Raw genomic sequence first — 57,671 nt, 5'->3', positions numbered from 1 at the left:
CAGGCCAGAGGCAAGGTGAGGTGGCAGAAGGGCCGCGTTACCCTGCCATTTGGGAAGGCGGACGCCTGTTGGCGCAGCTAGTAAATAGCGGAGGGCGAGTTTTGACCTTTGCGCCCTCGCGGCAGGGAGTAGAAACTATTGCCCAGATCGCCCGGGATCAACTGAGTACCCGTAACCCGCATTTAATGTCGCGAGTGGCCGCCTATCGCGGGGGTTACCTGCCCGAAGAGCGCCGAAAGCTAGAAAAAGAATTACGTACCGGCACGCTACAAGGCTTGTCAGCAACCTCTGCTTTAGAACTGGGGATCGATATTTCCGGACTGGATGCCACCATCACCTGTTCTTGGCCGGGAACCCGCGCCAGTTTCTTTCAGCAACTTGGTCGCTCTGGTCGCTCCGGGCAAGAAGGCTTAGGTATCTTGGTGGTTTCCGATAATCCTTTAGATGATTTTCTAGCGCACCACCCGGAAGAGATTTTTCGCTCCGCCGAGCAAATAGTTTTCGACACTGAAAATCCGTTTGTGCTGGCGCCTCAACTACTTTGTGCCGCCGCAGAACTTCCTTTAACCAGTGAGGATACTGCTTTATTTGGGGAAGCTAGCACTGAAATCATGTCGCAGCTTCGCCAGCAAGGACTCCTGGTAGATCGGCCGGGGGGACTTTGTTTCGATATCACTAAACGATTTTCGCCCTGGCAGGCAGTAAAGCTTCGCGGAGATAGTGGCCAAGTACAAATCATCGAATCGGAAAGCGCCCAGGTAATAGGCACGGTTGATAGTGGTCGGGCGGACAGCGTGTTGCACCCGGATGCTATTTATGTACATCAAGGCCGTATCTGGCAGGTTTGTCGCCGAGAAGACGATATCGCGGAAGTGGTTCCCGGTCCGAAGAAGCTACGTACCCGCCCCAACACGGATACCAGCATTTCGATTTTGTCAGAAGAAGCTGCCCCGCTGACCCCTTCGCCGGCAGTTAGCTGGCATTACGGGCGGATCGAAGTGCAAACCACGGTTACTTCTTTTGACCTATTGCGCCTGCCGGGTCATGTTTATCAAGCTACTTTCCAATTGGATTGCCCCACCCGCACGCTGCAAACTACTGGCACCTGGTTCACGCTTACAGAGCAGGTAGTTAAACAGTTGCAGCTAAACGAAGAACAGCTATTAGGCGGGGGATTACACGCAGCCGAACACGCCCTGATTGGTTTGCTTCCCTTGGTGGCTACCTGTGACCGTTGGGATCTGGGGGGTTTATCTTTAACCCAGCATCCCCAAACCGGACTGCCAACGGTGTTTATTTACGATGGCACCCCCGGGGGTGCCGGTTTTTCCCGGCATGGTTTTAAGCAGCTAGAAACCTGGCTAGATTTAACCTATCGGCAAGTAAACGCTTGTCCCTGCAAGCAGGGGTGTCCGCGCTGTATCCACTCCCCCAAGTGCGGGAATGGAAACGAAATGCTGTCCAAATCTGCCGGACGGGATCTATTAGAGTTCTTACTTAGCAGCTTTGGTTCGGCCGGCACTGCCGCCTAAACCGGTGTTTTTAAGGGGGATTAATGGCGGGACCGGCTCGGGAATGAGCTTTAAGCTGCCAGTTGAAAACGGTTTTTATCCGCACCGAAACTTGTACGTCCCTAGCGGACAAAATACAAGAATCTAAGGACGCCGCATTTTCCTGGGCAACCTGAGTAGCCACGGCACAAGGAGCGTTCGCGGTGCCATAAAAGTGAGCCTGGGCGGCGGCTAGAGCCGCAAAGTCAGCCCCGGTTTGTGCCCGTGCCTTCGCGCTTAAAGCTCCCCCCAATAATCCAATCCCCACCGCCAACGCCGCTAATAAACAGATCAATCCCACCGCCCAAATAGTGGCCGACCCCGCCTCTGCCGCTGTGGGAGAAAGCTTGGTTCGACTCTTCCCGATTTTCATGGCTCTATTCCCATCGCCAACTCTGGTTCCTTTAGCGTGCTAGCTTTGCAAGTCACCGCGGGTAAAAGTTTTGCTTTCCCTACCAGGTTTTTACTGGCCGCGGCGCGCACCCACTGCCCACTACTGTCTACGCTGACCTTGATGGTGCCGCCACCTGACCACGATTTTCCGATGCTCACCGCGCGCGCTGCCGTGCGCGCTGCGTCACAGGTTTGCACCTTGGCGGCGCCAGCTGCCCCAGCACCTAAACTCATCACCGCTACCGCCACCAAGGCCGGAAGGGTCAAAGCAGTTTCGACAGTGGCGTAACCGCCCTGACTATCCCGACGCATTTGCCACAGTCGGCGCAGCCATCCTATAAACTGCGCCGACTGCGGATGTTTCCTAAATAATGTTCCCACTTTAAATTGAGAGTGCTTGTTTAATAATTGCAGTTAACGCGCTTTTTATCCCTCCTCCCTTAATGACTGCCATCAACAAACCAGCGAAGGCGGCTGCCGCTAAAGTTCCGATGGCGTATTCGGCGGTGGTCATCCCGTCCTCTTCGGTTCTTAGCCGCGCAATTGCCTGCCGGGTTTGCGCCCAAACCAAGGCGCGCAATGCGAAATCTTTCATCCCTTCCCCTTTCCTGTTCCCCCAGCCGGTGCGGCGGGAGGTGGTATCAGCTTCGTACAGGCAGAAAAAGATAGAAATCCCTAAATAATGTTCTGTGTAAAGGTCGCAATTATCGCCTCTTGGGGACTTGTGGGCGATAATAGGCGCATGAGTGAGCACAAACCCCGCACCGATAAAGAACTATTTGCCCAAGCCAGAAAAGCGATTCCCGGGGGAGTTAACTCTCCGGTTCGTGCCTACGGCTCCGTGGGCGGAACTCCGCATTTTATTAAAGAGGCGTTCGGAGCGTATGTACGTGACGAGGAAAACCGCACTTTCGTGGATTTGGTGGGATCTTGGGGGCCGGCGCTACTGGGACATTCTTGCCCCCCGGTCGTACGCGCAGTGCAAGAAACTGCCGCAAAAGGGCTTTCTTTTGGAGCGCCCACGGTAAACGAAACCAAGTTGGCGCAGGCGATTACCGCTCGGATGCCTGCGTGCGAACAGGTACGTATGGTTTCTACCGGTACCGAAGCCACGATGACCGCGATTCGTTTGGCACGCGGGGTAACCGGACGTGACCTCATCATTAAGTTTGCCGGTTGCTACCACGGTCACTCCGATGGGTTGCTGGCCGCTGCTGGTTCCGGAGTCGCCACCCAAGGACTCCCCGGCTCTGCCGGCGTCACTGCCGCAGTCGCTGCGGAAACTATCGTGCTTCCCTATAACGACTTTGAGGCTCTCACCGAAACCTTCGAGCGCAAAGGCGAACAGATCGCGGCAGTTATTTGTGAATCCTGCCCCGCCAATATGGGAGTCGTTCCCCCACTCCCCGGCTTTAACCAGCACATTCGCGCGCTAACCAGCAAGTATGGGGCGTTGATGATTACCGATGAGGTACTAACTGGTTTCCGGGTTGGTCCTTCCGGATACTGGGGGCTGCAAAATGATTATTGGGTCGATCTCCCCGCTATACTTCCCGCTTTCTCCGACGAGGACGAGCTAGCTAGCTGGAGGGCAAACGAGCTCGAAAAAGCCGAGTTCGTGCCGGATCTCTTTACTTTCGGCAAGGTTATCGGAGGAGGAATGCCGCTAGCGGCTCTAGGCGGCTCCCGCGAAATTATGGAGCAGCTTTCACCGCTCGGTCCGGTTTACCAGGCAGGTACTCTTTCGGGGAACCCTTTGGCTACTGCTGCCGGGCTAAAAACTTTAGAATTGGCAGATCACACGGTGTATGCCCGCACTACGGCAGTTGCCGATGCTCTCATCGGAGCAATTGAGCACGAGGCCGCACAAGCGGGGGTTGCCCTGAAAGTAAACCGGGCAGGTAGTTTGTTCTCCGTGTTCTTCGGGCAGGCGCCGGCAGAAAATGGGGTAACCAATTTTGAGGAGGCAAACGCGCAAGAAACTTTCCGTTACCGGGCTTTCTTCCATGCGATGGAAGAGGAAAACATTGCCCTGCCGCCTTCAGGTTATGAAGCTTGGTTCGTGTCTTCGGCTCACGATGATCGGGCAGTAGGACGGATTTTGGAGGCCTTGCCTTCCGCGATGCGAGCTGCGGCCGAAGCTGAAAGCAATGATAGTTAAGTTAAAACTGTTCACATTGTTGTTCTAATCGAAACCTCATCACCCCAGGACTTTAGTCGCTTTTGATTGAATTCGATTAAAAATCTATCGCTATGCTTTAATGTTGTGATACACTATTGAATATATTAATAGGTTGGGTAGGAAAGTTCCGATTACTATGAGCATTCTGCGCAAGATCAGCAGTTTTGCTGCCACTACCCTAGTGGCAGCGGCGCCGCTGTGCGTTGGTCTATGCTCTGCTCCTTTCGCGCTTGCCGCCCCTTCCGACACGCCGGCCACCAGCACTTCTTCTGCTACCCCAGCTAGCCAAACCCAGGATCTTACTAAGTGGGCAAAAGATAATTGTCCCGGTGGGGAGCAGTTTGTTAATGACGCTCAGAAAAACACCCCGATTTATTTAGGGTATGCGGACGGAAAAACCTACTTGGGGTACACCAATACCACCCATGCAAGTGGTGCTAACTCCAAAAATTTATTTAATGATACTCGCTCAGATGACAAGTTTAAAGAAAAGTTTGGGACTTGCGTGCGGGTAGCACCGAACAAAACTGAGCAGCCTACTGCTAAGGTTTTTTACGGAGCCCTATTTAAGGCAGACAAATCTGCCCTTGCCGCCTCCGGTTTTAGTGAAAAAACTCAGACCATTTTTCAGGTAACAAAAGTAAAACCATGGGATTTGGGGACAAAGGTAAAATCACGACCTGGCAAGTCTAGTGACAACTACCAAGAAATGCCCTACTCCGTTTCCACTGGGAAATCCGATAGCGGCTTTGTAAACACAACTGTGCGCACGGAAAACTCAATTGAACTGAGCTTTACTCAGTCCGGGTTTTACACTATCCATCTAAAAGCCATCACTACCGACCCGCAGAATCCCGATAAGTCTTACCAGGCCGAAATGGCCTACACTTTTATCGCCGGGAAGGAAGCCTCGGTTCCTAAAGATTTACAGGATATTGTTGATGGAAAGGACGAGGGAGGATCAGGTATTAATCCCTCCCCCGATCCGGGGGAAACCACCCCTGATACTCCCGATCCGGAGCCCGGTGATGAGGGTGGAGGCACCCATCCGGGAACCGATCCCACCCCTAACCCCGGAAAAACTACCCCTGGCACTTCCACACCCGGTCACGGGGATCAGGGTGGAACCTCAAATCCGGGAACTAGTCCCACCTCGAAACCTACAAACGGGCATAATGGTGCGGAGCGTAACCCCAACCTGTCTGCCTCTTCGCGACTACAAGCAAGTTCGCAGCTAGGAGGAACTAACTTGGCGCGTACTGGCGGCTCGCTAAGTCGCGCCCAGCTACCGCAACCTCCAGCAAACGCCTTCCCCACCCTGCCCGATCCGGCAACTAGCTCTGCAAAGACAGGAGACACCGCGGGAACTGCCTCGGACTCCGATACTAACCCCGGCTCTGCCGCTGATAGCGACTCCAATTCAGGCAGCCAAACTGGTAACGACAATCCCTTAAAGTTCCAGGCAGATAGTACTTCCACCGATCTGGTTACCAAGCAGTGGATTCGCTCTTCCTCTTTAGCCGTATTTGCCCTAGGTCTGGGAGCTGCCGGGCTAACCGGTATCGGATTACTCATTTTTTCCCGCCTACACCCCTAAATGAAAAAATCCTTCCGTAACCGGGTGCGCGATTACCGGTTAAAGAGAGAAAAAGATCAGCCGCTGGATCAAGCCATATATATGACGATAGCTACCGGCAGGTTGGAACCACTGCTTCGCGCCCTCGCGATCTACCCCGTATACAGCAGTGGCGAACTGCGCTGGCAGGGAAATTCCCAGTTTTTACTCGCCTACGCTACCCGCCTGCGCTCCCCTGCATCCGCTGAAGTTAACGCCGCCCTCTTAACTGAACATCTCGATGCGATCCGCGAGGACGCCGAAGACTCTCAGCCAATAGGTGCCCTCCTTAACCCGGGGGGACAATTTGAGATCACTTTAGAAGCCCATGATCTTCCCCGTTTAGCATCCCTAGTAGCGGGGATTCCCACCGAGGACGCCCTCACCCCGATCGCTTCGGAATCCTTAGAGGTCACCCCGGCAACTAGCGAACATTCTGGGCTACTGGTTTCTTTAGCACCCAGCCTGGCGGTACCAACCGGACTAACGCTGCGGGCTTTAACCGCCAGCTTTCAAGGCTTTAAACCTGGTACTTGGCCGGTAGTTTTTCTGGTAGACAGGGAGGGAGCTCCCCAAGCGATACCAGTGCCCCTGAAAGACCAACTCACCCTAGAGCTTCCCCAAGCCATCCTGATAGATCCAGCCGTAGCTGATTGGCGGCGCGACCTATTTTGGGGCTACCGGGAATTACTTACCTGATACCTACTTGCTCAATAACGCGAGGCTTGAGCAAAAAGCTATTTAACAGGGTTTAAGGCTGCTAATAGCCGCCAGGAACTGATCATTTTCTGCCCGGCTACCAATAGTTACCCGCACGCCCTCGGGAAATCCCCGCGTTTGAACCCCTTGGGAAAGCGCCGCCGCCTGAATTTGCTCCCCTACCTGCCCGGCAAACCAGATAAAGTTGCCGCCTGCCTGCGGAATTGTCCAACCAAGATTACGTAGTTCACTAAGTAATCGCGCTTTCTCTTTACAGACCTGGGACACCTGAGAGCGCATAGCCGCTTCATCTGCCAGTGCCGCCAGGGCGCAAGCTTCCGCCACCGCCGAGAGTCCAAAAGGAGTAGCCACTTTGCGGATCGCTTCCGCGAGGAAAGAGCTAGTTAAACCGTAGCCACAACGCAGACCAGCCAAGCCGTAGGCTTTCGAAAAAGTGCGCAGCACCAGCAGATTAGGAAAGTCCGCGAGTAAAGTCACCCCGTCAACGTGACCGGGAGAAGTATCAAACTCGAAATAGGCTTCATCCAAAACTGCCAGCACCTGGGCAGGCAAGGCCGCCAAAAACTCGCGAACTTGGGTTTGGGTCAAAGAAGGTCCGGTGGGATTATTCGGGCTACACAGGATAACCGCGGCCGTGTTTTCGTCTACAGCACTTAAAATCGCGTCCAGGTCATGGCTGCCGTCACTATTGAGCGGAATCTGGCGCGACGAGGCGCCAGTGATTCCCACTAGAATCGGGTAGGCCTCAAATGAACGCCAGGCATAGACCACGTTATTTCCCGCCTGAGCCACCGCGCTTAACGCATTCGCTAACACCTGGATAGATCCGGGACCAACCACCACTTGGCAGGGATCCAAATGGTAATGCGCCGCCAATTTTGCTACCAGATTGCCCCCAATGGCATCCGGGTAGCGGTTAGTGCCCACCAAGGCCTGCTTGCCGGCCTCGATAATCGGCTTTGACGGCGGAAAAGGCAGCTCGTTACTGGATAGTTTTACTACTTTCCCGGCATCGCCTTTTCCGGCAACGTAGGCGGGCAGGTCGGAAAGTACCTGCCGTAATCGAACCTGACTCATAACTTAAGTTTGCCTTTTTTCTACCGACTACGCTTTCTGGTTTCAAAATTGTCCGCGGATCACTGATTGCGCCAGGCCACCTCTTTCTAGCTTCGCCCTAGCCTTAGGAAAGAACCTGCCCCGCCGGTTTCAAAATTCACCCGGGCCTCCGCTGAAACTTTGCCGCGCGGCCTCGTGCCATAATAGTAGTTATGCAAACCCTTTTTGATGACTGCTTTGATTTCGCCAAAACCGATATTGCTTTAGGTCCCTTAGATGGCCGCTACCGCTCCCAGGTCAGTGCGCTCACCAATTATCTATCAGAACCGGCTTTGAACCGCTCCCGGTTATTAGTCGAGGTAGAGTGGCTAATTTTCTTGGCAGAAAACCGGGTATTGAAGGGGGTAAGCCCCTTTAGCGAGGACGAAAAACGGTATTTGCGCTCGCTGATCACTACTTTTGGTGAAGCCGAAGTGGCTGAGCTAAAAGAAATCGAAGCAGAAACTAAACATGACGTGAAAGCAGTGGAGTATTTCCTGCAAGCCCGCCTGCGCGGCGCCTCGGAAGTGCTGGGGGAAACTTTTCTGCCTAACTACCTGGCAGCGGTGCATATTTTTTGTACTTCTGAGGACATTAATAACCTGGCCTACGGAATTGGGATTAAGGCAGCGGTGGAACAGGTTTGGATACCGCAGGCGCGCCAGCTTGTTGAGCAGCTTGCGCAACTAGCTTGCCAGGCGGCCACAGTTCCTATGCTGGCACATACTCATGGGCAACCGGCCACTCCGGTGACTTTAGGTAAAGAGATGGCAGTGTTTGCCCACCGGTTACGTCGCCAACTTTCCCGGATTGACAACACCGAATACTTGGGCAAGATTAATGGTGCTACCGGTACTTGGGCGGCACATAAAGTGGCGGTGCCCGGCGCTAACTGGCCGCAGTTATCTAAGGCGTTTGTGGAACATTTGGGTCTTGCTTGGAATCCGCTTACTACTCAGATTGAATCGCACGACTGGCAAAGTGAGCTTTATAGCGACTTGGCGCGCACTAACCGGATCCTGCATAACCTGGCCACCGATTGCTGGAGTTATATTTCGATGGGTTACTTCCACCAGAACCTGGCGGCACAGGGTTCCACGGGGTCTTCTACGATGCCGCATAAGGTCAATCCGATTCGCTTTGAAAATGCGGAAGCTAATCTAGAGATTTCCTGTGCGCTGCTAGAAACTTTGGCGCAGACTTTAGTGACTTCGCGCCTGCAGCGTGATTTAACGGATTCTTCTACCCAACGCAATATTGGGGTTGCTATCGGCCACTCCCTGCTTGCCCTATCCAATCTTCAGGGTGGTTTGCGGGGATTGGATGTGGCAAGCCAGGTAATGGCGCGTGACCTTGACCAGAACTGGGAAGTACTGGGCGAGGCCGTGCAGCAGGTGATGCGGGTTGAAGGACTGGCCGGGACTCCCGGGATGGATAACCCGTATGAACGGCTGAAAGAGCTGACTCGGGATAGCAAAGTTGATGAGGCAGCGATGAAAGAATTTCTAACTTCATTAGGACTTTCTGAGGAAGCTGAGTCTCGTTTGCTGGCACTAACCCCCAAAACCTACTTCGGATACGCTAGTGAACTTGCCACCGGGGAAGCATTAAAAAACTAATACTTACCAGGCGGTAAGTATTGAAAACCGCCTCTATTGAGCCGAATTCCCGATATTTGAGGCGCCATAAGCAGAGTGTTTAGCCTGATACCAGCTGTTTGTGTGGTATATCACCTAAATGAGACAATTATCAGCTGGCAATTTATTAACCAAGCGGTAAGATTAGAACTGGTACCACAGAAATGGAGCGTTCCCAATAACGGCTCCGCAATAGATGAGGGATTTAATCATGAGGCTTAAGAACTTCGCCAAGACCCTAGTTTCCGGGGTTTGCGCAACGGCATTAATACCTGCCGGTCTCTTAGCGGTCGCGGCGGCCGGTAACCTGGCAGAGGAATCGCCAGCCGGTAACCTTACGGTATCTACCTCGGTAGCGAACACCCCCAAGTTTTTAACCGGATGCATTGGCTCAGATCAATTGGGCTATGAAAATGTGCGGATTAATAAACTTCCCGCTGGCAAAGACTGGTTTTTGACGGTTTCTGACTCTGATCAAAGCCCGTTTGCCAGTCGCGACAGCTACACAAATCCCAATGCTGGCGGATACATGTACACCTTTGATCCGGCCGCTAACGATAGCGAGCGAGCCTTACAAGGTTCGGTAGGAAGCTCGGGTCTCGGACTGGCAGGCACCTACCACTTTAAGAACTCGGTAAAGGATCTACACCCCTGGGTATTCGTGCAACTAGAGGACGAGATCTACGGTGCTTTGAAAGTAACCACTGGCTGCGAATATGATTTCAGCACCATTTTGGAAAACAATACTTTTGATAAGTACCTGGAAATCAAAAAGTTCCTAGTAAATCCGCAGGCAGTAAAGCAGGATTGGAATCCGCTACTAACATTGCACCAGTTCCGGGCACCGGAAGCAGCCGATTTCAAGGTGCTGGACACTCCTCCCGCCCCGCAGCCGTCAACCGACCCGGATACTGAACCCAGTCATCCGGATGTTCCCGAAGTTCCTGATACTCCCGAGACTCCTAAACCTGCTGAAACTCCCGATGCTTCCGGAGCACCGACGGTAGATCGCCAAGCACCTACCCTTGACGCTGCGTCCAAGAACAAAGGCTCTAAAGACAGCAAGCAAACCGCTCCGTCTGCCGGAGCGACCACTGCGCCTAGCGCACCTGCGCAGCAGGCTGCTCCCGGTCAGCGGCAAGCAGCCGACCCGGCTCCTGCACAGACGACTCGGGTACGCACCGTTATTCAAAATCGGGAACATACTCGCACCGTAACCGTTCCTGGTCCGATTCGTTACCGGGAGGCTCCCGCAACTTCCTCTAATAACGCAAGTAATAACAACTCTTCTACCACCACGGACAACTCCGCGAAACCGGCTCAGGAAGGGTCCGGTAGCGCGCAGGAAGCAACTGGCAATGGGACCGCCAGTCAAGTTCAGGGAGTAGAAGAACCCAAGGCAGCGCCCTCGGCGCCCGCCGCAGCTAGAGATGCCAATGTGAACCCCAGCGTGGTTGACCGCATGGGCGGACTCGGTACCATTGCCGCGATCGCAGTTCTTGGGTTAATCGGCGCAGGTGGCGCCATAGCCCTGACCAGATCGTTGATGAACGGTTAAGTCCACTGGGAACTGGACTTAACGGTTTCTAGACTGGTCAGGTACGGGGCAGGAGATTCCCTCAATCTCCTGCCCCGTATTGCTATCTCTAGGCCTTATTCAACACCTAGCATTGCAAAGTTGATACAAGAGATTAAACTTTAGGCTAAGTAGGTTCAATAGAGAAGAGGATGCACCATGCGGTTTTTCCCATCAAAACGACCCGGTAAAAAAGCCAATGATCGCACTATCGATATTTTGGTTACCGGAATGACTTGCCAAAAATGCGTAGAACATGTCACTGAAGCTCTAAAAAGTTTAGAAACCGTCAAGCGGGTGTCAGTGTTGCTGCGCAGTAACGAACCTAGCCAAGTCACCATCCTCACGGATTACGAAATCGAGGATGATACTATCCGCGACTGCATCAAGAATGCTGGCTACGAAGTAGTAACTATTGAACGTGATGATGACTAATTGTTATCGCATGCAGAGATCTTAAACCGTACTATTTGGCGGCTTTTTGCTTGCTGGATCGAGTTTTAAAGAAGCTAAACACCATCGGTAGTACCGAGATAGCCACAATCGCAATCGCAATTACCTCAACGTTATTGGCTACCACCGGGATATCTCCCAATAGTACCCCCGCCAGCATAAAAGCCCCGATCCAGAGGGCGGCACCCACCATATTCCAGATCAGGAACAAGCGGTAATTCTGTTTGCCAATCCCGGCAATGATGGGGACAAAGGTACGAACAAAGGGTACAAACCGGGCTAATACTAGTGCCACTCCACCGTAGCGGCGAAAGAAATCCTCAGATTTGTGCATGTTTTCAGTTGATAAATAACGGGCATTATCTTTAAAAAGCCGCCTGCCATATTTACGTCCTAACCAGTACCCCACCATATTTCCGCAGATAGCAGCGATAAAAAGTATTAGGAAGGTTAACCATTCCGGCACCCCGGGTATCCGGTTATGCAAAATACCGAGGGCGAAAATCATTGAGTCACCGGGAAGCACCGGGAATAAGACCCCGGACTCGATGAAAACTATTAGCGCTACCGCAGCCACCATCCAGCCACCAAGTTCCGCTAGCAGGGTGTTGAGCAGGAGATTAGGGTCGGTAAGATAATCTAAAGCTCCCGCGGCTACTACAGACGCAAACATTCGTCCTCCTGAGAATAATTCATGATCATTTCTCATCCTAGACGAGCGGGACCAGAGGCTAATAGGCTAAAAAGCAGGCTGGGCGCAAGCTCACATCTAGGTATGTACCTTGATTGCACATAGAATCAAGACATGAGTTTTTCGGGAGAGACGGCTAGTCCACTGCTAGATCGACACCTCACCGAAATTGTCGATGCTAAGAACTCCCGTTTGCGGCGCATCGATGACCTGGCTCGTGCCGGGATGTACCTAGTGGTGATCGTGTTGGTATTGCTAATGGCTATCTACGCCCATGCCACTACCCAAGCAGTTGCCCAGGATCTGACCAAAGTATTCGTAAACACCACTTTGGCGCAGATTCTGCTGCTTCCCCTTTCAATGTTGCAAAACTTATTTATCTTGGCAGCCCCGATCGCTTTAATAGCTATGTTGGCTTTGCGCCGGCAATGGGTCCGCACTTTCCAAGCCGCTTTTACCGCTGTAATCGGGGGAATGGTAGCTTTAGGCGCCTCTACTTTGATCTCTGCTCTTCCCTATGTATTTTCAAATGCTTTGAAAGTATGGTCAGTTGACGGATCAATAGTCGCGATAGCTATTCCTCTTACTTCGGTAGTAGCGATGATGACGGTGGCAGGTGAACGTCGCCGTGACCAGTTATTACGAGTGCTGTGGGCAGTAACCTGGTTCATTTTAGTCTTAGCGGTCTTACAGGGACGTATGACCTTGCCTTCCGCGCTAATCACCGTATTTTTAGGCACTCTAACCGGTTGTCTGGGACGTTACCTCTGGGGGGTACGCAACTATCGCCCGACAGGACAAGCCTTAATTACTGCCCTTATCCAAGTGGGAATAACTCCCCGCATGATTTTACGTCTAGATCCCCCCACGGAAGGTGACCTGCTAAGCGTAGAGGAGGTTACCTTCACTACCGAAAGTGACTCCCTGGTGCTAGTAGGGGATATGGAAAGGAAGCTGCTCGACGTTGATCCAGTTCTAGAACTAGCTACCTTTGTCGCTAGCGATCTTAAATCCTTTACGGAAACGGTAAGACCCGGTGAAAGGGTTTATAGCGTACTTGCTGAAAACAATCGTCGATACCGCATGGTAGCAACTGACGGGGATTCCCGTCTTTCTACCTGGATCACTGGAATCTGGACTAATCTGCGGCTACGTTCCTTTTCTAAATCAACCGCTGCCACGGTGCGCCAAAACGGAGAATATACGGCGCTTATGGGAGCTATGACCACCCGGGCACAACTTAATACTCGGCCCTACCACGGTCTGGCTCACTATGGAAGCACCATGCTCAATATTTTCGAGGACGATGTTTCCTTACGCCCCTTTGCTAGCCTCTCTCCCGCTGATATTTCGGAGGAACAGTTACATTCTGCCTGGTCACAGCTGCTAAAAGCTCATCAAAACGGCCTGGCTCACCGTAATATTAATGCGGAAAACTTGTGTTTAGGCTCTGATGGATCTTTATACTTTCTAAACTGGTCTGACGGGGAAGTCGCAGCCTCCAAAATGTCAATTCTAATTGACCAGGTACAGTTGCTAGTTCTAACTAGTCTTTACCTCGGAAAGGATCGGGCGGTCGCCGCAATGCGAGCAGTGCTACCATCTTCCCAAATCGAAGCGATGGTGCCAGTACTGCAAACTTTGGCCTTGCCGTCTGCAACTAGACAAAAACTTCGTAAGAACCCGTTACTTTCAACCCTGCGCCAGGAACTGCTCTCCAAAGCCGACACTGATCCCACCACCGTTCCCCGGGCTCAGCTACGTCGCTTTTCCTACTCCTCCTTGCTATTTACTGCCTTGGGAGTTATGGCAGTACTGATTGTTTTAGGTTCTTTAAACTTCAAAGAAATCTATGCCACTATTTCTACCGCCAACGCCTGGTGGATTCTCATCGGCGCTTTCTTTGCCCTGGCTATGAGTAGCGGGCAAGCACTTTCCTTGCAGGCGGTAACCCCGAACCGCTTAGGGTACGGCGAACTATTTTTACTACAGTTGGCAGGCTCGGTAACCTCCTTAGTAGTGCCCGCAGGGGTGGGAGTGGGCGCCCTTAACCTGCGTTATTTAACCAAGAAAAATATGACCGGCGCCCTCGCCCTCGCTACCGTTTCCCTAATGCAGCTGTTCCAGTTTGTGATTACGGTAGCGCTGCTAGCAGTCATGGTGATGTTTACTGGTACCTCTATGAACGTGCGTCTGCCTTCTTCGACGGTATTGGCAACTGTCTTGTTGATAGTGGCACTGCTAGTGGCAGGATTTGCTCTCCCGAAGGTGCGTAAATGGATCTGGGCGAAAATCCAACCCACTTTTCACCAGGTTTGGCCGCGCCTAATCTGGATTACTTCTAGTCCGCGCCGCATGGCTCTAACCACCCTGGGATGTTTAATGCAGACTGGCCTGCAGGTAGCAGCCTTTTATTGTGCCCTGGCGGCCTTTGGCTACCATTTGCCGATAGCCACCATTACGGTTACATTCCTAGTATCAAACACTTTGGGTTCTATGATTCCCACCCCTGGCGGACTCGGTCCGGTGGAAGCAGCCCTAACTGGTGGTTTGCAAGTGGCAGGGGTACCGGGCGCGATCGCCCTATCAGGAGCCTTGCTGTATAGGTTACTGACTTTTTGGATGCGTGCTCCGATTGGTTGGCTCGCCATGCGTTACCTGCAACGACGTGACGTGCTATAACTAACTAGATCGCTTCGCCTAATCTACCTTAGGCTAGAGGTGAAGAAAGGTAATAAGTTTTATGAGTGACTCCCGGAAGGCGGCGCCTAATAAAAAGAAACCAGCCGCCGTAATGATACTTACGCTGCTGGCCATCTCGGTGCTGGTGTTAGTTTTTTTCATTGCCTACTATCTAGGTTCTAACAGTGATACTGCTGCTAGCCCCAGTCAGACTCCCGCAGCTACTCAAAGTGGACAAAGTGCCCAGTCTACGGAGCCTCACAGCCAGCAGCTTCCCGAAGGAGTTACTGCCGTCAGCGAGGAACAGGCAAAAAAGGTAATTAAATCTTTTTATCGCAACGATAAGGCAGATCCGCGGGCAATCGGTGATCCCAAAGCTCCAGTAACTATGATTCAGTTCTCCGATTTTTCCTGTCCCATGTGTTACCAGTATGAATCAGCCGTTTTTCCGCAGCTGAAACCGTATATCGACAACGGTACCTTACGTATAGAGTTCAACAACTTTTCAATTTTCGCCTCGCAATACCATTCTGATCTCGCAGCTGCCGGATCAATCGCGGCGGCAAAGCAAGGAAAGTTTTGGGAGTACGTCGCAGCTGCTACCAAACTAGCAGCTCAAGATGGTAATGGCCATATCAGCTGGAACAAAGAACTGGTTACCCAGGCCGCTCAAGCTAGCGGGGTGGGCAACCTTTCTCGTTTTAACCAAGATCTAGAGGCCGATGACACCGCCACCACGGTCAAAAATGAAACTTCTGCCGCGCAAGCAGTCGGGCTCAGTGGCACTCCCGCATTTTTCATCAACGACTATGTAATTACCGGCGCTCTGCCCGCCGACAGTTTTATTCAAACTATTGAAATTGCAGCAAAGACAGCTAAGACGCACTAATGTCCATTAACTTTACTATCGCCTACCTCGGGGGGTTAGTTACTTTCCTAGCTCCCTGTGGTGCCTTTTTACTGCCCGCCTTTTTTGCCTGTGCTTTCGAGGATCGTTCGCGACTACTGCAACGAATTTTAGTATTCCTGGGCGGGCTGATTATCGCCTTAGTACCTTTAGGGTTTGCTGCGGGAGGACTTGGCGGGTGGTTACTTTCTAACTCGCATCTGCTCACCCTAATAGTCGGGGTGATAATTACTCTTTTAGGTATCGCCCAAGTATTAGCGCTGCCCTTACCTAAACTACCGTTGCCTCGGGCTTTAGGAGGCAGAACCCGCCCTAGCGTCATTGGTATTTTCCTGTTTGGTATTTCTTATGGGCTAGCTGGCTCCGGTTGTACCGGCCCTATCCTGGGGGCAGTACTTTCAGCCGCCACCTTAACCGGTTCTAGTTTGCGCGGCGGCGCGCTGATGTTTTGGTACGCCCTAGGCATGTTCACTCCGGTTGCATTACTTTCCCTAATCTGGGGTTCTTTAACTGCCCGGCAACAGCGCCTATTTCATCCTCGTCCCCTAAAGTTCTTAGGCCGGCAAACCACTTGGGGTTCTTTAATTTCGGGATTGGTGTTCACGCTAGTGGGCGTGCTGCTAGTAATCACTGGGGGAACTAACGTTAGCTCCGTACTTACCCCCGATCAGCAAGTAAGCTTGGAAACCAGGATTACCCAGCTAGCGGGGACGCTTCCTGACTTCCTTTTGCCTTTGCTTGTGGTTTTATTGGTGTTATTTTTATGCACCTTGGTCTGGTATTTACGCAGTCAAAAGCCGGAATCTTCTGAGAATACCGATTCGAAATCCTCTGTCCAGTAAAGCGGTTTTACTCGATTTTTGCGCTTTTTATGACCTTGGCTTTGGTCACCTGGCTGCTTCGTGCCAAAATAGCAATTAATCTAGTAAAGGAGACGTAAATGAGCGCGCATAATCATGGAACCCATCTCGATCTTTGGCAGGATTCCTACGCAGCGCGAGCTCATAATCTCCGCGAATCTGAAATTCGGGCTTTGTTTTCGGTGGTTTCTCGTCCCGAAGTGGTTTCTCTGGCGGGAGGGATGCCCAATATTCACGATCTTCCGCTAGCAAAACTAGCTAATAGCGCCCAGCAGTTGGTGCTCGAGCATGGCGAACAGGCAATGCAATATGGTGGCGGTCAAGGATGGGCGCCTTTGCGCGAATCTATTACCGAAGTCATGGCCGCTGAAGGTATCCATGCCAACCCGGATAACGTAGTGGTTACCACCGGATCTCAGCAGGCATTAGACCTGGTAACACAGCTTTTTATTGAACCAGGGGATGTCATTTTAGCCGAATCACCCTCTTATGTAGGAGCGCTAGGGGTCTTTAAAGCCTACCAAGCAGATGTTCGCCATATTCCCATAGACGCTGATGGTTTGATTCCGGAAGAGTTTGCCCGGATCGTAGAGCAGGTTCGCGCAGAAGGTAAACGGATCAAGTACCTCTATACCATCCCTAATTTCCATAATCCCGCTGGTGTTTCCATGTCCCCATCCCGGCGGAAAGAGCTTATGGAGCTGTGCCGCCAATATGGGGTTTTAGTTTTAGAAGATAATCCCTATGGCCTACTAGGCTTCGAGGGGCAAACTATGACTCCCTTAGTAGAGCTTGCGCCTGACCTGGTAGTTTACTTAGGTTCTTTTTCTAAAATATTCGCTCCCGGTTTTAGGATTGGTTGGGCTTATGCGCCACCAGCGGTAAGAGACAAACTAGTGGTTGCTTCAGAATCCGCGATTCTATCGCCCTCGATGGTCGGCCAGATGGCGATTCATGCCTACCTGCGCGATTATGATTGGCGCGGACAAATCGATGCCTACCGGCAGATGTACCGGGGTCGTCGCGACGCCATGCTAACAGCTTTACATGATTACCTGCCCGAATGCTCCTGGACAGTACCCGAAGGTGGTTTCTATACCTGGCTGACCCTACCGGATGGCCTAGATTCCAAAGCTATGCTAAATCGGGCAGTTAGTGAACTGGTTGCTTATACTCCGGGAACCGCTTTTTATGCCTCGGACCAGGGACATCAAAATGTTCGACTCTCATTTTGTTATCCAACCCCAGAAGAGATTCGCGAGGGCGTGCGCCGGCTAGCGAAAGTGGTTCATCGGGAAATGGAACTGGTTAAGCTATTCGCTTCCCAGCAGAAAGGTAAGAGCAATGACTAATGACGCTACCTTAAAAATCGCGATTATTACTGGTGGTCAGCTGCATGAACGGGAGGTGTCTCTGCGCTCGGCGAATCGAGTAGCGACCCAATTACGGCGCTTTGGACACGAGCTAATAAGTTTAGAACTTGACCGCGATTTACTTAATTCTTTAAGAGACTTTGAACCAGACGTGGTGTGGCCAATTATCCACGGTCGCGAAGGCGAAGATGGTTCCCTGCAGGACTTACTAGAGTTAAGCGGGCTAGCATATGTTGGTTCTGGGCCTAAGGGGTGCCGGATTTCCCTTTCGAAACCGGTTGCTAAATCGGTGGTAGAGAAAAACGGTCTGCCTACACCGCTATCAGTAGCGCTTCCTCAGATCCTATTTCGCCAGGTAGGAGCAGATACTTTGCTCAAGGAAGTCGCTAATCGTTTGGGATATCCTCTAATGGTGAAGCCCTCTCGGGGCGGTTCTGCTATGGGAATAACTTATGTTGAAGATGAGGGCGCATTACGTACGGCGATGGTCAATGCCTTTGCCTACGATGATGAAGTGTTGATTGAGCGCTTTATTAAGGGGCGTGAGATTTCGGTATCTATCGTAGAAGATTGCGGCACTGCCCGGGCGCTTCCGCCGGTGGAAATCCGTACCGATGTAGGTCGTTATGATTTCGATGCCCGATATTTAACCGGCCGGACTGAGTTTTTTGCTCCGGCTCCTTTAGAGGTCGATTTAGACCAGTCCGTAAGAGCCTTGGCATTAGAATGTCACCGCGTGTTGGAGTTAGAAGATTTTTCGCGGATTGACTTAATTGTTGATGCTGACTCGAATCCCTGGTTTATCGACGCTAACGTGGTTCCGGGAATGACCGATACTTCATTATGGCCCCTAGCAGCTGAATCTGCTGATGGATTTGGAGAATTGGTTAATACCATTACCCTCCAGGCTGCAAACCGCGGGCAACGCAGTTAGCAAACCAGGATTACCTAGCTGCGAATAGTGTTGATAGTTGTGAACCCTACTTACTGGCTTGTTCAAGTAGCTGGGTCAGGCGTTCCAAATCAGCCTCGTCAGCATACTCAATAACTAGTTTGCTTATTTTCTTGCCAGGTTTAAGCGATACTCGGGTATCGAGAATCTCTGTCCAACGTTCCTGAGTGGCTGCTTGAGTAGGGGAAAGCACAAATTCGCGACGTTTTCCACCCTTACTTTTACGTACTGAGGCTCCGCGTACATTTCCCAGAGCCACAATTTCTTCCGTAGAACGTACTGATAGTCCTTCAGCTATGATGCGCTCTGCCAAGTATTCTTGATCGCGTGGATCAGTTACCGCGAGCAACGCTCGGGCATGACCGGCGGAAAGAACGCCCGCGGCCACCTTAGGTTGGACGCTGGCTGGCAGTCGCAATAACCGTAAAGCATTAGTAATCGCGGGACGAGACTTCGAAACTCGCTTAGATAACTCCTGCTGAGTACAACCGAAATCTTCCATCAATTGCTGGTAGGCGGCAGCTTCCTCCAAGGGATTAAGCTGTACTCGATGCAGGTTTTCAATCAGCGCATCCAACAACATCTTGTTATCGTTGGTCTCGCGAACAATAGCTGGAATCTGAGTAACCTTTGCTAACTGACACGCCCGCAGACGCCGTTCCCCCATTATAAGTTGGTAGGCATTCTTATCAGTGGGATCAGTGCGCACAACAATTGGCTGTAATAAACCCACTTCTTTTATAGAGGCAGCTAGTTCGGCAATTTCGTCCTCATCAAATGTTTGGCGAGGCTGGGAGCGATTAGGAGTTATCTTACTAACCTTTATTAACTCCAATTTTGCGCCCGGCACCGGTACTAGCGATGTTTCACGTGAAACATCGCTAGTACCGGCGGAATGCTTTGCCTCAGGTTTCTGTGCTTTCTTAGCAGATACAGACTTCCGGCTTTTCGAACTCTCTATTTTGCGGGAAGTCTTTAAGGTTTCACGTGAAACATTTTTTCTGGGTTCCAATAATTCCTTGACGGAACCTCCCTTAGGGGAATGCCCATGTCCTCCAAAAAAAATATCTGCCGGCCGGGTATTAGCATGGCTTTCTGTTTCTACTCTATTCTCCGTAACCGGATCGGTAGGAATCAGTGCGGACAGCCCTCTCCCTAAATGAGCTTTCTTGGCCATTACGATTTCACCTCGCGACTAACTAATTCATACGCAGCGTCTAAATAACATTTTGCACCTTTAGAAGCCGGTTGGTAAGTCAGAATTGATTCTTCGTGAGAGGGCGCTTCCGCTAAGGCAATATTACGAGGAATAATTGTCTCCATCACAATGTCACCATAGTAATCTTTGACTTCTTCTAATACACCTTTACTGAGCAGGGTATTAGTCGTTACCATCGTAGGTAATATAGCAGTGAAACGTAAGTCAGGATTAAGCCGAATCACCAGCATATCGATGGTTTTCGTCAATTGGGTCAGGCCTTCCAGCGCCAAGTACTCTGCCTGCAGAGGAACCAACACTTCTTTAGCAGCCACTAGGGCATTGACAGTCATAATTCCCAACGATGGGGGAGAATCAATAAAGATGTAATCAAATTGTTCGCCGCTACTCAATAGCTCATCTAGAGCAGTAGCTAAGATCTGTTGGAAATTGGTTCTCTCATTAAGTTCGAGTTCAATCCCGGCCATATTCATAGAGGCCGGCACCACCCAAAGATTAGGGATCTGCGCATTCTGTAACAGAGCTTGGCGCAGGGGTACCCCCTGGGTCATAACCTCGTATAAAGAATTCTGGTCATCCGCTAGATGACGAAATCCCAGGGAAGAAGAAGCATTTCCCTGCTGGTCGGCATCAATTACCAGTACTTTAAGTCCCCCTAAAGCCAAAGCCGCAGCTATGTTAACTACCGTAGTGGTCTTGCCAACCCCACCTTTTTGGTTCGCAACCGCGATTACTCTGGTACTTTTCGGATGAGGCAACGGCTCTAAATCACGCTTAGAATCAAGACGTCCTTTTCGGGAAGGCTCTTCATGGGTATCTGCCTGTTCGACCATCGCGGCATCAGCTAAACGATGCTTGCTCATTATGCCTCCAAAATGCAAAATAGGTAGCCACTAAGGGAGTTTGGTTGCCATAATAATCCGGGTAATCGAATCGTCCATCAGGGACGGCACTTCCTCTATATGGGCACTATCAAAATTAGCTGCCCGCAACTCAGCCACCGCCGCGGACAATTCTAAGGGAGCACGCTCCCCTTTAATCGCTAGCATTCGTCCTCTAGGTGCCACCAGCTTCCCGGAGATGCGAATCAGCTTCTTTAAATTAGCTACCGCCCGCGACGTAACCGCTGTAAAGGTCTGTCCACCGGGGAGATCTTGACTGCGAGAGCGCAAAACCTCTACATTATCCAATCCCAACTCTTGCTTTACTTCTTCTAGCCAAATTACCCGTCTAGCCAAAGGTTCAATCAAGAAAAATTGAAGGTCTGGTCGCATTATAGCCAAGACAATTCCAGGCAGTCCTGCACCTGACCCCACATCGGCGACGGTTACATTACGCCCTAGTGGTAAGAACCTTTCTGCCGCTGCACAATTCAATATATGCCGCGGCCAAATCCGAGGCAGCTCTCGCGGCCCAATCAGACCGCGCAGCTCCCCCTGTTCCGCCAGCATATGCGCATAAGCCTGTATCTTCTCATAGGAAGATGCAAAAAATGCCTCAACCTCAGCTCCGGGTTGAGCTACCTCAAGGTGTAGTTCCGGTTGCATTGCCAAATTCTTAGATACCAATCAGACAATATCGCTTAAGATAGCGTCGATCTCCTGCAAGTTCTTCTTCTGCTTCCGGACCGGAGGCATCAGGATAAATAACCACTGCCCGGTTAGGAGCTTGACCTTGCGAACCGGAATACACGCCCTCTTCGGCGGCCACATCGTGGCAAACTTTACGCTCGAAAGGATTCATGGGCTCCAGACGTACCGGCTCACCCGTAGTTTTAGCCTTGGTGATGGCTTCTTGAGCGATAGAGCGCAGCTCCGCTTTACGTTCTTGGCGGTACCCGGCGATATCCAGCATTAATCGGGAATGCTCCCCCGTTTTTTGGGAAACCGCCAGCCGGGTTAAGTCCTGTAGAGACTCTAAAACTTCGCCTTCTTTGCCGACTAAGCGTTGCAAATCATTTAGATCTTGCGCATCAGCCACAATATCGACACTCGCGCGATCGTGCTCTACATCAATCTCGAGATCTCCACCCAGATCCGCAATATCGAGCAGTTCTTCTAAGTAATCAGCGGCGATATCGCCCTCTTCTTCCAATGCGGCAACCCGCTCGGGAGATGCTTCTTCACTCATGGCACCTATTCCTCTCTTAGCTATCTGCAATGATCCTATCGGTTCTTACGCCGATTTGTATTCGCATTATTCTTCCTGCGCGCCTGCCGGCGTTTCGCTTTTTCTTGCTCACTTAACCCCTGGGCTTGCCGCCGCCGTTTAGCCTGCGCATCACGCTGAGCCCGGGTTAGCCTTTTTGGTTGCGCTTGGGCATTACGGGTACTTGGCCTCATGGCAGCCTGCTGTTCTTCGGCCTTTTTCTGTAGCGCCGTCATCATCCGAGATTGTTTTACCGGCTTCCTTGGTTTTTCTTCTAGCTCAAGGTCTTGGGCTTTCTTATGCAGCCGATCTTGAGTTTCCTTGTGGAGCTCCACCCCTTGGCGCAATTGCTCCCCATTATCTAATCCGGAGAAGGGATCATCCTTGCCCTTGCGATTAGCTTTAACTTCAAGCCGCATTCCTTTAGCTACGTCTTCACCGCTTAAGCCCAACTCCGAAAGCTTCTGGTTGTATTCCGTTAGCGTTTCTTCTTTAAACTTGTCATATTTTTCCTGGTGACGCCGCATTTGTGCATCGTGAGCGGGAGAGCCAGGGGTGGGTAGATAATGCATAACAAACAGCTGTTGAATGAAGCTGACTACCATGGTTACTACCAGATAAACCAGTACGCCAATCTGCACAATGAAACCAAACCAGGCAGTCATCAACGGCATTACATAGACCATCATCTTCATCATCCGCATTTGTTGCGGATTGGAAGCATTCATATTCCGCCGCATGTTGATGAACTGTTGTAAGAACATCAAACCGGCATACAGCACTACCGCCGTGATGATCAGGATTTTTGTGGTCGTAGGGTTAGAGGCACTGTTGGTGAAAGTATCAGATAGATAAACCCCGAAAACGGTAGATTTATCCATTTCCGAAGCTAACTTAGAATCAAAACCACCAATATGGGCTCCCGGATTCTTGGCAATTAGCGGCATTTGCCAAAGCACCCGATAAAGGGCAGCCAAAATCGGCAATTGAATCAGCAACGGGAAACACGAAGCCATGGGATTAACTCCGTATTCTTTATATAAAGCCATGGTTTCTTGGCTCATCTGTTGCTTAGAAACCTGGTCATTGCGACCCTTATATTTTTCTTGGATCTCTTTGATCTGCGGTTGGATCGCACTCATGCCCCGCGTAGACTTTATCTGCTTAATAAACAGCGGAATAATCAGTAGCCGCACAAAAATGGTTAGCACCACGATGGATAGTACCCAAGTAACCCCGGGGCCTTCCGGTAACCCCAGAACGGTTAATCCCTTATGAATCCCTACCAATACCCAGGCGGTCACCCATTTGAACGGGTATAAAACTGTGTCATACCATCCGCCCGAAGTGGGTTGATTAGCTGCCGCCAACAGCTGCGCACTTAGCATCATTAATATGCTCCTTTACTTATTATCCCCGAGTAGGCATGGTGGCGTTATCTATTTTTGCCCAATGTGCTTGAAGTTCACTTAAAGTCATCTGATGATAGGGCCCGCTCTTCCAGTTACCTTTTTCTGGCGGATAATCCACTCCACCATTGGAAAAAGGATTACAACGCACCAGCCGGAAAGCCGAAAGTAGCGTCCCTTTGATGGCGCCATGCGTTTTTAAAGCCTGAAGCGCGTAAGTGCTGCAAGTGGGATAGTACTTACAGCGCGCGGGAAACAGGGGGGAGATATAGCGCCGATAAAGGCGAACTAAATAAACTAAACCCGCTTGCCCCAGATTTCTGCTCACTTTTTCCCTTTCGCTTGCGCCCTCGCCAAAGCTTGATCCAAAGCCACCCCAAGCTGCGCATAGGAAGCAGTTTTAGCTTTCCCGAGGGCGCGCACTACCGTTTTGCTTCCGTTACCTAAGTTCTGTATCCGGCCGGCACTAAGTGCTCGCAATTGCCTCTTGATACGGTTCCTATCTACCGCCCGCGGTAGATTTCTTTTTGGTACAACGAAACCGACCAGCGGCTTCGCAGTGCCAAACTGGTCGGGTAGGTGGTGCACCACCATTAGTTGGTTTCCAGCGCTATTGCCACGCCGAAAAACTTGGGAAAAATCGGCTGATTTTTTCAGGCGATTGGCCTGGGGCAACATGCTTTAGGCCGAAAGATCCTTGCGCCCTTTGCGCCGGCGATTAGCAATAATGGCGCGGCCTGCGCGGGTACGCATTCTTGCCCGGAATCCGTGTTTCTTGGCTCGGCGACGGTTATTCGGCTGAAAAGTCCGCTTTGTCACTGTAGTTCTCCTGAATGTTATTCACCAACCGGATACGATTCCGGCATCTTAGTTTCATTTAGCCTGGAATAGACAACATATGCAAGCCTACGCATAGCGCTTTGCCAGGTCAAATAGTTATTGAGTGGTTATGAACACTATTTTTTTCTCAACATATTTAAAGCTGTGGAACTTAGAAAAACTACAAAGCTGTAAGATGTGAATTTTTATTTTTTAAAAATAAAAAATATTTCTAGTTTTTGCACGCCGCAAGGGATTCGGAGTTAAAACTACAACTACGTAAGTTATCCACAGTATTTTCCCCAGATTGGGGATAACCTGTTTTTATCCTAGAATCGTTGCTATCCCCATCGTTGGGGGTGGCCGGTCACATTGCTGTATAGAAGTTTTGGAGAAACTGATGTCAAGTTCGCTACAGTCAGTCTGGCAAGACGCGATCCGACAGTTAAAACAAAATCCCCAGGTAGGTCAAGCCGATCTGGCCTTCGTAAGAATGTCAAAACCCTTAACCACCTACGAAAACACCATTATCATTGCCACTCCCAATAACTATTCAAAATCAATTATTGAGACCCGGCTAGCTCCTTTTTTACGGCAATCACTTTCTGCAGCTACCTCTCGCGACGTCATTTTGGCGGTTTCGGTAGATCCCTCTTTGGATACTGGACAGACCGTTAATCCTTCCGAACACCAAACGGTTGCTCCCCTTCCTCAAAAAAGTGAAAGTACCACTACTAAAACCACTACCGCTTCTCGAGAAAAAAAGCCGTTTGAAAGCCGTTTGAACTCAAAATATACTTTTGAATCCTTCGTAATTGGAGCTTCCAATCGCTTCGCTCACGCGGCGGCTATCGCAGTCGCCGAAGCTCCCGCTAAAGCCTATAACCCCCTCTTTGTGTACGGTGGTTCCGGGCTGGGAAAAACTCACCTGCTTCACGCCATTGGCAACTATGCGCTGAACCTTTATCCCCATATCAAAGTGCGTTATGTTAACTCTGAGGAGTTCACCAACGACTTCATCAATTCGGTATCAGAGGGCAGTGCCCACGAATTCCAAAGGCGCTATCGCAATATCGATATTTTGATGATTGACGATATTCAGTTCCTACAGGGAAAAGAACAAACTATCGAGGAGTTTTTCCATACTTTTAACTCCCTACATAATGACAACAAACAGGTAGTTATTACTTCCGATGTTCCTCCCAAAAAATTAGAAGGATTTGAGGAGCGACTACGGTCTCGTTTTGAGTGGGGACTATTAACTGATGTGCAGCCTCCGGATCTCGAAACTCGAATCGCTATTTTGCGTAACAAAATCCGTCAGGAAAAAGTAGAGGCGCCCTCGGAAGTCTTGGCCTATATCGCTTCGCGGTTTACTATCAATATTCGCGAACTGGAAGGTGCCCTGCTTAGGGTTACTGCTTTCGCTTCCCTAACTAAGCAACCTTTGACCCTACAGCTAGCAGAGATGGTGCTTAAAGATATTGTTTCTGACCCTAATGATCAGGAAATCACCCCCGCTCTGATTAAGGCACAAACGGCTGGATATTTTGAAACCACCGTTAATGACTTATGCTCGCCTTCGCGTTCGCGTTCGCTAACCGAGGCACGCCAGATAGCCATGTACTTGTGCCGGGAACTTACCGAGCTATCATTACCGCAGATTGGCAAGGAGTTCGGAGGACGTGACCACACTACGGTAATGCACGCCAATAAGAAGATCACCCAACTGATGAAGTCGAAACCGCAAATTTTTGATCATGTCAATGAATTAACCAACCAAATTCGACAGGCCGCTCGCCACGCAAAGTGACTTAGCCAATAAAATCACGACAACACCCGCTTGTCTAAGGAAAGTTTTGGCTTCTTTTTTACCTTTATTTTTGAATACTTCTACCTGCAAAACTACAAAAATGTAGTTCTCATGATTACAGGTTAAAGCTGGTTTCTCCACACCTGTGCATAACCCTGTGTATAGCTGGGGATCGTAGCTATAAAATTGTTCATAAACCGGGCATCATTTGCTCGAAATTTTTCTGTCCCCAAAACGATCCCCAGAACCATAGCCAGCAATTCACAGGCTTAAAACCCTTATAAACTGCATGTTTAACTGATAATCCCGATAATTCTAGGTAGTGATGACTATTAGAGAGATAAAAATAATTTCTAAACAATTCACCATTGCAGCGGCAGAACACCAAATGAAAATTGCCATTAGCTTTGAAATCTAAGTAATTCAATCCTTTTCCTAAGCTAACCTGTATTTATGACCGAACAGCACTCATCGCGTGGCAATAAAGCTGGAGAACATAAGTTTTCCTCTCGGGCTGAACGCCGCAAACATGAAAAAGCGCAATTTCAGACACGGGCACAAGCGGGGGATCAACGTATTTTTGCCCCTATTAACCCGGATCAGTACGGTAGTTCTTCTAAACCAGGTGCTAGTGCTGCCCGCAAAAAACAAAATGTTCCCTACAGTGCAGTTAAGTCCCGGTATGTGCCAAATAAAAAATCCACCGCGCCCTCTTCCCAAACTAAAAATAGAGTTAAGACGCAGGCAGCTGGTAAAGGTGACAACAATAAAAAGTCTAAGACAGCTGTCGGTAATAAAACTTCCAAACAAAAGCACCCAAAGAGCAAGAACACTTCGGGCCGCAGTAGAGTCGGACTTTGGGTAAAAAGAATCTTAGGATTGATAACTGGCTTAGTTCTGGTGGCAATTATTGCCGGATGTATAACTTTCTTAATTGCCTACTATCGCCTGGAAGTACCTGAGGCACAAAAATTTGCAAACGCCCAGGTAACTACCGTTTATTGGGGTGATACGAACAAGATGATGGGAAAGTTTGCTGAACGTAACCGTACCATCGTAGACACTAAGTCTTTCGAAAACTCCTATATTCGTGATGCCGTAGTAGCCAGTGAAGACCGCACTTTTTACGAAAACAGCGGGATTGACATTAAAGGTATCGCCCGCGCCTTGTGGAATAACGTGCGAGGGCGTCCCACCCAGGGCGCTTCTACCCTCACCCAACAATATGTAGAGAACTACTACACCGGAAAAAACACGGGGTATACCGGAAAATTTAAAGAAACCATTTTGGCGTTAAAGATAAATAGACAGGTACCGAAAGAAAAAATTCTTAATGACTACTTGAATACCATCTATTTTGGTAGGGGAGCCTATGGGATCGAAGCAGCAGCTAACGCCTATTTTGGTAAGAGTGCTAAAGATCTGAATTTGTCAGAATCAGCCTTACTTGCCGGGATTATTCCCGCCCCTAATGCTTGGGATCCGCTAGTTAGCCCTGAAAAAGCCCAGCAACGTTGGCAGCGGGTATTAAACCTCATGGCTGCCGACAATATGATCAAAAAGAATGAAAAAAATGCCGCAGAATTTCCTCAGGTGCAAAAGAAAAAGCAGGAAGGCACCTATTTTAAGGGCACCACAGGATATCTGCTCCAACATGTACGCCAAGAATTAGTAACGCAAATCGGCTATACCGAAGATGAGATCGATCGAGCGGGGATTCGGATTTATACGACTATTGATCCAGAAAAACAGAAGCTGTTGGAAGAGGCAGTCGGTACCCTCCCGGAGAATAGACCTGAAGGATTAAGGGTAGCAGCCACCTCGATCGATACCGCTACGGGAGCGGTAATCGCTGAATATGGGGGACCGGATTATCAAAAAGTTCAACGCAACGCGGTAACTCAAGACGTAGCCCAAGCCGGGTCGACCTTTAAACCATTTGCGCTCCTAGCAGCCCTCGAGCATGGTCATAAACTATCGGAGCAAATCAATGGTTCCGGCCCGATGAGAATAGGGGATGCATGGGTAGGTAACTATGGAGGTGCCTCCTACGGTCAAGTAGACCTGATCAAAGCTACAAAATACTCGATTAACACCGCCTATGTCCGGCTTAATAGCGAAATCGGTATGGATGCCACCCGGCAGGTGGCGATTGCGGCTGGATACTCTAAGAACACGGTGGGGTTGGATAAAAATTCAGTCGTGGGGGTATTAGGAACTAGTTCTCCCCATAATTTAGAGATCGCGGAAGCTTATACCACTTTCGCTACCGGTGGTATCAGGCGAACAGCTCATATCATTGATAAGGTTACCGATTCGTCTGGCAATATTCTCTATGAAGCTGATACTGCTGGTATTCGCCAGTTTGAAGAAGAAAACATTTCAGAGTTGACTAAAGCGTTATCGGCGGTAGCTGAGGCTGGAGGTACCGGTGATACTGCCGGAAAACTCGGTCGACCGGTAGCGGCGAAAACAGGATCCTCAAACGATAACCGCTCTGCACAGTTTGTGGGTTATGTACCGCAAATGGTGACTGCAATTTCCATGTATCAGGTAGGAAAAAATGGGGCAGAAGAATCCATTACCCCCTTTGGTGGGGTAAGGGAAGTAACCGGTGGTACTTGGCCGGCTAAACTATGGTTGGCATATATGAGACCGGCGGTTAAAGGCCTGGAGCCGCAGCCCTTATTTTCTTCTGAAACCAGCAAATATCGGGTGAGGCCGAAAGAAAAGAGTACCCCCTATAAGACTGCAGAAGTGCCTTCAGCTCCTCCGCCAGAAACGGTAGGTAATCCGCTCACGGTTCCTAGCAGCTCTGCTCCTGCCAGTTCGCCGCCTCCGCAATCCCCAGAGGCTTCGGAATCGTCTTCTCCAGCTGCTCCTCCTAGTCCCTAGGGAGAGCGAGGTATTGGGGACTGCTTTAACGCACCCTGCTCGCCCTGCTACCCGCGAGGTGAAGGTGGGTTTTATCTGCGGAGGTTAAAAAAGAGCGTTTCCTAACAATGTTTGAGAACGGCTAGAAATAGCGCTTTAAACTAAGTTATCCTGTAGTGCGACCTTCGGGTCGTATGCATAAGCCCTCCTGCCGCGGAAGGACCGTGGCCGTTAGACCAAAGGAGGTGGGTTGAGATGCGTAAATATGAGATGATGGTGATCCTGAATCCCGAAATCGACGAACGCACCGTAGCCCCGGCATTGGAGAAACTGCTAAATGTGGTTTCTGCTAATGGGGGAAGCGTAGACGCGACCGATATTTGGGGCAAACGTCGCCTGGCATATCCGATTGAAAAATACTCTGAAGGGATCTATGCGGTCATCGAAATGACCACTGCCCCGCAGATTGCTGAGGAGCTAACCCGGCAGCTGTCGCTAAACGAATCTGTTTTGCGCACTAAGTTGTTGCGGCGCGATTAAGTTCGCGGAGAGGAACAAAGATGGCTGGAGAAACCCAGATAACGGTTATTGGGAATCTGACTGCAGATCCCGAGCTGCGCTATACCGCGCAATCGGTGCCAGTGGCTTCGTTTACCGTGGCCTCCACTCCCAGAACCTATAATCGCGCCTCCGGACAGTGGGAAGATGGCACTGCCATGTTTCTGCGTTGTTCAGCGTGGCGGGAAATGGCCGAAAATATCGCTGAATCTTTAACCAAAGGCATGCGAGTGATTGTTCACGGTCGCTTGCAGCAACGTAATTGGGAACGGGATGGACAGAATCGTTCCTCAATAGAGATTCAAGTCGACGAAATCGGTCCTTCCTTGCGTTATGCGCAAGCCCAAGTTACCCGGATTCCGCGCTCAGGTGCAGGCGGATTTAATCAGGGAGGACAGGGCGGCTTTGGCGCAGGTGCTCCAGCCGGCAATTTCAATCAAGGTGGGGGATTTAACGGAGGCGCTGCCCAGAACTTGGGAACAGGTTCTATGGCGGCCGCGCAGCCGGCGGGGGATGACAATCCCTGGGCTGCTCCTGCCACCAGCGATAACGGCGAGGACAATGAACCGCCGTTCTAAAGTTTCAGGATAAGACCTTAGGGTCACACCATTAAGGAGTAAATATGGCGAAGAAAGTTCTTCGCGCGAAGCCAATTAAGAAAAAGGCTAACCCGCTACGTAATATGCCGGTTGAAAAAATCGACTATAAAGATACCCCGTTCTTGCGGAAGTTTATTTCCGATCGCGGAAAGATTCGTTCGCGCCGGGTTACCGGAGTTAGCGTTCAGCAGCAGCGCGCTATCGCTAAGGCAGTTAAGAATGCCCGCGAAATGGCGTTGCTTCCCTACACTAGTTCTGGTCGCTGATAGGAGGGTTTAGTCATGGCAACAGCCAAAATTATTTTGAATATGGATGTACCGGGGCTGGGTTCCTCCGGGGACGTAGTAACCGTAGCTCGCGGATATGCCCGCAACTACCTGGTACCGCGGAAAATGGCGCACCCTTGGACTAAGGGCGCCCAAAAGCAGATCGATGAAATGATTCGCGCGCGCCGCCGTCGGGAAATCTCTAACGTAGAGGACGCCCGGGCAGTACGCGATGCTATTGAAGCCCACAATACCGTGGTAGTTTCCAAGCGGGCCGGACATTCCGGTCGCCTCTTTGGAGCAGTATCCACTCAGGATGTGGTGGCAGCGGTTAAAGAACAGATCGGGCAGACCGTAGACCGGCGCAAAGTTATTATTGAAAAGCCGATCAAAGCGGTCGGAAAATATCAGATTCAAATCAATTTGCATGAAGATATTAGCGCCAAACTGTTTGTAAACGTTGAGGGCGGCAAGTAGGTAAGTTCTTACCTGGCAGCACTTAGCTAATAAAAAGTAGGGTGAGCAAGAGGTTAATCTTGCTCACCCTACTTTTATCTGTAGATGAACTAGGGTTCTACCAGCAGTAACCGGCTCAATTCATAGTAGCTAGAGCCAAGCGTCGGTGCGGATACGCAGCCACAGCGAGGCCGCCCTCCCGCCAATAAAAACCAATCCGTAGATAGCCCATAAACCAGCTAAACCCCAGGCTCCTTCAGGGAGGAGGCCAGCTAGTAAAATTGCCGGTAGATAGATAGCAAACACTATGGCCATCGCTTTTGCCAGGTATTTAGTATCATCAGCGCCGATCAAGTAACCGTCGTAAATGTAGGTTAAGGCTGCCAGTGGTTGCATAAGACCGACCACGATGATGGCGGGGACACAAACGGATAATAGCTCAGGATCTGCCGTAAAAAGGTGTGGCGAAAAGCTAGAGGTAGCTGCAAATACTAGACCAATCAGGGTGCCAAAACCCAGTGCCCAGCGGTTTAACTGGGCGATTAGCACCCGTATTTTTCGCTCCTCGCCCTCACCGAGAGCGTTGGCGAGGAGAGCCTGAGCTGCGATCGCTAATGCGTCTAGCCCGAATGCCGCTAGGGTCCACAGAGTTTTTAGAATCTGATAGCCCGCCAAAGTTGCTGCCCCCAGGCGGGCCGCCTGCCAAGTCGTGACTACGATAGCCGCCTGTAGAAAAAGCGAACGGAGAACTAAAGGTAATCCGTGCATACCGGAATGAAAAATTAGTTGTATATCAGGGCGAGCCGATACTCGTTCCGCTCGAAGTTTCTTAACTACCACTATCCACAGCCAAATAGCCATGAAGAACTGGCAAATAGCGGTGCCAGCGCCCGCCCCCGCCACCCCGAGAGAGCAGCCGAAAATTAAGAATGCGGAAACCGGTACGTTAAGAATAGCTGCGCTGGTAGTTACCAAAAGAGGAGTGCGAGTATCTAATAAGCCCCTCAAAACCCCGTTAGCAGCTAATACAGACAGCATGGCGACAAGTCCGGGAGCCGAGACTATTAAGTAGCGACGTGCCAAATCCGCAACTTGCGTCTCAGCTTCGAAAAGGCCAATGATTTGCGGGGCAAAAACAATCAAGACTATTGCCAAGGCGCCACCCAACAGCGCCCCCAACCACATTCCCTGAATACCTAAACGCAGACCTTCAGCGCGTTTACCTGCCCCAATGGCTCTGCCGGTCACCGCAGTCGTGGTGTAGGCGAGGAATACACAGATTCCCACTACCAGGGTAAGTACCGTCGAACCGATAGCTAATCCTGCCAAATCTGGGGTTCCTACATGCCCGACCAGGATGGAGTCAGCCATCCTTAACAGCGGCTCGGCGATTAAGGATCCGAGGGCAGGTAAAGCCAAAGCCAAAACCTGGCGGTTAAGACTGGTTTTCTTAGGCTTTTCCACGAATCTTCCTCTATTTTCTATACACAATCTGTGAATAACTCTGTTAGTAGTTTCCCAGTTTGTAACGGGTTTATAAACTTGGGGTTACACACTACCCACATATTCCCCGATATTTCCACAGGTAATTAACACTGTCTGCACCAAATTTTACGAGTTTTCAACAGGGGCTTTTCTGGTTATACCTGCGGGATGTGGCACAATCAAAGAGTTTGTAGTTCTTTCCAGGAGGTAGCGATGGCAGATTTTGATCGGACACCTCCGCAAGATATTGCCGCAGAACAATCCGTATTGGGAGCGATGATGCTCTCCAAAGATGCGATTGCCGATGTCACCATGACGATCAGGGGAGAAGACTACTATCGTCCGGTGCATCAGACTATCCACGAAGTAATCTTGGATCTATTTGGTCGCGGGGAACCGGTAGATGCGGTGACCGTAGCTGGGCAATTAAAGCGCCGCGGTGACTTGGAGAGAATCGGGGGCGCCCCCTATTTACATCAACTAATCTCCGGGGTTCCTACCGCCGCAAACGCGGGATATTATGCCCGGATCGTGCGGGAGAGGGCGCAGCTGCGTTCCCTGGTGCAGGCGGGCACCCGGGTGGTGCAACTAGGTTACGCTGACGATGGCGGTGACGTAGATGAGCTGATAAACCAGGCACAAAGTGAAATCTATGCAGTCAGTGAACGCGGAGATAGCGAAGACTACCGCCCGATCACCGAATTTTTAGATGAAACCGTAACTGAACTGCAAGAACTACAAAAAAATGGGGGCATGTCTTCGGGGGTTCCTACCGGTTTTTATCAATTAGATAACCTTACCCATGGCTTGCACCCCGGGCAGTTGGTGATTGTGGCCGCTCGTCCGGCAATGGGTAAATCTACCTTGGCACTGGATTTTTGTAGAAACGCCGCTATTCATAACGAAATGACTTCCGTTATTTTCAGTCTAGAAATGGACGGGACTGAGATTTCCCGGCGCATGATTTCCGCCGAATCAGGGGTGTCAATGTCTCGGCTCAGCTCGGGAGATTTAGAGGACGCGGATTGGACAAAAATAGCGCAGGTACTGTCTCGCTGTTCCCAGGCTCCGCTATATATCGATGATTCTCCCAATATGACCATGCCGGAGATCCGTTCAAAATGTCGCCGCCTCAAGCAACAAAATGATTTAAAACTAGTAGTGGTGGACTACCTACAGCTGATGAGTTCCGGCAAGCGGGTAGAGTCGCGGCAACAGGAAGTAGCCGAGTTTTCTCGCTCGCTAAAACTACTAGCTAAAGAACTTGAAATCCCAGTGGTGGCAGTCGCCCAGCTAAACCGCGGACCAGAACAGCGAATCGAACATAAACCAATGCTTGCTGACCTGCGAGAATCTGGTTCTTTGGAACAGGATGCGGATGTGGTGATGCTGCTAAATCGCCCCGAAGTTTACAATCAGGAAGACCGTCCCGGAGAGGCAGATGTGATTGTTGCGAAACACCGTAACGGTCCGACCGCAACCATTCCTCTAACCTTCCTCGGACGGTTGTCAAAGTTCGGTAATCCCGCCCGCGAGTAAAGGTTTCTGGGGGCTTCGCTTGTTCGTCCTCGAATCTTATTAGTGCCCGGGAAGAGGCAGCCGCGAGTGGACGGAGCGCAGCCATTTGGGAGCCCACCAGTTAGCTTTCCCGCAGATCGCCATAATGGCGGGTACAAGTCCCATGCGCACTAAAGTAGCGTCAAGCGCCACCGCCACCGCTAAGGTAAATCCGATCTGTTTGATCGCTTGGATACCTCCGGTGGTAAAGCCGAGGAATACCACTAACAAAATTAATGCTGCAGAAGTAATCGTGGAGGCCGAATGGGTAAGTCCTTCCCGCACTGCCCGTTTATTATCTGCGGTTTCATCCCAGATTTCTTTCACCCTGGATACTAGGAACATTTCATAATCCATTGATAAGCCAAAACCGAAGCAGAACACGATCGCTACTACATAAGATTCCACCGCGCCTAGAGAAGTGAAACCTAGCAGTTTTTGTCCATGACCATATTGGAATACCCATACCGCCACCCCGAGGGAAGACATTAAAGACACCATATTTAGTACCAGGGCTTGTAGCGGTAGCAGCAGCGCCCCGGTCATCAGGAACAGCATTAAATAGGTAGTTAGGGCGACTGCCAGAAAAACGTAGGGAGCATATTCGTAGAGAGCGTCTTGGAAATCGGTTTGCAGGGCAGCTTCCCCGGTCACCCAAATTTTAAAGGGGGCAGGTAACTGGCGTACCTCTTGCATTTCTTCCTTTACCTGCGCGGCGAAAGCGTCTTTTTCTTTAGTGTAAACATCGAGGGAAGCGTATTGTTTGCCGTCAATTTTCAGGTCTTCGGCGGGGCGGATTCGTTTCACGTGGGATAGTGGTTGTACTTTTTCTTCTGCCCAAGTCTGCAACTGTTGCGGGGTGGTTTTAGCTACCAGACGGATTTGCGGGTTAGCCGAGTCGGGGAAACGCTCCCACATATCCCATAAGGCTCCGATTTGCGGGATTGACCGGGGCATAGATTCCACCGCGGAGGAGCGCATTTTCATCTGGTAGAGGGGAAGGGACATTACCACTAACACCAGGGTCACTACTATCAGCACTGGCCAGGGACGGCGGGTAACAAAAGTTGATACGGAGCGAAAAACTGGGGAAGGATCGTCTTCGCTGCGCTCGCGGGAACGGCGCAGTAAATGGCGGCGCACCCAGTTCATCCAGTGGGAAAACTTGGAGGGAGAAGCCAGGCTCGGTCCGAACAGCATCATCAGGGCAGGCAAAAACGTCATATTAGAAATCATTGCCAACATGGTTACAGCTACTCCGCCGATACCCATTAGTCGCAGTAATGGTAGCGGGAAGATACATAGCCCCAAGATCGCGAGGGAAACAATTAGAGCCGAAAAGAAAACCGTGGCTCCGGCAGTGTCCATAGTTTTATCTAGAGCTTCCAGATAGGGCTTGCGGGCATTAAGGAGTTGGGTACGGTAATCTTTGCGAGTAGCAATAGAGGTTTTCCTATCTCCTGCCCGGCGCGATCCAACCAATAACTGCAGGAAACGTGGGTAAAAAATAAAGGTATCTTCCTGGCCATAAAGACCGCGTTTATGCAGTTCATGTCGATATCGAGAAACGATTAGTAACCCGTAGTCAATCGATAACCCCAGGCCGAGGAAAGAAACAATATTGACTACGAATGATTCCACGGTGATCAGATAGGTCAGTGCCAGGATCAGCATTAAGGTGATCCCAATGGCAGCCCCGGCTCCGATTAGGGGCAGCAAGGCAGCTAACATTCCCCCGAAAACGATGGTCATAATGAGCAGAGAAATCGGAATCGAAATTCCTTCCCCGCGGAGCATATCGGCTTTCACTTGCCCATTGGCAGCATTTTGCAAACCGATGTTATCAACTACATTAACGCTGGCAGTAACGTTAGAACCGGAAAAATAGTCGGGTAGTTCTTCTAAAATCCGGGCTACCTGATCCCGGGTATCCGGATCCACTTGGTCATAGCCATTGGCAGTTAACTGCACGTTGATCAGGAAAGTTTTCCCGTCCTTAGCAATCATCTGCTGGAGTTCACTGGACTGGATAGTTTCCCAAGCCGGGGGTAACTGACTGGTGAAAGCTTTTTTAACTTCCCTTTCGGCGCGCGCTCTAGCTTTTTCTAGTTGCTGTCCGCTGGCGCCCTTGGCTCTTGCGATCTCCTCTGCCTGGGTTCTGCCTTGTGCTAAAGCCTGCATTAAGGCTTGATCGATTTTTTCTTGGGCTTTTTTCCCGGCGGGTAGCTGGGGGTCGAAGGCTATAAAGGGATCGGCAATCTGTGTTACCTTTGGTACCTTTAACAGATCCGCGTGTAGCGGGCGGAGCATTTTTGCGATCTGATCAGCATGTTTTTCTAAATCCGGTATTTCAACTACTGCCGTTACCGGATAGGTATCGCCGTGGGCTTGCTCATACAGCCGCTTACCCACGGCTGATTCCGAAGCGGGGCTGGCCGGCTGGGGGGTAATGAGCCTCTCGAATAGCGGTTTTCCCCCAAAACCCGAAAATACGGCAACGACCGCGAGCGTTACGGTTACCAGCCAGATGGTCACGATGAAGCCGGGGTGTTTTCCCCACCAAAAGCGCTTCATCCGGTTCATAGTTTCAATTGTGAGGGTTCTGGGGATAAAGTTCAGCCAAATCGGCAAAGGATTTTAAATCGGGAGCCGATAATGTCCGGTACTGGCAGTTGCATACTGTCTTCTGGGTAACTATTGCTTTGCTAATTGGGGAAAGAACTGCCCGCGGCTGGAAAAGCGCCTCTAGCTTCGTAAAATGCAGGTATATCCCGGGTTTTAGTAACCAAAATCTTCCAACCAGGAAGCTTCTGGGATTCCAAAATCGCTGCCACCTTGTTTTTTGATCTGCGCTAGCAGGGAATCACTATCTTTTGCTACCCGCTTCAAACTGGCAGATACCCTACTAGTAGTGGCAGTTTCTCCCTCCAGGTTCCAGTATTTTTGGCGAGTTTTTAAAGCTTTTTGATCACAGTAAACCAGTAGGCGAGAAGCTTGGGTTAAAACATCGGTGGTTTCTACTTCCTCACTGGTTTTTATCGTCACTAAAGCTAGGTTGTAGTTCACCTGGCAACCAGCCAGTACTGCCTGGGGTTCAGTCATCTTGGTTTCCAGGATGAACGGCATTTTCTTGCTAGCGCGAGATAAATATTTATGGGCATTTTGCAGGTCGCCGGCGTTTAGATAGGTGGTTCCCAGGTTATAGTTCACCAGCCATCTATCGGCTAGTAGAAGGGAGTCGGATTGGCGAAGACGTAGCTGCTGAGCCCCGGAAGTATCTCCCTGTCGGTCTGCTCGGACTGCCTGTTGTTCTAGTGCCCAACTGTGGGTTTGCAGCCCCGAGACAACCAGCAGGCAGAGCACGGATATAGTTACGGGCACTATCCAAAATCGGGATCTGCGAGGAGGCTTGATCACCAGATCCTGACGAGTTTTTAACGCTTGGGCGTGCAGCCAGTTGCGATAATCAATCTGAGAAATAGCGGTACTTAAGGCAGCGGCGCCGGCAGGAACCGGGGCGCGTCCTCCCCTGGGAGTTTGTCCGGGGAATTGGTCGGGATGAGACAGCGTCGAAATCAGGGTAGCCAGTTCTGGCCAGTCAGTGGCTACCAGCTGTTGCGGGTGATAGTTACCCCAACCGGCGGTGCGGTAATACTGTTCGCTTAGATTTCTTAAGATTTTGCGGAGGACGACTCGGCGAGCACTATTATCTAAAGCCGCGTATCGGGGATCGGCTCCTAGGGAAGCCAGCCGCTGACGGTAAGCAGCCAGTAGGCGGTATAAATTCTCGTGGCGACGCGCACTAAAAGTCAGGATGGGGGAGCGGGAGGCACTTTGGTAAAAAACCACGGTCCATACCACTAGCAGCGTGGCCACCACGATCAGGGCGGCCGCACCTACCAGCGCCATAAAGGAATGCTCCATTAGGGGCTGAATAGGTAAGTTGACTGCGAAGTATGGGAGCATAGACCCCTTTCAATACCTTAGTGACTTAGTGGTGGCCGCGGATTTGTCTGCGGCAGATTACTGGGCGGATAGGGATAATTTGGGGACGACATTTTTCTCCCGACTCTCTTGGCAAATCGTTAAGTAAACTTCTTAAATAAAGCTACCAGTGCCTTCAAGTTTAGGGTCGCGTCCTACTTCAGGCAATAATAGTAGGTGGCTGGGGTGGAAAGCGCCCCCTAGAAAGCGGAGGGTTCCGGGTGCCCGGTAAACCTAGACGTCTAGCATTAAATCCAGTTCTTCTCCACAGCCGGCGGGCTTAATCTACAATGACAAGCAAGAATCAATAACAGGAGGAAGCGCCATGACCTATCGGGAGCGACAGGTGCCCAGCGATCAAGAGCTGGAAGCTCTGCTCGCTGATACTCGCGCCCTCCTTGCTGAAAAATCCCGGTGGGAAAATGACCAGATAAATCGGGACCTCGACGGGTTACTACACCGGGTACGCGGGGCAAAGCGGGTCTCTTACTGCCAGGTACTGCGTCAGCGTGGCCAAAGTTGGCAAGAGAATCTGGATAAGACTGCCGCGTCCTTAGAGCTGGAAAACTCCCCGCATCTAGACTCGCTTGAGCCCCCCTACCCAGGTCACGAACAGGCTCCGGACAAACTGGCTGATCAGCTAGCCCGCTCAGAAGCAGCGATCAGTAAGCAGTCCCGGAAAAAGCAAAGCGAAGATTTAGATAACCCAGAAGATATCCTGGAATCTTTTGATGAGATTCCTCCAGAGGCAGAACATAATTTTTAATCACTATCTAGGAGGCAAGCAAGGATGCTAGTACTAACCCGCAGACGCGGAGAAGAGATTGTGGTCGGAGACCAGGTAGTAATCACCGTGGTGGAGTCGCATAAAGACTCGGTGAGACTGGGCATTAGCGCCCCTAAAGACTTAACTATTCGGCGGGGTGAACTGCTAGAGCAACCCGACAGAGAACGCCTGGGATTGGAAGGACCAGAACCTGGATCTAAGCAGGCCGCGCCGGAAAAATAGTTTTTATCTGCCTGGCTGGCAGGTAACATTCCTATTAGCTGGACTTAGTGTGCGCGCCTGATAGGTGCCGCGTAAGCTAAAAATAAGCTATCCACCAGTAAAACAGGTGGATAAATATTGGTATTTAAAAAGCCAAAACTATAAGGAGTAACTGTGCGAATTGGAGTTCCTAAAGAGCCCACGCCAGACCAAACCTTGGTCGCCGCCACTCCGGATACGGTAAAAAAACTCATCAAACTAGGATATGAAGTCCTGGTAGAACAGGGGGCAGGCGAAAAAGCCGCCTACCTGGATGAGCAGTATTCGCAAGCCGGAGCGCAAATCGTGGACACTCAGGCCGCCTGGCAGGCCGATATTGTCACCGTCCTAGATACGCCCCCCACCGACTACCTGAATTTGGTTAAACCCGGAGCGCTCTTAATCGCCCGGATGGCGCCAGGTCGCCACCCTGAGACCGTAGATGCACTGGTAGAACGGGGCATTACTGGATTTGCGATGGATACGGTTCCGAGAATCTCCAGGGCGCAGTCCATGGATGTGCTCTCCTCGATGTCCAACGTTTCCGGGTATCGCGCTGTTATCGAGGCCGCCGAAAGTTTCGGTCGCCTCTTTACCGGTCAGGTGACTGCCGCTGGAAAAATCCCGCCCGCCAAGGTTTATGTGATCGGCGTAGGGGTAGCCGGCCTGGCTGCTATTGGCACCGCCAACTCGATGGGAGCCCAGGTTAGTGCCACCGACGTACGCAGTGAAACTGCCGAGCAAGCAGAATCGGTAGGGGCAACTTTTGTGCCTATTCCGATTGCGCAAGAAAAATCCGATGATGGTTACGCCAAAGAAATGAGCGCGGATCAAGCGGACGCTGCCACCAAGCTCTACACCGAGCAGGCAGCTGCAAATGACATCGTGATCACCACCGCGAATATTCCCGGTCGTCGCTCGCCACTGCTAATCACCAAAGAGGCAGTAGCGGCCATGGCGCCCGGTTCAATCATCGTGGATATGGCCGCAGCTGGTGGCGGTAACTGCGAACTGACCCAGCCCGGCGAAAAAGTGGTTACCGAAAACGGGGTGACCATCATTGGATACACCGACCTGGCTGGCAGGCTGCCGGGACAGTCCTCACAGCTTTATGGACAAAATATTGTTAACCTGTTTAAGCTGATCACTCCGGAAAAAGACGGCAACTACGTCCTCGATATGGAAGACGAAGTAGTCCGCGGGATCACGGTTGCGAAGGATGGGGAAAATATGTTCCCCCCGCCCCCTATTCAAGTACACGCGGCGCCTGCTGCCCCCGCCAAGACGGAATCGGTAGAGGACGCTGCAGCTAATGCCCGCCAGAAAGCTGAAGAGGCGGCGTCGAAGAAACGTAAACGTTTGCTGTGGGCAACGGTAGGGATAGTTTTAGGGTTGGCCTTGATTGCCGCCACCCCCAAGCCGTTGATCCCTTACTACTTCATTTTGATGCTGGCGATTGTGGTGGGCTTCTATGTGATTACTGCGGTTACCCACTCGCTCCACACTCCGTTAATGAGTGAAACCAACGCCATTTCCGGAATTATTCTAGTGGGCGCAATATTGCAGGTAGGAAGTGCAAAACCAATCGTGTCCGCGCTGAGTTTCTTAGCAATCTTGGTGGCTTCAATCAACATCTTTGGCGGCTTCTCGGTAACCCACCGAATGCTGACCATGTTCCGGGGGGAGGAGAAGTAAGAAATGAGTAACCTTCTATCTGCGGCAGCCCCCACCCTGGTTGCCAGTGCAACAACTAGCGAATTTTGGATTAGCCGAGGACAAAACATTGCCTATCTGATTGCGGCGCTGCTGTTCATTTTGGCGCTCGCGGGTCTATCAAAAAATGAGACTGCCCTGCGGGGTAACCGTTTCGGGGCAATCGGAATGCTGGTAGCGGTGGTCGCTACTATTGCGGTGGCGCTCTATAACGCGGGGGCTCCCGGTTATCAATCAACCTTGGTAACTGCGCTGCTGATTGCAGTAGCGATGATTGCCGGCGCGATTATCGGACTGTGGAGAGCCAAAACTATTCCCATGACCGGCATGCCGGAACTGGTAGCCATGCTGCACTCCTTTGTAGGTTTAGCGGCAGTGCTGGTGGGCTTTAATACCTTCATCCACCTGCCTTGGGAATTCAATAAGGCAGGAGCCGATGCGGCAACTGCGATTAATCCGGCCACCGTAGGGTTCCACCTAGGCGAGGTGGGAGTGGGCATCTTTATTGGTGCCGTTACCTTCACCGGTTCTATCGTTGCCTACCTGAAACTGTCGGGGAAGATTAAGGGCGCGCCCCTTACTTTGCCGGGACGTAACTGGCTGAACGCTATCGCCATTATTGTGTCCATCGGGCTCATTGGGGTGATGATACGCGGCTCGCACCTGAGCGCTACCACTATGACCTTGACCTGGATGCAGTGGGTAGCCATCATTGTGATGACCATAATCGCCCTGTTACTGGGGCTACACCTGGTGGCCGCGATCGGCGGCGGCGATATGCCAGTCGTGGTGTCCATGCTGAACTCTTATTCTGGTTGGGCAGCGGCAGCCGCGGGCTTCATGTTGGGTAACAATATGTTGATTATCGCGGGGGCCTTGGTGGGCTCTTCCGGTGCCTACCTGTCCTACATCATGTGCAAGGCCATGAACCGCTCGTTTGTCTCCGTGATTTTGGGAGGCTTCGGCTCTGACGGTGGACCGGCGAAGGGGGCAGATACCGATTACGGGGACTACACCGAAACCAGTGCGGCCGAGGTCGCGCAAGCGTTAAAGGATGCCTCTAACGTGATTATTACTCCCGGTTATGGGATGGCGCAGGCACAAGCCCAGTTCCCGGTCGCGGATCTGACTGCCAAGCTGCGCGAGGCGGGGGTAAACGTGCGTTTCGGGATTCACCCGGTAGCCGGACGGATGCCCGGACATATGAACGTGCTGCTGGCAGAAGCTAAAGTACCCTATGACGTGGTGCTAGAAATGGATGAGATTAACGATGACTTCCCCGATACCGATGTAGTACTGGTGATTGGAGCGAACGATACCGTTAATCCCGATGCCACTAAACCGGGCAGCCCGATTGCGGGAATGCCGGTGCTGGAAGTGTGGAAAGCCCGCCAAGTGGTGGTGTTTAAGCGTTCGATGAATCCCGGTTATGCCGGGGTGCAAAATCCGCTGTTCTTTAACGACAACACCGATATGCTCTTTGGTGATGCGAAAACCTCGGTAGAAGAAATCGTGCGCAGCCTGTAGCCCGGTTCCCAAATAGGGGATTCCGTACCCGAAAGCTAAGGGCGGGGTCGAAATAGCTACTTTCTATTTCGACCCCGCCCCGTTTTTACATTTGCAGGTACTAGCCGGTAATCACCCTGGGATTAACCGGTAAACCCAAAATCAGGAGAGAGAATTCTTTTGGAGTGGGATATTCTTCCCGGTCAACTTAAATTTGAGGTGATCGGCTTTAACCTCTACTGCGCTCAGCTGCACATTGGCGGGCAAGCCGGTGATTGGGATATTGATCGGGGGTAAAAACTCTGGCAGCTTCAGGCGAGCCTGTAGGTAGCGGGGTAGCTCAGTTTTAAGGGCGGTGGGTTTGACTACCAGGGTGGGGGTCAAACCATCAGCCCCGCCAGCTAGAGACAGCTGCCCCTCAGCTAGGATTTCTTGTCCCCACTTTTGGGTAGCAAAAACAAGTTTCCCGGCCTCTAGTTTTACTTTTACTCCCGGCACTTTCTTTGCCACTAGCTGCGCAAAAGCCTCTTGGCTGAGATTGCCTTCAGCGCGCACTTGGCCGATTTTATCGATATTTAACCGGCTGGCAGTCAGGTCTAGCTGGTTGATCTGGGCGCGAACCGCGGTTATGGGGATGGCGCCACCTTCTGCGGCAATATCTAGGCGCGGAATAGTCACGTCCACCTGGTTAATACTGCCGCCTATGAGGGAAGTTAAGAAGGGTAAGTCATTTACTTTAACGGTGGCGTTTTCTGCGCCCCGCTTCTCGAGAACCCCAGTCCCCTCATTTTCCGCCCACCAGCAAGCAACCCTATCTAGCACTCCCAGTAGGAGTACCAACACGGCTATTACTATTAAAAAACGCTTTAGACTTCGCACTCATTCAGTATAAGGTGCGCAGTATAAGGCGCTAGCGAAAACTCCTATGCACCCCTTCTAGAACCCGCCAAGGCAGACAGCCTCGCGGCAGCGAGCAGAGACGAAACTACTTGTCGATTTCTTGCTGCAGCGGTCCTAGGAGTTCCCGCTTGGGGTTGGCGCCCAGGATGCCCCGGGTAATCTCCCCCTGGTTGAACACCATAAACATGGGGATCGAGTTAATCCCGTATTTGGCGGCCAGCTGGGGGTTTTCATCAATGTTGACTTTGACGACTTTAGCTTTTCCGGCAACCTCGGCGGCTATTTCGTCTACTATCGGTCCCATTTGGCGGCAAGGCCCGCACCAGGGAGCCCAAAAATCTACCAAAACCGGGATCTCTGCTTTCAATACTTCCTGGTCAAAGTTCTGTTCGGTTACTTCTGACGGTTTAGTCATCTCTTATTTTCCTCTCTAAAAATGGTAAAAATACGGTCTTTAATCGGCTAGGGAACGTTCGGCATCCAGGGCGGCGCGGCACCCTGAACCCGCGGCCGTAATTGCTTGGCGATAAGTGTGATCTACCAGGTCTCCGCAGGCGAAAACGCCTTTCAGATTAGTGGCGGTTCCCGGTTCATTAACCCGTACGTATCCGGCCTCATCCAAATCCACTTGTCCGTTTACTAGCTGCGAGCGCGGTTCGTGACCGATCGCCACGAAAACTCCGGTGGCGTCCAACGTGCTTTCGGTGCCGTCTACCGTTGACTGTAAAGTCAACGATTCAACTTTATCTTCCCCATTAATTTGGGCAACAGTACTGTTCCAAGCGAAATCAATTTTGGGGTTAGCCGCAGCCCGTTCAGCCATAATCTGGGAGGCACGCAATTGGTCGCGGCGGTGAATCACCGTCACCTTCTTGGCGAACTTGGTTAAGAACAGTGCCTCTTCCATCGCGGAGTCGCCCCCGCCTACCACTGCCAAGTGTTGATCTTTGAAGAAGAAACCATCACAGGTGGCGCAATAGGAGACCCCGCGTCCCGATAGTTCGGCCTCTCCCGGCACGTTAAGTTTGCGGTATTCCGAACCCATAGACAAAATCACGCGGCGTGCCGAATACTTTCCCTCGGAAGTAACCACTGTTTTCTCTTCCCCGGCCAGAGAAACCTCTAGGGCGTCCTCGTAAAGAATCTCGCATCCGAAGCGCTCGGCCTGAGCAAGCATATTCGCCATTAAATCTGGGCCCTGAATCCCCTCAGGAAAACCGGGAAAGTTCTCTACCTCGGTGGTATTCATTAGGGCACCACCGGCGGTTACCTCCCCGGCGATTAGGAGGGGGTTAAGTCCCGCGCGGGCAGTGTAGATCGCTGCCGTGTAGCCGGCCGGTCCAGAACCGATAATGATAATGTCGCGTACCGACATGGAGCCTCCTAGGTCAGGGTCTTAACCGTTATTACCAAAGCTATTTTCGCAGGTAAAAAGTTCGCCGTGCAACCAGTTAACGCAGTGAGCGAAACCGGGCAGGCAGGGCTGACTAGGAAACCGCGATTTCAGAAATGGTTGCCCGGTTGTTTCCAGTGTTATCAAGGGGAAGTTCCGGGAACCACAAGATCAGCGCCTGGGTATTAGCTTTCGGGTTTAGTTTTAAGTTAACCGTATCGGAGAAAGTACCAGTAGCTAGGACTTTACCATCCCGCGGCAGGCCAGATTCCGGTAGGGAACGAACCTCGATTTTTCCGCCTTGGGCATTAGTTTTTAACTTAATCTCAGAAACATTAGCGTGTTCCTTGAAAGTTACTATCACCCCAAAACCGCTGCGATCCCCCAGCTTCGGGTTGCGGAAGAAACGCGAACGCCACCAGGTATTTTCATCACCATCGATCATCCGGTCAGCGAGCTCGGGATGTTCGGTGTCATTGCCTTCGGCATCGATAGAAGCCACTCCCGCGATTTCGGCCGGTTTAGTTACCGGTGCTGGCTTCGGGGCAACTTTTTGGGTTTGGGTTTGAGAGGTAGTTGGTTTGGCTACCGGCGGGTTGTGACGAGGCCAAAACACTAACACCATCACCGAAAAAACTAGTACTATTGCCATCCCCACCAGGCTAGAAACGATCAGCCTCCGACTGACGTTAACCGGCTCTAAATCTTTAGGCGATAGCTGGGAAATCCGGTCTTGACGGCGCTGTTCGCGCTGGCGGCGCCGTTCAGCTTGGCGAGCAGCTTTTTGAGCGTCCCTATTAATTTTTTCTGCTAGTTTCGCTTTCTGTTTCGCTGCTTTTTTCGGATTTTTAGAAAACTTCGGTGTCTTAGATGAGGATTTTTCAGCACTTTGCTCGGCGTCTATGCCCAGTTCTCCGGGGGTTTTCATTTTTGAATCTAAAGCAGCTAGCGTAGGTATCTGTCCCACCGAGTTCGCGGATTTACCGGAACCTAGGCGACCCAAGAAGTTTGGAGGTTGGGGACGGGATCCCTGACGAGCTTGCTGTGAACTTACCGCTTGCGGCACCCAGGCGCCATCGCCTGCCTTTTCTTCCTGCGGGTTAAGATTCATTTCCTGCATCTCGGTTAACGGGATTGCCTGGGTTTTTGCAGATTCCTGATAGGGCTGGTTGCGGTGTCCCGGAATTTTAGCTGCTGGAGGTAATACCGGTTTTATAGCCCGGGCAGAAGTAGCAGCCTCCATAGCTAAAGTAGTGTCCTCCGGCTTTACCTCTTCAGCATTTTCCTTCGCATTTTCGCTATCACTAGTGGTTTCGGAGGTATCGCTGGTTTCTTCCGCTATCGGCTTGGCTTCTTCATTCAAATTATTATCCTCAGGAGCATCCCCACTATCGGAAGCCGCTGGTGCGTCCGCAAACGCTGAAGGATCTTCTGGAGTAGGCGCGGATACCTGCGGTGACTTTTCCCCGTCAGTTTGGCTTTGCTCATCCCGGGCGGTTAACCAGTTAGCTACCGGGCCTAGTTCGCCCATTCCCAGTTGCTCCCAGATAGCCTGGCATAGGCGAGGAGAAGGCATCGCCGCCCCCGCCAGGGCTACCGCATCTAAATCCACATCGCTGCCGTGATGGAACTTCGAAGGCGGGAGTAGTTTTTCACCAGCTTTTGCTTTCGAGAACTGGTCACGATTACCGCTAGTCAAGAAATAGAGCAGTTCTAAAACCCGCTGTCCGTCTCGGGTTTGCGCCGCGGTTAAATCAGCGGAGGCGTTTTGATCGGCTACGTCTAGGCGGATAAGCACTTTTCCGTCAGCTGACACCAAGATATGGGCGGGATCGATAGCCCCATGCGCTAAGCCGGCCTCATGAAGTTGAGATAATCCCCCGCTCACCTGCGAAATCAAAGAGTGGATTACCGGTGCCGGCATACCGGATCCTACAATCTCGCTCAGCGGTAGATCCGGGGTAGCTTGCAATAAAACTGCATCCACCGGATCAGAGGAAACCCAAATAAATTCCTGGAAACCTGGAGCTTTAACTTGCTGCAGTTGTGCATAGTATTCGCGGGTTTTTTCCCGTTTGCCCTGCAGTACCAGCAGCTCGGCAGGTTTACCGGTTTCATCACTAACTGCCCAGGCATCCTTTTCCGGCAAGAATTCTCCCGCCAGACGCTGGTTAAGGTTAAGCACAGAAAAATGTTTCTGACCGGGGAAATGCAATGTCATACCGGATTGCAGGTTAACGTATCCGTCGGCGTTATAGCTGATAGCTGTCACCTCGGGTTCAAGATGTTCACTGGCCACTTGATCCTCATCTTCCTTGCTTAATTCATTTTCAGGCTGCACATAGGAATCATTTCCGGTTTCACTGGGATGTATTGCCGCCTTAACCTGGGTTTGCGCGTTTTCGTCCTCCCCTAAGGTTGCGAGAGCGGGATCATCTTCCCTAGAGTTTATCGCCTCTTGCTCGCTGACGCCCTCTGGGGACTGTGAGTTAGATGTCAGCTGAGCCTCGCTGGGAACGTAGGTTAGTATTTGCGGCAGAGGACGTCCTTTGCTCAGCTTGCCCCAGATGGGCGCTGCCAAAAGGGAAAGCGCCGGACAGCGCCAAACTAATAGCAGACCGAGGTACAGCCCAGTCATTACTAGGGTGACTACCAGTACCCTGGACAATGCCCCCGTCATATGTACCAGCGCCGGATCGCCTGGGGAACCAGCCAAAGGTCCCCAGTAATGCAAAATCAACCAACCCGCACAGCCGGCACCGAGAGTCGCTAGGGTAATAGTCACCAGCGAACGCCCCAATTGCGCAGTGAACTTTAAAGGCAGATGTTTCTTGTGCAAATGCCAAATCGTGAGGACGGATCCCACCAGGTAGGACAGCTGCATACCGGCGGAGGCTCCCATTACCCAATATTTGACTGGTAGCAGCAGCACCGTTAAACCACAAACAATTAGGGTACAAATAGTCATCGGAATTTGTACCAGGAAAGTACTGCGGGCATCGGCAAAAGCCAAAATTAGCCGCTGCGAAAGGTTAAAGAATCCCAGGAAGGGAATCCCGAGCGCCATTACCGCCAACACTTGCGCAAAGGCCTGCACAGAAGCGGTAGGGGTAGTGGGCATGATGAACTGCATAATTGGCAACGCCAAAACTACGATTAGTACCGAACACAGGCAAGTGATTAAAGAAACCCCCTGCTGGGTGTTAAGGAATTGGGTGCGCAGGCGCGAGAGCGCTCCGACGGCCACCATAGCGCTCATAGAGGTAAACATGGCGGTAACTACGGAAGTGACAATCATTGATTGCGGGATCATATAGACCGTAAAGGCAGTGTTATAAGCCGTAGTAGTAGCGATAGTTACCTGATGTTTGGAGGCGTAACCGTTAGCTGCGGCCGCAATATTAGAAATTGCCAAAAAACCCAGCTGGGCTACACATAAAGCTGAAAAAGCCCAGATGGCAGTGCGAGATACTTCTCCTAGGCCATGGCCGCGAATCCCCCAAACGGGACGCATTTTAAAACCGGTGCGGCGCAGCGGAATCAGCAAAATCAGGGCTTGCACCACGATTCCTAACGTGGAAATACCGGCCAGTAAAACTACCGGTTCCCCGGTCCAGACGCTGGGGTCACCCGCCCAATCGGTTTCGGTACCCAGTACCCGCCAGAAAATAAATATTCCTGCAATCCCTACCACGTTGTTTACTACCGGTGCCCACATGTAGGGGCCGAAAGAGCCTTTAGCGTTAAGGAATTGTCCCCACAGGGAATAAAGACCGTAGAAGAACACTTGGGGGAGTGACCAATAAGAAAAAGTAATCGCCAGCTGTTTCCATCCCGGATCCAGTTTTGCCGCAAATAAAGTAACGAATACCGGAGCCAGGGCTACGCATACCAGAGTTAAAAGTAGCAGTCCGGTAGTAAATAAGGTAAGCAGCCGATTAATGAACTCATCAGAGTTTTTGCGTTGCAGGGCGCGCACAATCTGGGGAACCAGCACCGCGGAAAGAATAGAGGAAGCTAGCAGATTATAAATAATATTGGGAAGGCTATTAGCGGCCTGGAAGGCATCATTAGCCCCAATCGAACCGATAAGCGCGATTAGCAGTGCCGCTCGCACAAAACCCAGCAGCCGGGAAACCATGGTTCCAGCTAGCATGATTCCCGAGGCACGAGCTACATTAATTTTCTTGATGCCCTTAATTTCCGGGTCGGTTTTTTCGTCCTCGCTGCTCACTGCCTCCTCCTTCGCTTTATTCTTGTTCCATCCGGGTGCCCCGGCGGAAATTAACAATCAAACCAACTATAAAGATCGCCGCCGCGCTAAAGATAAAACCAAGAAAAATTCGATCCTCCCACCCGGTACGAATCCGCAGGTCAATTTGCTGTTTCTGATCAAGAACTAGATTACCGGTCTGCGGTAAGATCGCTACTTTCACCCGGACGTTACCGTTGCGTACCGCAGTAATTGGAATCTTTACGGTTCTTGATCCTTTGGGAGCTAAGCTCACCGCTACTGTGGAGTCGGCTCGCAGACGCGAATCAGTTGGCTGTAGCTTTAAGCGTACGTTCACCTTAACTGGGAGTCGATTTAACACCTTAATCGGTATTTGGGAACTACTGGCAATCAGATTTATTTGCGAAGAAGTCTGAATTTGTACCGCCCGCGCCAAAAGATCCAGTTCACTTCCCGCATTAGTGATCGCCTGGTTACGTTCCGCACTAGTCATTGCCCGGGAAGTGGAAAGCAAAAGCTGCTGATATAGGGGGGTAGTAATGCGCTGGTGATCCTGAGCTATCTGCTCTAACGACGGCACCACGCGCCCGCGGGCAGAATTAAGCGATTTGGTGGAGCTATGGGAAGAACTCCCGGCGACTCCTAAAGTTCCGGTAGTATCTGGCGCCAGATTCTGGATTTTGGGATCGGTACCTAAAGTTACCGAGGTAGGGTCGGCGCCTAGCGCTTGCGGTAAAGCGGTACCCTTAACCCACGAGTCGCTAAGAATCTTGCTTATACGCTGTTGGGTTACCGCCGCCTCTATGGCTCCATTAGGTAAAACTGCGTTAATGAGTCGGGGTTGTGAAGGACGTTCGCTGGCGATTGCGGCCAGCATGGCGCGAGCTACCTGGGTATTAGTGAAAGCGTCCTCGGTAGAAGAAGAAGCTAAAAGTGCCGATAAAGTCCCATGATCTGCCAGGAATTGACGGGTTTGATCCCCGGTTTTAGCTTGCCCTAGCAGGTCCGGTTGATAGTTGTAGCTTTGCGTTAAGGGTAACTGATCTCCGCCGGTAACTAGGACGCAGCCCTCGCTCAACCGATTTTCGGAGCTGCCGCAGATAGCATCTGTCCGGCCTGCCCAGTGGGGATTAGCCAAAAAAATGGTACTGGGAACTAGGGTTAGCTCCTTTTCCAGTAACGCTCCCAGTTGGCGGTTTCCTTCTGCTGCTTTAGCCAGCGCGTCTTTATCTAATTGCACTAGGTCGGGTGCGCCCCATAAATCAAGTGAGACACTAGCGCCTTTAGCTTGCGCAGTTTTCAGAGCCTCAAGCATTACCGGTTCAAGACTTAAAGGGTCAGGTTTTTCCGGTAAAGGAGCAAAACTACCGGTTAAGAGGGGAGAGTTAGTGTGCAAGAGGGCAGGATCCACCACCCAAGTAATCCCGGTAGTTGACAGGTTGCTCAAGAGTTTTGCGTTTTCGCCCACGCTTTTCAATGGCTCGTCGACTCGACTGGACGTCTGGGTACTGGCAGTAGCCTGACTGCCTATTCCATCCCTAGCCAACCATTTGGCGATTTCGGGGGAAGAGGCCGAAAGGGGAGCTATAATCGCCAGGGAACTTTTTGCCGGTGATTCTGTTTGCGGAGCATACAACAGTAGGGACCGGTCACCCCGGGTATTTTTTCTTTTCACCTTACTGGCAGAAACGCTAGCCTGAACCCCCAGGCTCCCCAAACTGTTCTTACTTAGGGCAGGCAGGGTACTGGTGGGAATCTCTATTGCAAACTTAACGGTTTTTTTCGCTGGCACCTGGGTTAAAGTTTTACTTTGCCGAAGGCGTAAAACCCCCATCCCCCTGTCGGATTCCCCTTTAACCCAGGTGCGGATAGTCTCGGCGTCCCCTCCCAATCTGGAAGTAGTAGACACCTGTACTATTACATTATTTACAGTGGCGTCGGTGTGGTTGCTGACGGTTCCGGTCACCGTAATCTTTTCTGTTCGCCCCTGCTCATCCTCTTTATAGGAGAGGGTGTCGGGGCTAATCGCAGTAATGGCAGCAGTTAGCTCCGAGGACGGCGCAGATGGGGCAGCTTTAGCTGCCGGGGGGCTAACGGGATTAAGGGTGCAGGTCAGGGCGAGTAGCACGGTAACTACCACCCCGAGCACTCTGCCCCTCAGCCGTGAGATAGCCACCCTAGTCCTCTATTTCTAATAGTTCTAGGGCAGTGGCTACCACTTTGCGTTCATTTGGGTAAACCAGCACTTTGGAGACCATATCTAGGGGAACCCAAGCGGCGGCCTCCGCTTCATGGTCAGGATCATTATCGACGGTAATCGCGCCGCCCGTAGCCTCTAATAGATAGTGGTGTACCACTTTATGGATCCGCCTGCCGGCTCCCGCGAACCAGTAATCGATAGAGATCAGCGGGGCAATCACTTTTCCTTTGATCCCGGTTTCTTCAAAAATTTCTCTCCGCGCAGCTTGTTGCGCGGTTTCCCCCGGTTCCAAATGACCTTTAGGCAGGCACCATTCGATATTGCCATTGCGGTTACGACGGGCGATTAAAGCCACGAAAGCCTGGCGGTCTTCAACTTTTACTACCAAGCCGCCGGCAGAAGTCTCGTCCACAATTGGTAGCGAGGCAGCGCGGCGCGACTTGGCGCGGTGACGGCGACGATACGAATTGCGAACAGACATATCTTTAATGCTACCTTGCCCCCTTGTCAGCGGGCTAACAACTTGCCACTTGGAAGACGGCTAGGCTTTCTGGCAATCTGTAAACAATGAATAAGAATCTAAAGTTAGCTAATGATCCTGCTGGCCTGAACGCTAGCGAGGTGCAGTTGCCAGAAAATGCGGCCGCCGCCCTCGCGAATATGCTGCAGGCGCTTTCTAAACTACCGGCAGTGGTGTTAGAACTCGCGGATCTATTTACCGCCAAAGGCCAAGAGCTTTCCCTGGTAGGCGGGCCGGTTCGGGACGCCATGTGCGGGCGTAAGCCGCACGATTGGGACTTGGCAACTTCAGCGCGTCCAGATACGACCGAACAGATTTTGAAAGACTGGGCGGGAAACGTGTGGACCATGGGTAAAGAGTTCGGCACTATTGGAGCCCATAAAGCAGGTTTAACCGTAGAAGTAACTACCTATCGCAGCGATAAATATCAAAAAAATAGCCGCAAACCCGCGGTAAAGTTTGGGGATACTTTAGAAGGCGACCTAACGCGTCGGGATTTTACGGTGAACGCGATGGCGCTGCGGCTACCAGATTTAACCCTGGTGGATCCCCATCAGGGGATAGCCGATTTAGTTGCCGGCCAGCTACGTACCCCGGTGTCTCCGGAGCAATCTTTCGATGATGATCCGCTGCGAATGATGCGAGCTGCCCGGTTCGCCTCCCAGCTTGACCTGGACGTGACTATGCCGGTGATGGCGGCTATGGAAAATATGGCGAGCCGGATCGAGATTGTTTCCCCTGAGCGGGTGCGCTCCGAACTGGAAGCCCTGATGGTGGGGAAAAATCCGCGCAAAGGCCTAGAACTATTGGTTTATACCGGGCTGGCAGCGATAGTGCTACCGGAAGTGGCAAATTTGCGCGCCACCGTTGACGAACACGGCCGCCACAAAGATGTCTACGAACACACCTTGACCGTAGTTGACCAGGCAATAGCTTTAGAGACCGACCCCGAGGGGGAGGTGCCGCGTCCCGATTTCGTGTTGCGTTTTGCTGCTCTGATGCATGACGTGGGTAAACCTGCCACCCGCCGTTTCGAAAAAGATGGGACGGTATCTTTCCATCATCACGAGATCGTGGGAGCGAAACTTACCCGTAAACGGATGCACGCCCTCCATTTTGATAAACAAACCATTAAAGATGTAACCCAGTTAGTTGCTTTACACCTGCGGTTTCACGGATATGGGGAGCAGGCTTGGAGTGATTCGGCGGTGCGCCGCTACGTGGCCGATGCCGGGCCGATGCTGACTCGCCTGCACCGCCTGACCCGCGCTGATTGTACGACCCGGAATCGGCGCCGCGCCGCCCGCCTAGAGCACGCCTATGATGACTTGGAGAAACGAATCGCCCAGCTGGCCGAAAAAGAGGAACTTTCGCGGATTCGCCCCGAACTAGATGGGGAAGAAATTATGCAGATCCTGCAGCTAAAGCCCGGTCCGCAGGTGGGGAAAGCCTATAAGTATCTGTTGAATTTGCGGCTAGAAGAGGGCGAGATTGGCAAAGAGGCGGCGCGTGAGCGGCTGCTGGCATGGTGGGAAAGTGAGTCTGCCTAAGTAACCTAGAGGATGCCGGTAGCTTAGATAGCTTTTGTCACCGGAGGCAGAGCGCTGAGCTAACTAAGTTCGGTAAGCTAAGCACATGAATGCCGCCACGCCCTACCCTGGTTTCTTCATCTCCTTTGAAGGAGGGGACTATACCGGGAAATCTACTCAGGTGAAACTGCTCATGCAGGCTTTAGTGGCACGCGGGGCAGCTGCGATCGCCACTTTTGAACCCGGCGGCACCTCCTTGGGGCAAAGACTGCGCCGGGAAGTGATGCATGGTGAAGACCTTGACCCCCACACGGAGGCGCTGCTTTATGCGGCAGATCGGGCTTGGCATGCGCACACTATAATCAAACCGCATCTACAGGCGGGCGAAGTAGTGGTATCGGATCGTTACCTGGATTCTTCCCTGGCCTATCAGGGAATAGGACGGGGACTAGGGCTAGAAAAGATTGCAGAAATCTCCCGGTGGGCCACCAATAATCTCCTGCCTGACCTGACTATATTGCTCGACGGTGATCCGGAAGTATTAGCTTCGCGGCGCACCGAGCGTCCCGACCGGATGGAGTCGGCAGGCCTGGCTTTTCACCAGGCAGTGCGGCAAGCCTTCTTGCAGATTGCCGAGCGCGATCGGCAGCGGATAAAAGTGCTAGATGCTACCCGTGGGGTAACAGAAATCCATCAGCAAGTGTTATCACTAGTCAGCGCGGCCTTTGCGGCGAGGACGAAAATGCAGGCTGGCCAAGAGCAGACCGAAAGCGCGTGGTCGCTACCAGATTTAGGTGCCAGCGAGGCGGATACTCCGGCCGGTGATAGTCTCCAAACCGGGTTGCAGCAATTATGAGCGTATGGGATCAGATCGTCGGACAAAAAACGGCGGTAAAGATTTTTGAGACCGCTGCGCACTCCGCGCGCGCCCTCCGACAGGCAAATGAGCAGCAGACAGAGGACTCGGCTTTAACCAGGCAAATGTCGCATGCCTGGTTGGTTACCGGTCCTCCCGGTGCGGGACGGTCGGTAGCGGCGCTCGCTTTCGCGGCCGCTTTGCAATGTGAAGATCCGCAAACTCCAGGCTGTGGGCAGTGTGGGGAGTGCCGCCGCGTACTTAAAGGTACCCATCCGGACGTGAAAGTGGTGACCACCGAACGCCTGATTATTAAAATGGAGGAGATTGCTTCCCTGGTGACGCTGGCACAGCAGGCGCCTGCCGGAGGAAAATGGCGAGTGATATTGATGGAGGACGCCGATCGGATGGTGGAGCGTACCTCCAATCTATTGCTGAAAGCGATTGAGGAACCACCCCCGCGTACCGTGTGGCTCCTGTGCACCACTCAACCTGGCGATGTGTTACCCACGATTCGTTCCCGCTGCCGCCACGTCAGCTTGGTTACTCCCAGCGTGGAGGAAGTGGCGCAGTTGCTGATTGAAAAACATGGGGTCGCCTCGGAAACTGCCCGCCAAGCAGCGGCGATGTCTCAATCCCATATTGGGGTGGCGAAATCTTTAGCTCGCGACCCGGCCGAACTGGAGCGCCGCCGAAAAATTTTATTGTCTGCCACCACTACTTCCAGCGTGGGCGAAGCGGCGCTGCTAGCACAAAAATTGGTGGAGGCAGCAAAAACCGATGCTAGTAAACGGGCGGAAGAAAAAGATCAGCAAGAACTGACGCAGTTGCGTCGGGCTTTGGGGTATGACCAGGAGGGGACGCGGCTGCCGCCTGCCCTAAAAGCCCAGGAAACTGCGCTAAAAGCGGATCAAAAACGGCGCTCTACCCGCTACCTACGCGATAGTCTAGATCGAGTATTACTTAATCTTCTGGGGTTTTATCGCGATGTTTATCTGCTGCAAAGCGGGGCGCAGGTACCGCTAATTAACGTTGACCTGATGGAGGCGATTACCAGATTGGCGAAAGGCTCTGCTCCGCAGCGTACCGTACAACGCATGGACGCGATTCGCACCGCCAGGCGGCGCCTAGCAGCAAATGTGACGCCGCTACTTACGATGGAAGCAATGATGATGGATTTGAGGCAGTAGTTAATGGTTAAACACAAACTGTCAATGCTGGTAGCAATAGTTTTTACCGCTTGCTTGATGCTGTCGGCCTGTAGCGTTGGCTCCAAATCTGATACCCGGGTGACCCCGTCTACGTCCTCAGAAACTAATTCCTTAGATGGCGAGGACGCCGTTATTCCCGCCGGGCTAGAACGCTACTATCAGCAAAAAGTATCCTGGGCGCCCTGCCAGGAAAGCGACTTGAAGGATTATCAATGCGCGCGGGTGAAAGTACCTTTGGACTATAGCGACACCCAGAAGGAAGATATTGAGTTGGCGCTGGCGCGTAGCCGGGCGAGCGGAAAATGCTTAGGGAGCCTGCTGATCAACCCCGGCGGACCGGGAGGATCAGGGGTTGACCTGATAAAAAACTCGGAAGAGATGTTTTCGGAGCAGGTGTTTTCCACCTTTGATGTGGTGGGATTCGATCCGCGGGGAGTCTCCCGCTCGCATCCCATAGAGTGCACTACGGATGCGCAAAAGGATGAGTCCTTAGCCGAAAGCCTCGATCTGGGTACGGCCGCAGGCCGGGAGCGTTCCATTGCAGATATGAAAGAATTTGCCCAGCGCTGTCAGGAAAAGAACGGCGACTTCGCAAGGTATCTAGATACCGTTTCTGTCGCGCGAGATTTAGATATTTTACGGGCCGTCCTCGGAGATAAAAAACTCTCTTACCTGGGCTATTCCTATGGTTCGTTCCTGGGGACTACCTATGCGCAACTATTTCCCAAAAATGTGGGACGCCTGGTACTAGACGGGGTTTTGGATGGGTCTTACTCCTATGGGGAAGTCTCAATGGCACAAGCCAAAGGTTTCGAGGCAGCGTTTGGCAACTTTGCTGCCTGGTGTGCGCGAGAAGGTAAAGATTGCCCCTGGGACACTACCGCAGCCGGAATGAAGCGGTTACAACGGTTTTTTAAAGCCGCCGATGCTTCCCCGATTCCTACTAAAGATTCCGCCCGCCCTCTAAATGGAGCTTTAGCTTTTGGGGCAGCGGTCGGGATGCTCTACTACGAAACTTTGTATCCCTCTCTGCTAGAGGGACTGCAAGAGGCGTTGAAAGGTGATGGCGCGCCCCTATTGAAAATCTCTGATTTATTTAATCAACGCGGCGTAGACGGCAAGTTTGAGAACAATGCTTTAGATGCTTTTATTGCGATTAACGGCGCCGATTATCCGGTGGAAGGTACTCAAAAAGAGTGGGATCAGCGCGGGCAAAAACTGGTGCGAGATTTCCCCTTGATGGGATCTTCCATGGCGTATGGAGAATATGCGCTCGCGGCCTGGCCTTGGGAGTCTACCGCGAAACGGGAAAAAGTGAAGATTGTGGGGGTGCAACCCATTTTGCTGGTGGGAAATACTAACGACCCGGCCACGCCCTATGAAATGGCGCAATCGGTACACCGGCAAATCCCGAATTCGCGGCTGGTGACTTGGAAATCCTATTCCCATACGGCTTACGGTTTAGGATCGGATTGTGTGCAAGAAACCGTAGATAAATACCTGGTAGGGGGAGTTTTACCGGATAGCGATGTTACCTGTGATGATTAAGGTAAAGGGGATAAGCGATGAATAAATCCCCTGATCCGGCTAGGCACCCTGCCCGGCGTATAGGGGCTGATGCTGTCGCTATTTTCCTAGGTGGCATGGCGGGAACTTTGGCACGCTGGGGGCTAGATACCTGGACTTTACCGATTTCAGAAAGTTATTTTACCTGGTCGGCGGTAACTTTTGGGGTGATTGTCGCTAATTTGTTGGGGGCTTTCCTGCTGGGATATTTCAAAACTCGGGCTAATCGGAAAGGGACGGGCCTGCACCGTTTGGGAACTCCGGTAAAACTGGGGATCACCACCGGGTTCTTAGGGTCTTTCACCACCTTTTCGGCTTTTGGAATCGCGGCGGTCAGCGGCGGGGAAACCTCTTTACATAGTGAGTTTTGGGCGCTGGGGGGTAAGTTTTATCCCGCGGCAGCTTTAACGATAATTCTCCTGGTAATCGGGGTGGTGCTTGCCGGTCTTGGGTACCGGCTGGCTACCAAAGATGCCCCGCGAGGGCGCGCCAAGAGCGGACGGGGGCAGGAGCGTTAATGGGTGGAATCGGTTTTGCGTTGGCTCTGGGGGCGAGCGGCGGAGTGGGGGCGCTTTGTCGTTGGGGAATCGACGTGACTTGGCTAAAGCTAGAAAAACGCCACCCAGCTGGAGGAATCGCCCTGGTGAACGTGTTGGCCTGCCTGCTGGGCGGGATGCTGATTGCCGCGGTGAGCAGTGGCGGCCTGCATTCTGATAGCCGGGTCTATGCCCTGTTAGCTACCGGATTTTTGGGTGGCTTTTCCACCTTCTCTACTTTTGTGCTCGATATTTTTTCGGTGACGGAACGGGGAAATTGGCGCCGCGCCTGGGGAGCATTGCTCCTAGTATGGTCGCTCTCACTACTGGCAGCGGCGGTCGGGCTCGCGCTCGGTAGTTTCCTGTTCTGATTTTTTACTTCCAGATGGGATTTCTGGTTTCAGGTCTGACTTTTTGTGTGACATCCGCCGAAATCTAGGCAGGTGATTTTTAGATTTACCGAGGGTCTGCCTACAATATGGGAGTTACGCGGGGTGTGGCGCAGCTTGGTAGCGCGCTTCGTTCGGGACGAAGAGGTCGCAGGTTCAAATCCTGTCACCCCGACGAGCGAGACCGAAAGGGAGAGAAACGAAAGTTTTTCTCCCTT

Annotated in this window: 51 protein-coding genes and 1 tRNA gene (1 of these 52 running past the window's edge); 30 read left to right on the top strand and 22 right to left on the bottom strand. The window is 51.6% G+C overall.

Going from position 1 to position 57,671, the window contains the following annotated elements:
• On the top strand, positions 1-1,532 hold the 3' portion of the coding sequence (locus tag L0M99_RS06830) for a DEAD/DEAH box helicase (protein ID WP_238128161.1). 913 nt of this gene lie to the left of the window's left edge; only the last 1,532 of its 2,445 coding nucleotides appear in the window; its start codon lies off the left edge, out of view; its stop codon occupies positions 1,530-1,532.
• Positions 1,533-1,542: 10 nt separating this feature from the next.
• On the opposite strand, the gene L0M99_RS06825 is transcribed toward L0M99_RS06830, so the two are convergent.
• The 3 genes from L0M99_RS06825 to L0M99_RS06815 all read right to left on the bottom strand — a co-directional run bounded on the left by L0M99_RS06825 (position 1,543) and on the right by L0M99_RS06815 (position 2,538).
• Positions 1,543-1,923, bottom strand: a complete 381-nt coding sequence (locus L0M99_RS06825) for an Rv3654c family TadE-like protein (protein ID WP_024059602.1) — start codon at positions 1,921-1,923, stop codon at positions 1,543-1,545.
• On the bottom strand, positions 1,920-2,255 hold the full coding sequence (locus L0M99_RS06820; RefSeq protein ID WP_024059603.1) for a TadE family protein: 336 nt from the start codon (positions 2,253-2,255) through the stop codon (positions 1,920-1,922). The genes L0M99_RS06825 and L0M99_RS06820 overlap by 4 nt, the downstream gene beginning before the upstream one ends.
• Before the next feature lie 70 nt (positions 2,256-2,325).
• Positions 2,326-2,538: a DUF4244 domain-containing protein gene (locus tag L0M99_RS06815; RefSeq protein ID WP_024059604.1), complete on the bottom strand. Its 213-nt coding sequence runs from the start codon at positions 2,536-2,538 to the stop codon at positions 2,326-2,328.
• Positions 2,539-2,685: 147 nt separating this feature from the next.
• Here L0M99_RS06815 and hemL point away from each other — a divergent pair, with 147 nt between their 5' ends.
• The 3 genes from hemL to L0M99_RS06800 all read left to right on the top strand — a co-directional run bounded on the left by hemL (position 2,686) and on the right by L0M99_RS06800 (position 6,439).
• Entirely contained in the window at positions 2,686-4,104 is a 1,419-nt protein-coding gene (gene hemL / locus L0M99_RS06810; RefSeq protein WP_038110217.1) for a glutamate-1-semialdehyde 2,1-aminomutase, read from the top strand.
• A 133-nt stretch (positions 4,105-4,237) separates the two neighbouring features.
• Positions 4,238-5,722, top strand: coding sequence for a hypothetical protein (locus L0M99_RS06805; protein ID WP_238128160.1), 1,485 nt, complete (start codon positions 4,238-4,240; stop codon positions 5,720-5,722).
• Entirely contained in the window at positions 5,723-6,439 is a 717-nt protein-coding gene (locus L0M99_RS06800; RefSeq protein WP_024059607.1) for a hypothetical protein, read from the top strand.
• Positions 6,440-6,481: 42 nt separating this feature from the next.
• On the opposite strand, the gene hisC is transcribed toward L0M99_RS06800, so the two are convergent.
• Positions 6,482-7,537 (bottom strand): histidinol-phosphate transaminase, encoded by a 1,056-nt coding sequence (gene hisC / locus L0M99_RS06795; RefSeq protein WP_024059608.1) that lies wholly within the window; start codon positions 7,535-7,537, stop codon positions 6,482-6,484.
• A 191-nt stretch (positions 7,538-7,728) separates the two neighbouring features.
• Here hisC and purB point away from each other — a divergent pair, with 191 nt between their 5' ends.
• The 3 genes from purB to L0M99_RS06780 all read left to right on the top strand — a co-directional run bounded on the left by purB (position 7,729) and on the right by L0M99_RS06780 (position 11,203).
• The gene (gene purB / locus L0M99_RS06790; RefSeq protein WP_238128159.1) at positions 7,729-9,174 is read left to right on the top strand and encodes an adenylosuccinate lyase; all 1,446 of its coding nucleotides are present in this window, start codon (positions 7,729-7,731) and stop codon (positions 9,172-9,174) included.
• A 229-nt stretch (positions 9,175-9,403) separates the two neighbouring features.
• Positions 9,404-10,750: a hypothetical protein gene (locus tag L0M99_RS06785; RefSeq protein ID WP_024059610.1), complete on the top strand. Its 1,347-nt coding sequence runs from the start codon at positions 9,404-9,406 to the stop codon at positions 10,748-10,750.
• Positions 10,751-10,927: 177 nt separating this feature from the next.
• A complete protein-coding gene (locus L0M99_RS06780) occupies positions 10,928-11,203 on the top strand; it encodes a heavy-metal-associated domain-containing protein (protein WP_024059611.1) in 276 nt (91 codons plus the stop codon).
• 31 nt (positions 11,204-11,234) lie between these two features.
• Here L0M99_RS06780 and L0M99_RS06775 read toward each other — a convergent pair whose 3' ends face one another.
• Complete coding sequence (locus tag L0M99_RS06775) at positions 11,235-11,894, bottom strand: DedA family protein (protein ID WP_024059612.1); 660 nt, start codon at positions 11,892-11,894, stop codon at positions 11,235-11,237.
• A 132-nt stretch (positions 11,895-12,026) separates the two neighbouring features.
• On the opposite strand from L0M99_RS06775, the gene L0M99_RS06770 reads away from it, so the two are divergent.
• The 5 genes from L0M99_RS06770 to L0M99_RS06750 all read left to right on the top strand — a co-directional run bounded on the left by L0M99_RS06770 (position 12,027) and on the right by L0M99_RS06750 (position 18,668).
• On the top strand, positions 12,027-14,594 hold the full coding sequence (locus L0M99_RS06770) for a lysylphosphatidylglycerol synthase transmembrane domain-containing protein (protein ID WP_024059613.1): 2,568 nt from the start codon (positions 12,027-12,029) through the stop codon (positions 14,592-14,594).
• Between the two features lie 61 nt (positions 14,595-14,655).
• Positions 14,656-15,483, top strand: a complete 828-nt coding sequence (locus tag L0M99_RS06765) for a thioredoxin domain-containing protein (RefSeq protein WP_024059614.1) — start codon at positions 14,656-14,658, stop codon at positions 15,481-15,483.
• On the top strand, positions 15,483-16,343 hold the full coding sequence (locus L0M99_RS06760; protein WP_024059615.1) for a cytochrome c biogenesis CcdA family protein: 861 nt from the start codon (positions 15,483-15,485) through the stop codon (positions 16,341-16,343). The genes L0M99_RS06765 and L0M99_RS06760 overlap by 1 nt, the downstream gene beginning before the upstream one ends.
• A gap of 98 nt (positions 16,344-16,441) precedes the next feature.
• On the top strand, positions 16,442-17,713 hold the full coding sequence (locus L0M99_RS06755) for a PLP-dependent aminotransferase family protein (protein ID WP_024059616.1): 1,272 nt from the start codon (positions 16,442-16,444) through the stop codon (positions 17,711-17,713).
• Positions 17,706-18,668, top strand: coding sequence for a D-alanine--D-alanine ligase family protein (locus L0M99_RS06750; protein WP_024059617.1), 963 nt, complete (start codon positions 17,706-17,708; stop codon positions 18,666-18,668). Before L0M99_RS06755 ends, L0M99_RS06750 begins: the two co-directional genes overlap by 8 nt.
• Positions 18,669-18,714: 46 nt before the next feature.
• Here the strand turns inward: L0M99_RS06750 and L0M99_RS06745 are convergent, their stop codons facing one another.
• From L0M99_RS06745 to rpmH, 8 genes are read right to left on the bottom strand one after another with little or no spacing between them, the layout of a single operon-like run.
• Positions 18,715-19,863 carry a ParB/RepB/Spo0J family partition protein gene (locus L0M99_RS06745; RefSeq protein WP_024059618.1) on the bottom strand — a complete coding sequence of 383 codons (1,149 nt, stop codon included), beginning with the start codon at positions 19,861-19,863 and terminating at the stop codon, positions 18,715-18,717.
• Positions 19,863-20,768 carry a ParA family protein gene (locus L0M99_RS06740; protein WP_024059619.1) on the bottom strand — a complete coding sequence of 302 codons (906 nt, stop codon included), beginning with the start codon at positions 20,766-20,768 and terminating at the stop codon, positions 19,863-19,865. Before L0M99_RS06740 ends, L0M99_RS06745 begins: the two co-directional genes overlap by 1 nt.
• Before the next feature lie 30 nt (positions 20,769-20,798).
• Entirely contained in the window at positions 20,799-21,452 is a 654-nt protein-coding gene (gene rsmG, locus L0M99_RS06735; RefSeq protein WP_024059620.1) for a 16S rRNA (guanine(527)-N(7))-methyltransferase RsmG, read from the bottom strand.
• A 10-nt stretch (positions 21,453-21,462) separates the two neighbouring features.
• Complete coding sequence (locus L0M99_RS06730) at positions 21,463-22,035, bottom strand: R3H domain-containing nucleic acid-binding protein (protein WP_238128158.1); 573 nt, start codon at positions 22,033-22,035, stop codon at positions 21,463-21,465.
• A 35-nt stretch (positions 22,036-22,070) separates the two neighbouring features.
• A complete protein-coding gene (gene yidC, locus L0M99_RS06725) occupies positions 22,071-23,444 on the bottom strand; it encodes a membrane protein insertase YidC (RefSeq protein WP_024059622.1) in 1,374 nt (457 codons plus the stop codon).
• 19 nt (positions 23,445-23,463) lie between these two features.
• Positions 23,464-23,790 (bottom strand): membrane protein insertion efficiency factor YidD, encoded by a 327-nt coding sequence (gene yidD, locus L0M99_RS06720; protein ID WP_024059623.1) that lies wholly within the window; start codon positions 23,788-23,790, stop codon positions 23,464-23,466.
• Entirely contained in the window at positions 23,787-24,140 is a 354-nt protein-coding gene (gene rnpA / locus L0M99_RS06715; protein WP_038110165.1) for a ribonuclease P protein component, read from the bottom strand. The genes yidD and rnpA overlap by 4 nt, the downstream gene beginning before the upstream one ends.
• Before the next feature lie 3 nt (positions 24,141-24,143).
• Positions 24,144-24,281, bottom strand: a complete 138-nt coding sequence (gene rpmH / locus L0M99_RS06710; RefSeq protein ID WP_081639105.1) for a 50S ribosomal protein L34 — start codon at positions 24,279-24,281, stop codon at positions 24,144-24,146.
• Positions 24,282-24,681: 400 nt separating this feature from the next.
• Here rpmH and dnaA point away from each other — a divergent pair, with 400 nt between their 5' ends.
• The 6 genes from dnaA to rplI all read left to right on the top strand — a co-directional run bounded on the left by dnaA (position 24,682) and on the right by rplI (position 30,868).
• Positions 24,682-26,094 carry a chromosomal replication initiator protein DnaA gene (gene dnaA / locus L0M99_RS06705; RefSeq protein WP_024059625.1) on the top strand — a complete coding sequence of 471 codons (1,413 nt, stop codon included), beginning with the start codon at positions 24,682-24,684 and terminating at the stop codon, positions 26,092-26,094.
• Positions 26,095-26,547: 453 nt separating this feature from the next.
• Positions 26,548-28,989 carry a transglycosylase domain-containing protein gene (locus L0M99_RS06700; protein WP_238128157.1) on the top strand — a complete coding sequence of 814 codons (2,442 nt, stop codon included), beginning with the start codon at positions 26,548-26,550 and terminating at the stop codon, positions 28,987-28,989.
• Positions 28,990-29,223: 234 nt separating this feature from the next.
• A complete protein-coding gene (gene rpsF / locus L0M99_RS06695; RefSeq protein ID WP_024059628.1) occupies positions 29,224-29,508 on the top strand; it encodes a 30S ribosomal protein S6 in 285 nt (94 codons plus the stop codon).
• Between the two features lie 20 nt (positions 29,509-29,528).
• Entirely contained in the window at positions 29,529-30,104 is a 576-nt protein-coding gene (locus L0M99_RS06690; RefSeq protein ID WP_024059629.1) for a single-stranded DNA-binding protein, read from the top strand.
• A gap of 44 nt (positions 30,105-30,148) precedes the next feature.
• Positions 30,149-30,391 (top strand): 30S ribosomal protein S18, encoded by a 243-nt coding sequence (rpsR, locus tag L0M99_RS06685; protein ID WP_022864511.1) that lies wholly within the window; start codon positions 30,149-30,151, stop codon positions 30,389-30,391.
• A gap of 15 nt (positions 30,392-30,406) precedes the next feature.
• Positions 30,407-30,868, top strand: a complete 462-nt coding sequence (gene rplI / locus L0M99_RS06680; RefSeq protein WP_238128156.1) for a 50S ribosomal protein L9 — start codon at positions 30,407-30,409, stop codon at positions 30,866-30,868.
• Positions 30,869-30,997: 129 nt separating this feature from the next.
• Here rplI and L0M99_RS06675 read toward each other — a convergent pair whose 3' ends face one another.
• Positions 30,998-32,311 (bottom strand): MATE family efflux transporter, encoded by a 1,314-nt coding sequence (locus L0M99_RS06675; RefSeq protein ID WP_238128155.1) that lies wholly within the window; start codon positions 32,309-32,311, stop codon positions 30,998-31,000.
• A 234-nt stretch (positions 32,312-32,545) separates the two neighbouring features.
• Here L0M99_RS06675 and dnaB point away from each other — a divergent pair, with 234 nt between their 5' ends.
• Entirely contained in the window at positions 32,546-33,871 is a 1,326-nt protein-coding gene (dnaB, locus tag L0M99_RS06670) for a replicative DNA helicase (protein ID WP_024059632.1), read from the top strand.
• Positions 33,872-33,910: 39 nt separating this feature from the next.
• Here dnaB and L0M99_RS06665 read toward each other — a convergent pair whose 3' ends face one another.
• Both L0M99_RS06665 and L0M99_RS06660 read right to left on the bottom strand, forming a co-directional pair.
• Complete coding sequence (locus L0M99_RS06665) at positions 33,911-36,472, bottom strand: MMPL family transporter (protein ID WP_238128154.1); 2,562 nt, start codon at positions 36,470-36,472, stop codon at positions 33,911-33,913.
• 195 nt (positions 36,473-36,667) lie between these two features.
• On the bottom strand, positions 36,668-37,813 hold the full coding sequence (locus L0M99_RS06660) for a hypothetical protein (protein ID WP_238128153.1): 1,146 nt from the start codon (positions 37,811-37,813) through the stop codon (positions 36,668-36,670).
• Positions 37,814-38,198: 385 nt separating this feature from the next.
• Here L0M99_RS06660 and L0M99_RS06655 point away from each other — a divergent pair, with 385 nt between their 5' ends.
• From L0M99_RS06655 to pntB, 4 genes are all read left to right on the top strand, one after another.
• Positions 38,199-38,639 carry a hypothetical protein gene (locus tag L0M99_RS06655; protein WP_024059636.1) on the top strand — a complete coding sequence of 147 codons (441 nt, stop codon included), beginning with the start codon at positions 38,199-38,201 and terminating at the stop codon, positions 38,637-38,639.
• Positions 38,640-38,663: 24 nt separating this feature from the next.
• Positions 38,664-38,882: a carbon storage regulator gene (locus tag L0M99_RS06650; RefSeq protein WP_024059637.1), complete on the top strand. Its 219-nt coding sequence runs from the start codon at positions 38,664-38,666 to the stop codon at positions 38,880-38,882.
• Between the two features lie 153 nt (positions 38,883-39,035).
• Positions 39,036-40,595 carry a Re/Si-specific NAD(P)(+) transhydrogenase subunit alpha gene (locus L0M99_RS06645; protein ID WP_238128152.1) on the top strand — a complete coding sequence of 520 codons (1,560 nt, stop codon included), beginning with the start codon at positions 39,036-39,038 and terminating at the stop codon, positions 40,593-40,595.
• A 3-nt stretch (positions 40,596-40,598) separates the two neighbouring features.
• A complete protein-coding gene (gene pntB / locus L0M99_RS06640; protein WP_024059639.1) occupies positions 40,599-42,140 on the top strand; it encodes a Re/Si-specific NAD(P)(+) transhydrogenase subunit beta in 1,542 nt (513 codons plus the stop codon).
• A gap of 141 nt (positions 42,141-42,281) precedes the next feature.
• On the opposite strand, the gene L0M99_RS06635 is transcribed toward pntB, so the two are convergent.
• From L0M99_RS06635 to L0M99_RS06610, 6 genes are all read right to left on the bottom strand, one after another.
• The gene (locus L0M99_RS06635) at positions 42,282-42,998 is read right to left on the bottom strand and encodes an LmeA family phospholipid-binding protein (RefSeq protein WP_238128151.1); all 717 of its coding nucleotides are present in this window, start codon (positions 42,996-42,998) and stop codon (positions 42,282-42,284) included.
• Positions 42,999-43,104: 106 nt separating this feature from the next.
• Positions 43,105-43,434, bottom strand: coding sequence for a thioredoxin (gene trxA / locus L0M99_RS06630; protein WP_024059641.1), 330 nt, complete (start codon positions 43,432-43,434; stop codon positions 43,105-43,107).
• A 39-nt stretch (positions 43,435-43,473) separates the two neighbouring features.
• The gene (gene trxB / locus L0M99_RS06625; RefSeq protein ID WP_024059642.1) at positions 43,474-44,394 is read right to left on the bottom strand and encodes a thioredoxin-disulfide reductase; all 921 of its coding nucleotides are present in this window, start codon (positions 44,392-44,394) and stop codon (positions 43,474-43,476) included.
• Between the two features lie 112 nt (positions 44,395-44,506).
• Positions 44,507-48,646, bottom strand: coding sequence for a lipid II flippase MurJ (locus tag L0M99_RS06620; protein ID WP_238128150.1), 4,140 nt, complete (start codon positions 48,644-48,646; stop codon positions 44,507-44,509).
• Between the two features lie 16 nt (positions 48,647-48,662).
• Positions 48,663-50,822: a DUF6049 family protein gene (locus L0M99_RS06615; RefSeq protein WP_238128149.1), complete on the bottom strand. Its 2,160-nt coding sequence runs from the start codon at positions 50,820-50,822 to the stop codon at positions 48,663-48,665.
• Between the two features lies 1 nt (position 50,823).
• Positions 50,824-51,327: an NUDIX hydrolase gene (locus L0M99_RS06610; protein WP_024059646.1), complete on the bottom strand. Its 504-nt coding sequence runs from the start codon at positions 51,325-51,327 to the stop codon at positions 50,824-50,826.
• Between the two features lie 86 nt (positions 51,328-51,413).
• Here L0M99_RS06610 and L0M99_RS06605 point away from each other — a divergent pair, with 86 nt between their 5' ends.
• From L0M99_RS06605 to L0M99_RS06575, 7 genes are all read left to right on the top strand, one after another.
• Complete coding sequence (locus L0M99_RS06605; RefSeq protein ID WP_425304312.1) at positions 51,414-52,916, top strand: CCA tRNA nucleotidyltransferase; 1,503 nt, start codon at positions 51,414-51,416, stop codon at positions 52,914-52,916.
• Positions 52,917-53,001: 85 nt separating this feature from the next.
• Complete coding sequence (tmk, locus tag L0M99_RS06600) at positions 53,002-53,751, top strand: dTMP kinase (protein WP_238128148.1); 750 nt, start codon at positions 53,002-53,004, stop codon at positions 53,749-53,751.
• Positions 53,748-54,941 (top strand): DNA polymerase III subunit delta', encoded by a 1,194-nt coding sequence (locus L0M99_RS06595; RefSeq protein ID WP_238128147.1) that lies wholly within the window; start codon positions 53,748-53,750, stop codon positions 54,939-54,941. Before tmk ends, L0M99_RS06595 begins: the two co-directional genes overlap by 4 nt.
• Positions 54,942-54,944: 3 nt before the next feature.
• Positions 54,945-56,510 (top strand): alpha/beta hydrolase, encoded by a 1,566-nt coding sequence (locus L0M99_RS06590; protein WP_238128146.1) that lies wholly within the window; start codon positions 54,945-54,947, stop codon positions 56,508-56,510.
• A 17-nt stretch (positions 56,511-56,527) separates the two neighbouring features.
• On the top strand, positions 56,528-57,046 hold the full coding sequence (locus L0M99_RS06585) for a fluoride efflux transporter FluC (RefSeq protein ID WP_238128145.1): 519 nt from the start codon (positions 56,528-56,530) through the stop codon (positions 57,044-57,046).
• Positions 57,046-57,435 carry a fluoride efflux transporter FluC gene (locus L0M99_RS06580; protein ID WP_238128144.1) on the top strand — a complete coding sequence of 130 codons (390 nt, stop codon included), beginning with the start codon at positions 57,046-57,048 and terminating at the stop codon, positions 57,433-57,435. Before L0M99_RS06585 ends, L0M99_RS06580 begins: the two co-directional genes overlap by 1 nt.
• 119 nt (positions 57,436-57,554) lie before the next feature.
• Positions 57,555-57,628: transfer RNA gene (locus tag L0M99_RS06575), tRNA-Pro, on the top strand.
• Positions 57,629-57,671: the final 43 nt, after the last annotated feature.

The organism is Varibaculum cambriense (assembly GCF_022133705.1).
Lineage (GTDB): Bacteria > Actinomycetota > Actinomycetes > Actinomycetales > Actinomycetaceae > Varibaculum > Varibaculum cambriense_A.
Note: the sequence above shows the minus strand (reverse complement) of the source record. Positions and strands in the feature narration are given on the sequence as shown.

Bases quoted from the DNA above. Each gene is read 5' to 3' on its own strand.
- hisC (WP_024059608.1), bottom strand. From the start codon at position 7,537: ATGAGTCAGGTTCGATTACGGCAGGTACTTTCCGACCTGCCCGCCTAC.
- L0M99_RS06815 (WP_024059604.1), bottom strand. From the start codon at position 2,538: ATGAAAGATTTCGCATTGCGCGCCTTGGTTTGGGCGCAAACCCGGCAG.
- L0M99_RS06650 (WP_024059637.1), top strand. From the start codon at position 38,664: ATGCTAGTACTAACCCGCAGACGCGGAGAAGAGATTGTGGTCGGAGAC.
- L0M99_RS06785 (WP_024059610.1), top strand. From the start codon at position 9,404: ATGAGGCTTAAGAACTTCGCCAAGACCCTAGTTTCCGGGGTTTGCGCA.
- L0M99_RS06580 (WP_238128144.1), top strand. From the start codon at position 57,046: ATGGGTGGAATCGGTTTTGCGTTGGCTCTGGGGGCGAGCGGCGGAGTG.
- L0M99_RS06690 (WP_024059629.1), top strand. From the start codon at position 29,529: ATGGCTGGAGAAACCCAGATAACGGTTATTGGGAATCTGACTGCAGAT.
- L0M99_RS06605 (WP_425304312.1), top strand. From the start codon at position 51,414: ATGAATAAGAATCTAAAGTTAGCTAATGATCCTGCTGGCCTGAACGCT.
- rpsF (WP_024059628.1), top strand. From the start codon at position 29,224: ATGCGTAAATATGAGATGATGGTGATCCTGAATCCCGAAATCGACGAA.
- L0M99_RS06700 (WP_238128157.1), top strand. From the start codon at position 26,548: ATGACCGAACAGCACTCATCGCGTGGCAATAAAGCTGGAGAACATAAG.
- dnaB (WP_024059632.1), top strand. From the start codon at position 32,546: ATGGCAGATTTTGATCGGACACCTCCGCAAGATATTGCCGCAGAACAA.
- dnaA (WP_024059625.1), top strand. From the start codon at position 24,682: ATGTCAAGTTCGCTACAGTCAGTCTGGCAAGACGCGATCCGACAGTTA.
- L0M99_RS06610 (WP_024059646.1), bottom strand. From the start codon at position 51,327: ATGTCTGTTCGCAATTCGTATCGTCGCCGTCACCGCGCCAAGTCGCGC.
- yidC (WP_024059622.1), bottom strand. From the start codon at position 23,444: ATGATGCTAAGTGCGCAGCTGTTGGCGGCAGCTAATCAACCCACTTCG.
- L0M99_RS06770 (WP_024059613.1), top strand. From the start codon at position 12,027: ATGAGTTTTTCGGGAGAGACGGCTAGTCCACTGCTAGATCGACACCTC.
- L0M99_RS06820 (WP_024059603.1), bottom strand. From the start codon at position 2,255: ATGCGTCGGGATAGTCAGGGCGGTTACGCCACTGTCGAAACTGCTTTG.
- L0M99_RS06595 (WP_238128147.1), top strand. From the start codon at position 53,748: ATGAGCGTATGGGATCAGATCGTCGGACAAAAAACGGCGGTAAAGATT.
- trxA (WP_024059641.1), bottom strand. From the start codon at position 43,434: ATGACTAAACCGTCAGAAGTAACCGAACAGAACTTTGACCAGGAAGTA.
- L0M99_RS06745 (WP_024059618.1), bottom strand. From the start codon at position 19,863: ATGGCCAAGAAAGCTCATTTAGGGAGAGGGCTGTCCGCACTGATTCCT.
- rsmG (WP_024059620.1), bottom strand. From the start codon at position 21,452: ATGCAACCGGAACTACACCTTGAGGTAGCTCAACCCGGAGCTGAGGTT.
- L0M99_RS06730 (WP_238128158.1), bottom strand. From the start codon at position 22,035: ATGAGTGAAGAAGCATCTCCCGAGCGGGTTGCCGCATTGGAAGAAGAG.
- L0M99_RS06825 (WP_024059602.1), bottom strand. From the start codon at position 1,923: ATGAAAATCGGGAAGAGTCGAACCAAGCTTTCTCCCACAGCGGCAGAG.
- rplI (WP_238128156.1), top strand. From the start codon at position 30,407: ATGGCAACAGCCAAAATTATTTTGAATATGGATGTACCGGGGCTGGGT.
- L0M99_RS06780 (WP_024059611.1), top strand. From the start codon at position 10,928: ATGCGGTTTTTCCCATCAAAACGACCCGGTAAAAAAGCCAATGATCGC.
- L0M99_RS06765 (WP_024059614.1), top strand. From the start codon at position 14,656: ATGAGTGACTCCCGGAAGGCGGCGCCTAATAAAAAGAAACCAGCCGCC.
- L0M99_RS06660 (WP_238128153.1), bottom strand. From the start codon at position 37,813: ATGGAGCATTCCTTTATGGCGCTGGTAGGTGCGGCCGCCCTGATCGTG.
- tmk (WP_238128148.1), top strand. From the start codon at position 53,002: ATGAATGCCGCCACGCCCTACCCTGGTTTCTTCATCTCCTTTGAAGGA.
- L0M99_RS06655 (WP_024059636.1), top strand. From the start codon at position 38,199: ATGACCTATCGGGAGCGACAGGTGCCCAGCGATCAAGAGCTGGAAGCT.
- trxB (WP_024059642.1), bottom strand. From the start codon at position 44,394: ATGTCGGTACGCGACATTATCATTATCGGTTCTGGACCGGCCGGCTAC.
- L0M99_RS06665 (WP_238128154.1), bottom strand. From the start codon at position 36,472: ATGAACCGGATGAAGCGCTTTTGGTGGGGAAAACACCCCGGCTTCATC.
- rpsR (WP_022864511.1), top strand. From the start codon at position 30,149: ATGGCGAAGAAAGTTCTTCGCGCGAAGCCAATTAAGAAAAAGGCTAAC.
- L0M99_RS06740 (WP_024059619.1), bottom strand. From the start codon at position 20,768: ATGAGCAAGCATCGTTTAGCTGATGCCGCGATGGTCGAACAGGCAGAT.
- L0M99_RS06750 (WP_024059617.1), top strand. From the start codon at position 17,706: ATGACTAATGACGCTACCTTAAAAATCGCGATTATTACTGGTGGTCAG.
- hemL (WP_038110217.1), top strand. From the start codon at position 2,686: ATGAGTGAGCACAAACCCCGCACCGATAAAGAACTATTTGCCCAAGCC.
- L0M99_RS06775 (WP_024059612.1), bottom strand. From the start codon at position 11,894: ATGTTTGCGTCTGTAGTAGCCGCGGGAGCTTTAGATTATCTTACCGAC.
- rnpA (WP_038110165.1), bottom strand. From the start codon at position 24,140: ATGTTGCCCCAGGCCAATCGCCTGAAAAAATCAGCCGATTTTTCCCAA.
- purB (WP_238128159.1), top strand. From the start codon at position 7,729: ATGCAAACCCTTTTTGATGACTGCTTTGATTTCGCCAAAACCGATATT.
- L0M99_RS06800 (WP_024059607.1), top strand. From the start codon at position 5,723: ATGAAAAAATCCTTCCGTAACCGGGTGCGCGATTACCGGTTAAAGAGA.
- pntB (WP_024059639.1), top strand. From the start codon at position 40,599: ATGAGTAACCTTCTATCTGCGGCAGCCCCCACCCTGGTTGCCAGTGCA.
- L0M99_RS06585 (WP_238128145.1), top strand. From the start codon at position 56,528: ATGAATAAATCCCCTGATCCGGCTAGGCACCCTGCCCGGCGTATAGGG.
- L0M99_RS06590 (WP_238128146.1), top strand. From the start codon at position 54,945: ATGGTTAAACACAAACTGTCAATGCTGGTAGCAATAGTTTTTACCGCT.
- L0M99_RS06760 (WP_024059615.1), top strand. From the start codon at position 15,483: ATGTCCATTAACTTTACTATCGCCTACCTCGGGGGGTTAGTTACTTTC.
- L0M99_RS06755 (WP_024059616.1), top strand. From the start codon at position 16,442: ATGAGCGCGCATAATCATGGAACCCATCTCGATCTTTGGCAGGATTCC.